Source organism: Rhodococcus sp. P4_F5, assembly GCF_056401315.1.
Map to the genome: position 1 here is coordinate 1 of NZ_JBFUJP010000026.1, position 57671 is coordinate 57671.

The 57671-nt window shown below is 69.3% G+C and carries 50 protein-coding genes and 4 pseudogenes (1 of these 54 running past the window's edge); 23 read left to right on the forward strand and 31 right to left on the reverse strand.

The window, feature by feature from the left end:
• The coding region (locus AC1DU4_RS12670) for an ATP-binding protein (protein ID WP_477840299.1) at nt 1-2418 on the forward strand (2418 nt) is incomplete at its 5' end.
• A 100-nt stretch (nt 2419-2518) separates the two neighbouring features.
• Complete coding sequence (locus AC1DU4_RS12675) at nt 2519-3916, forward strand: FAD-binding oxidoreductase (protein ID WP_477840301.1); 1398 nt, start codon at nt 2519-2521, stop codon at nt 3914-3916.
• A 90-nt stretch (nt 3917-4006) separates the two neighbouring features.
• Here AC1DU4_RS12675 and AC1DU4_RS12680 read toward each other — a convergent pair.
• Together AC1DU4_RS12680 and AC1DU4_RS12685 are read right to left on the reverse strand one after the other, a co-directional pair.
• Nucleotides 4007-4132, reverse strand: a pseudogene (locus AC1DU4_RS12680) (His/Gly/Thr/Pro-type tRNA ligase C-terminal domain-containing protein); the annotation flags it as partial.
• A 67-nt stretch (nt 4133-4199) separates the two neighbouring features.
• Entirely contained in the window at nt 4200-6743 is a 2544-nt protein-coding gene (locus AC1DU4_RS12685; protein ID WP_477840303.1) for an ATP-binding protein, read from the reverse strand.
• Nucleotides 6744-6854: 111 nt separating this feature from the next.
• Here AC1DU4_RS12685 and AC1DU4_RS12690 point away from each other — a divergent pair, with 111 nt between their 5' ends.
• The 3 genes from AC1DU4_RS12690 (at nt 6855) to AC1DU4_RS12700 (ending at nt 9798) form a co-directional block, all read left to right on the forward strand.
• Entirely contained in the window at nt 6855-7208 is a 354-nt protein-coding gene (locus AC1DU4_RS12690; RefSeq protein ID WP_477840305.1) for a Zn-ribbon domain-containing OB-fold protein, read from the forward strand.
• A gap of 812 nt (nt 7209-8020) precedes the next feature.
• Nucleotides 8021-8743 (forward strand): hypothetical protein, encoded by a 723-nt coding sequence (locus tag AC1DU4_RS12695; RefSeq protein ID WP_477840307.1) that lies wholly within the window; start codon nt 8021-8023, stop codon nt 8741-8743.
• A gap of 149 nt (nt 8744-8892) precedes the next feature.
• A complete protein-coding gene (locus AC1DU4_RS12700; RefSeq protein ID WP_477840309.1) occupies nt 8893-9798 on the forward strand; it encodes an Ig-like domain-containing protein in 906 nt (301 codons plus the stop codon).
• Nucleotides 9799-10351: 553 nt separating this feature from the next.
• Here AC1DU4_RS12700 and AC1DU4_RS12705 read toward each other — a convergent pair.
• Nucleotides 10352-11743: a glycine--tRNA ligase gene (locus AC1DU4_RS12705; protein WP_477840311.1), complete on the reverse strand. Its 1392-nt coding sequence runs from the start codon at nt 11741-11743 to the stop codon at nt 10352-10354.
• Nucleotides 11744-12032: 289 nt separating this feature from the next.
• On the opposite strand from AC1DU4_RS12705, the gene AC1DU4_RS12710 reads away from it, so the two are divergent.
• From AC1DU4_RS12710 to AC1DU4_RS12720, 3 genes are all read left to right on the forward strand, one after another.
• The gene (locus AC1DU4_RS12710; protein WP_245709370.1) at nt 12033-12329 is read left to right on the forward strand and encodes an ArsR/SmtB family transcription factor; all 297 of its coding nucleotides are present in this window, start codon (nt 12033-12035) and stop codon (nt 12327-12329) included.
• On the forward strand, nt 12326-12745 hold the full coding sequence (locus AC1DU4_RS12715; protein ID WP_477840313.1) for a Fur family transcriptional regulator: 420 nt from the start codon (nt 12326-12328) through the stop codon (nt 12743-12745). The genes AC1DU4_RS12710 and AC1DU4_RS12715 overlap by 4 nt, the downstream gene beginning before the upstream one ends.
• Nucleotides 12746-12833: 88 nt before the next feature.
• A complete protein-coding gene (locus AC1DU4_RS12720) occupies nt 12834-15446 on the forward strand; it encodes a tetratricopeptide repeat protein (RefSeq protein ID WP_477840315.1) in 2613 nt (870 codons plus the stop codon).
• A 36-nt stretch (nt 15447-15482) separates the two neighbouring features.
• Here the strand turns inward: AC1DU4_RS12720 and AC1DU4_RS12725 are convergent, their stop codons facing one another.
• Genes AC1DU4_RS12725 through recO form a run of 3 tightly spaced genes read right to left on the reverse strand, consistent with a single transcriptional unit; the run spans nt 15483 to nt 17542 of the window.
• Nucleotides 15483-15884: a hypothetical protein gene (locus AC1DU4_RS12725; protein WP_477840318.1), complete on the reverse strand. Its 402-nt coding sequence runs from the start codon at nt 15882-15884 to the stop codon at nt 15483-15485.
• 25 nt (nt 15885-15909) lie between these two features.
• Nucleotides 15910-16707: an isoprenyl transferase gene (locus AC1DU4_RS12730; protein ID WP_477840320.1), complete on the reverse strand. Its 798-nt coding sequence runs from the start codon at nt 16705-16707 to the stop codon at nt 15910-15912.
• Entirely contained in the window at nt 16673-17542 is an 870-nt protein-coding gene (gene recO / locus AC1DU4_RS12735; protein ID WP_477840322.1) for a DNA repair protein RecO, read from the reverse strand. The genes AC1DU4_RS12730 and recO overlap by 35 nt, the downstream gene beginning before the upstream one ends.
• A gap of 152 nt (nt 17543-17694) precedes the next feature.
• On the opposite strand from recO, the gene AC1DU4_RS12740 reads away from it, so the two are divergent.
• Nucleotides 17695-18954 carry a serine hydrolase domain-containing protein gene (locus AC1DU4_RS12740; protein ID WP_477840324.1) on the forward strand — a complete coding sequence of 420 codons (1260 nt, stop codon included), beginning with the start codon at nt 17695-17697 and terminating at the stop codon, nt 18952-18954.
• Between the two features lie 112 nt (nt 18955-19066).
• Here the strand turns inward: AC1DU4_RS12740 and AC1DU4_RS12745 are convergent, their stop codons facing one another.
• From AC1DU4_RS12745 to AC1DU4_RS12760, 4 genes are all read right to left on the reverse strand, one after another.
• Nucleotides 19067-20668: a long-chain fatty acid--CoA ligase gene (locus AC1DU4_RS12745; protein ID WP_477840326.1), complete on the reverse strand. Its 1602-nt coding sequence runs from the start codon at nt 20666-20668 to the stop codon at nt 19067-19069.
• Nucleotides 20669-20797: 129 nt separating this feature from the next.
• Nucleotides 20798-21850 (reverse strand): beta-keto acid cleavage family enzyme, encoded by a 1053-nt coding sequence (locus tag AC1DU4_RS12750; RefSeq protein WP_477840328.1) that lies wholly within the window; start codon nt 21848-21850, stop codon nt 20798-20800.
• Nucleotides 21851-21924: 74 nt separating this feature from the next.
• Nucleotides 21925-22752, reverse strand: a complete 828-nt coding sequence (locus AC1DU4_RS12755) for an SDR family NAD(P)-dependent oxidoreductase (RefSeq protein ID WP_477840330.1) — start codon at nt 22750-22752, stop codon at nt 21925-21927.
• An 80-nt stretch (nt 22753-22832) separates the two neighbouring features.
• On the reverse strand, nt 22833-24191 hold the full coding sequence (locus AC1DU4_RS12760; RefSeq protein ID WP_477840331.1) for an MFS transporter: 1359 nt from the start codon (nt 24189-24191) through the stop codon (nt 22833-22835).
• 309 nt (nt 24192-24500) lie between these two features.
• Between AC1DU4_RS12760 and AC1DU4_RS12765 the strand changes: the two genes are divergently transcribed.
• From AC1DU4_RS12765 to AC1DU4_RS12775, 3 genes are all read left to right on the forward strand, one after another.
• Entirely contained in the window at nt 24501-25538 is a 1038-nt protein-coding gene (locus tag AC1DU4_RS12765) for an AraC family transcriptional regulator (protein ID WP_477840332.1), read from the forward strand.
• 97 nt (nt 25539-25635) lie between these two features.
• Complete coding sequence (locus tag AC1DU4_RS12770) at nt 25636-27051, forward strand: amidase (protein WP_477840334.1); 1416 nt, start codon at nt 25636-25638, stop codon at nt 27049-27051.
• Nucleotides 27052-27067: 16 nt separating this feature from the next.
• Nucleotides 27068-27631, forward strand: a complete 564-nt coding sequence (locus AC1DU4_RS12775) for a TetR/AcrR family transcriptional regulator (protein ID WP_477840336.1) — start codon at nt 27068-27070, stop codon at nt 27629-27631.
• A 16-nt stretch (nt 27632-27647) separates the two neighbouring features.
• Here the strand turns inward: AC1DU4_RS12775 and AC1DU4_RS12780 are convergent, their stop codons facing one another.
• The 5 genes from AC1DU4_RS12780 to AC1DU4_RS12800 form a co-directional block, all read right to left on the reverse strand.
• On the reverse strand, nt 27648-28673 hold the full coding sequence (locus tag AC1DU4_RS12780) for a zinc-dependent alcohol dehydrogenase family protein (RefSeq protein ID WP_477840338.1): 1026 nt from the start codon (nt 28671-28673) through the stop codon (nt 27648-27650).
• 802 nt (nt 28674-29475) lie between these two features.
• Entirely contained in the window at nt 29476-29958 is a 483-nt protein-coding gene (locus AC1DU4_RS12785) for an adenosine-specific kinase (protein ID WP_477840340.1), read from the reverse strand.
• 140 nt (nt 29959-30098) lie between these two features.
• Complete coding sequence (locus AC1DU4_RS12790; protein WP_477840341.1) at nt 30099-31118, reverse strand: hypothetical protein; 1020 nt, start codon at nt 31116-31118, stop codon at nt 30099-30101.
• Nucleotides 31119-31134: 16 nt separating this feature from the next.
• Entirely contained in the window at nt 31135-32118 is a 984-nt protein-coding gene (locus tag AC1DU4_RS12795; RefSeq protein ID WP_477840343.1) for an alpha/beta hydrolase, read from the reverse strand.
• A 130-nt stretch (nt 32119-32248) separates the two neighbouring features.
• Nucleotides 32249-32536, reverse strand: a complete 288-nt coding sequence (locus AC1DU4_RS12800; RefSeq protein WP_477840345.1) for a putative quinol monooxygenase — start codon at nt 32534-32536, stop codon at nt 32249-32251.
• Nucleotides 32537-32885: 349 nt separating this feature from the next.
• Between AC1DU4_RS12800 and AC1DU4_RS12805 the strand changes: the two genes are divergently transcribed.
• The 3 genes from AC1DU4_RS12805 (at nt 32886) to AC1DU4_RS12815 (ending at nt 35673) form a co-directional block, all read left to right on the forward strand.
• The gene (locus AC1DU4_RS12805; protein ID WP_477840349.1) at nt 32886-33644 is read left to right on the forward strand and encodes an SDR family NAD(P)-dependent oxidoreductase; all 759 of its coding nucleotides are present in this window, start codon (nt 32886-32888) and stop codon (nt 33642-33644) included.
• A 136-nt stretch (nt 33645-33780) separates the two neighbouring features.
• The gene (locus AC1DU4_RS12810; protein ID WP_477840351.1) at nt 33781-34662 is read left to right on the forward strand and encodes an AraC family transcriptional regulator; all 882 of its coding nucleotides are present in this window, start codon (nt 33781-33783) and stop codon (nt 34660-34662) included.
• Nucleotides 34663-35025: 363 nt separating this feature from the next.
• Nucleotides 35026-35673, forward strand: a complete 648-nt coding sequence (locus AC1DU4_RS12815; protein ID WP_477840353.1) for a CatB-related O-acetyltransferase — start codon at nt 35026-35028, stop codon at nt 35671-35673.
• Nucleotides 35674-35725: 52 nt separating this feature from the next.
• Here AC1DU4_RS12815 and era read toward each other — a convergent pair whose 3' ends face one another.
• The 6 genes from era to AC1DU4_RS12845 all read right to left on the reverse strand — a co-directional run bounded on the left by era (nt 35726) and on the right by AC1DU4_RS12845 (nt 40319).
• Nucleotides 35726-36646 carry a GTPase Era gene (gene era, locus AC1DU4_RS12820; protein ID WP_072845862.1) on the reverse strand — a complete coding sequence of 307 codons (921 nt, stop codon included), beginning with the start codon at nt 36644-36646 and terminating at the stop codon, nt 35726-35728.
• On the reverse strand, nt 36643-37050 hold the full coding sequence (locus AC1DU4_RS12825) for a cytidine deaminase (protein WP_477840356.1): 408 nt from the start codon (nt 37048-37050) through the stop codon (nt 36643-36645). Before AC1DU4_RS12825 ends, era begins: the two co-directional genes overlap by 4 nt.
• Complete coding sequence (locus AC1DU4_RS12830) at nt 37043-38365, reverse strand: hemolysin family protein (RefSeq protein WP_477840358.1); 1323 nt, start codon at nt 38363-38365, stop codon at nt 37043-37045. Before AC1DU4_RS12830 ends, AC1DU4_RS12825 begins: the two co-directional genes overlap by 8 nt.
• A gap of 49 nt (nt 38366-38414) precedes the next feature.
• The gene (ybeY, locus tag AC1DU4_RS12835; RefSeq protein WP_072845864.1) at nt 38415-38957 is read right to left on the reverse strand and encodes an rRNA maturation RNase YbeY; all 543 of its coding nucleotides are present in this window, start codon (nt 38955-38957) and stop codon (nt 38415-38417) included.
• 64 nt (nt 38958-39021) lie between these two features.
• Entirely contained in the window at nt 39022-40104 is a 1083-nt protein-coding gene (locus AC1DU4_RS12840) for a PhoH family protein (RefSeq protein WP_072845865.1), read from the reverse strand.
• Between the two features lie 68 nt (nt 40105-40172).
• Nucleotides 40173-40319 carry a hypothetical protein gene (locus tag AC1DU4_RS12845; protein WP_477840360.1) on the reverse strand — a complete coding sequence of 49 codons (147 nt, stop codon included), beginning with the start codon at nt 40317-40319 and terminating at the stop codon, nt 40173-40175.
• 57 nt (nt 40320-40376) lie between these two features.
• Between AC1DU4_RS12845 and AC1DU4_RS12850 the strand changes: the two are divergent.
• The 4 genes and pseudogenes from AC1DU4_RS12850 to AC1DU4_RS12865 form a co-directional block, all read left to right on the forward strand.
• Nucleotides 40377-40613: pseudogene (locus tag AC1DU4_RS12850) on the forward strand (PadR family transcriptional regulator); the annotation flags it as partial.
• A gap of 297 nt (nt 40614-40910) precedes the next feature.
• Complete coding sequence (locus tag AC1DU4_RS12855; RefSeq protein ID WP_477840386.1) at nt 40911-41585, forward strand: GyrI-like domain-containing protein; 675 nt, start codon at nt 40911-40913, stop codon at nt 41583-41585.
• Complete coding sequence (locus tag AC1DU4_RS12860; RefSeq protein WP_477840361.1) at nt 41578-42225, forward strand: DMP19 family protein; 648 nt, start codon at nt 41578-41580, stop codon at nt 42223-42225. Before AC1DU4_RS12855 ends, AC1DU4_RS12860 begins: the two co-directional genes overlap by 8 nt.
• Nucleotides 42226-42314: 89 nt before the next feature.
• The gene (locus AC1DU4_RS12865) at nt 42315-42587 is read left to right on the forward strand and encodes a putative quinol monooxygenase (protein ID WP_477840363.1); all 273 of its coding nucleotides are present in this window, start codon (nt 42315-42317) and stop codon (nt 42585-42587) included.
• Between the two features lie 32 nt (nt 42588-42619).
• Here AC1DU4_RS12865 and AC1DU4_RS12870 read toward each other — a convergent pair whose 3' ends face one another.
• Nucleotides 42620-44119 carry a flavin-containing monooxygenase gene (locus AC1DU4_RS12870; protein WP_477840367.1) on the reverse strand — a complete coding sequence of 500 codons (1500 nt, stop codon included), beginning with the start codon at nt 44117-44119 and terminating at the stop codon, nt 42620-42622.
• A 217-nt stretch (nt 44120-44336) separates the two neighbouring features.
• On the opposite strand from AC1DU4_RS12870, the gene AC1DU4_RS12875 reads away from it, so the two are divergent.
• The gene (locus AC1DU4_RS12875; RefSeq protein ID WP_477840369.1) at nt 44337-45194 is read left to right on the forward strand and encodes an SMP-30/gluconolactonase/LRE family protein; all 858 of its coding nucleotides are present in this window, start codon (nt 44337-44339) and stop codon (nt 45192-45194) included.
• A 23-nt stretch (nt 45195-45217) separates the two neighbouring features.
• On the opposite strand, the gene AC1DU4_RS12880 is transcribed toward AC1DU4_RS12875, so the two are convergent.
• The 4 genes from AC1DU4_RS12880 to hrcA form a co-directional block, all read right to left on the reverse strand.
• Entirely contained in the window at nt 45218-45991 is a 774-nt protein-coding gene (locus AC1DU4_RS12880) for an alpha/beta hydrolase family protein (RefSeq protein WP_477840371.1), read from the reverse strand.
• A 2-nt stretch (nt 45992-45993) separates the two neighbouring features.
• Nucleotides 45994-46758 carry a 16S rRNA (uracil(1498)-N(3))-methyltransferase gene (locus tag AC1DU4_RS12885; protein ID WP_072845872.1) on the reverse strand — a complete coding sequence of 255 codons (765 nt, stop codon included), beginning with the start codon at nt 46756-46758 and terminating at the stop codon, nt 45994-45996.
• A 37-nt stretch (nt 46759-46795) separates the two neighbouring features.
• Complete coding sequence (dnaJ, locus tag AC1DU4_RS12890; protein WP_072845899.1) at nt 46796-47950, reverse strand: molecular chaperone DnaJ; 1155 nt, start codon at nt 47948-47950, stop codon at nt 46796-46798.
• Between the two features lie 96 nt (nt 47951-48046).
• Nucleotides 48047-49081 carry a heat-inducible transcriptional repressor HrcA gene (gene hrcA, locus AC1DU4_RS12895; protein ID WP_477840372.1) on the reverse strand — a complete coding sequence of 345 codons (1035 nt, stop codon included), beginning with the start codon at nt 49079-49081 and terminating at the stop codon, nt 48047-48049.
• 202 nt (nt 49082-49283) lie between these two features.
• Here hrcA and AC1DU4_RS12900 point away from each other — a divergent pair, with 202 nt between their 5' ends.
• Nucleotides 49284-49586, forward strand: coding sequence for a type II toxin-antitoxin system VapB family antitoxin (locus AC1DU4_RS12900; protein ID WP_477840374.1), 303 nt, complete (start codon nt 49284-49286; stop codon nt 49584-49586).
• A 180-nt stretch (nt 49587-49766) separates the two neighbouring features.
• Nucleotides 49767-49994 (forward strand): hypothetical protein, encoded by a 228-nt coding sequence (locus AC1DU4_RS12905; RefSeq protein WP_477840376.1) that lies wholly within the window; start codon nt 49767-49769, stop codon nt 49992-49994.
• Between the two features lie 37 nt (nt 49995-50031).
• Here AC1DU4_RS12905 and AC1DU4_RS12910 read toward each other — a convergent pair whose 3' ends face one another.
• The 3 genes from AC1DU4_RS12910 to AC1DU4_RS12920 form a co-directional block, all read right to left on the reverse strand.
• Nucleotides 50032-50235 carry a hypothetical protein gene (locus AC1DU4_RS12910; protein WP_477840377.1) on the reverse strand — a complete coding sequence of 68 codons (204 nt, stop codon included), beginning with the start codon at nt 50233-50235 and terminating at the stop codon, nt 50032-50034.
• An 18-nt stretch (nt 50236-50253) separates the two neighbouring features.
• Nucleotides 50254-51654 (reverse strand): WS/DGAT/MGAT family O-acyltransferase, encoded by a 1401-nt coding sequence (locus AC1DU4_RS12915; RefSeq protein WP_477840379.1) that lies wholly within the window; start codon nt 51652-51654, stop codon nt 50254-50256.
• Nucleotides 51655-51848: 194 nt separating this feature from the next.
• Nucleotides 51849-52853, reverse strand: coding sequence for an AraC family transcriptional regulator (locus AC1DU4_RS12920; RefSeq protein WP_477840381.1), 1005 nt, complete (start codon nt 52851-52853; stop codon nt 51849-51851).
• 106 nt (nt 52854-52959) lie between these two features.
• On the opposite strand from AC1DU4_RS12920, the pseudogene AC1DU4_RS12925 reads away from it, so the two are divergent.
• Nucleotides 52960-53997: pseudogene (locus tag AC1DU4_RS12925) on the forward strand (aldehyde dehydrogenase family protein).
• 639 nt (nt 53998-54636) lie between these two features.
• Here AC1DU4_RS12925 and AC1DU4_RS12930 read toward each other — a convergent pair.
• Together AC1DU4_RS12930 and AC1DU4_RS12935 are read right to left on the reverse strand one after the other, a co-directional pair.
• Nucleotides 54637-54942, reverse strand: a pseudogene (locus AC1DU4_RS12930) (radical SAM family heme chaperone HemW); the annotation flags it as partial.
• A 51-nt stretch (nt 54943-54993) separates the two neighbouring features.
• On the reverse strand, nt 54994-57671 hold the 3' portion of the coding sequence (locus AC1DU4_RS12935; RefSeq protein ID WP_477840383.1) for a UPF0182 family protein. Its footprint extends 214 nt past the window's final position; only the last 2678 of its 2892 coding nucleotides appear in the window; its start codon lies off the right edge, out of view; the stop codon is at nt 54994-54996.

Sequence of the window (57671 nt, forward strand, 5' to 3'; positions counted from 1 at the left end):
GCCGAGTTCGTCGGCCGCGCCCGCGAACTCGGCCTGCTCCGGGACCGGTGGCGGGCCGCCGCGGCGGGCCACCCGGGCATCGCACTGGTCGGCGGCGGCGCCGGGGTGGGTAAGACCCGACTGCTGCGCGAGGTCGCCGCGCTGGCCCGGTCGCAGGGCGCCGTGGTGGCGGCGACCCGGTGCTTCGGCGCCTCCGGGCGGCTTCCGCTCGCCCCGGTGGCGGACTGGCTGCGGAACCCGGCGATCCGCGACGCGACGGCGACGCTCGACCCGCTCTGGCGCGCCGAGGTGGACCGGCTGGTGCCGTCCGGCGCCGGTTCGCCCGCAGCCGCCGGTGTCCGGCCCCGCGATCCCGGCGCCGGTTCCCGCGCGATGGTCGACGCCTGGCAACGCCTTCGCTTCTTCGAGGGCCTGGCGAGGGCGCTGATCGGCGGCGGCCGCCCGCTGCTGCTGGTGGTGGACAACCTGCAGTGGTGTGACCAGGAGACGCTGACGTTCGTCGCGTTCCTGCTGGGACTGAGCGCCGACACGCCGCTGCTGGTGGCCGCGGCGCTGCGCGACGAGGACCACGACCCCGGCCCCGACCTCGGGGCGTGGACCGCCCGGATGCGGTCCACCGGACTGCTCACGGAGCTGGACCTGAGCCCGCTCGACGTGGACGACACCGCCCGGCTCGCCGAGGCCACGGCCGGCAGGCCACTGCGCGCGGACGACCTGGAGCTGCTGCAGGCAGCGACGGGCGGGTTCCCGCTGTACATCGTCGAGGCGATGCGCACCGCCGCGGAGGACGGCGAGACTCCCCTTCCGGTCGGCGATCTCACCGCGGTGCTGCGCACCCGTCTCGAGCACGCGAGCCCGGCCGCCCGCGAGGTCGCCGGGCTCGCCGCGGCCGTCGGGCGGAACTTCAACCTCGACCTGCTCACCGAGGCCAGCGACCTCGACGCCGACACCGTGGTCCGGGCCGTCGACGAGCTGTGGCGGCGGCGGATCCTCCACGAGTTCCGGGACGGCTACGACTTCTCCCACGACCTGCTCCGGGACGCCGCGTACGCACAGGTCGGCCCGCCCGCGCGGTGGCTGCTGCACCGGCGCCTGGCCCAGGGCCTCGAACTGCTTCACTCCGGCGACACGGACTCCGTCTCCGCCCAGCTCGCCGAGCAGTACGCGCGGGGCGGCCGGGCCGAGCGGGCGGTTGCCTACTACCGGCGGGCGGCCGAGGTCGCCTCCGGCACGTTCRCCCACGCGGAGGCGATCCGCCTGCACCGGGCGGCCCTCGCGATCGTGCGCGCACAACCCGGCGGACGGGGCGCGCTCGCCCGGGAACTCGACATCCTCGAGTCGATGGCGGCGCCGCTCAACGCCCGGTACGGCTACTCCTCGCCCCAGTTGCAGCACACCCTCGAGCGCTCGATCGAGCTGGCCGAGGTGCTCGGCCGCCGGGACTCGACGGTCGTCGCGCTCGTGGGACTCTGGACGTCCCGGTTTGTCCAGGGCGACACCGCGGGCGCACACCGGGCGGTGTCCCGCGCGCTCACCCTGGTCGACTCCGACTCCGACGCCGACTCCCAGCTGAGCGGCAGCGCCCACTTCGCGTTCGCCGGGTCCGCCGTCAGCCTCGGCAGGCCGGCGGAGGCACTGCACCACTTCGAGCTCGCCGCCGAGCTGACCCGGGGCGCCCACTCGTTGACGGTCGGTACCCGACCGGACGTGCACTCCCTGGCCTGGTCCGCGCACGCGCACTGGCTGCTCGGCCACGACGACGACGCCCGGTCGAGCTGCCGTGACGCCGTCGCACTCGCCCGGGGCGCCCGGCACCCGTACAGCCTGGCCGTGGCCCTGGCGTACGGCGGCGTCACCCTGCAGATGCTCGGCGACCGCGACGAACTGCGGGACACCGTCGGCGAGCTGCAGGACCTGTGCGACCGGTTCGACTTCGCCTACTACCGCGAGTGGGCCCTGATCCTCGGCGGCTGGTCCGAGCCCGGGCCGTCCGGGATCCCGCTCGCCCGGCGGGGCCTCGAAAACCTCCGGGCGGCAGGCTCGTTCGCCCGGATGCCGTACTGGCTCTCGCTGCTCGCCGACCTGTCGATGCGGGAGCAGCGGCCCGACGCCGCGCGCGCGACCCTGGACGCCGCCGTCGTCACCGGGCAGGCCCGCAGCGACCTGTGGTGGCTGCCCGAGGTGATGCGACTGCGCGCCGCCCACGACGACCCCGACGGCGCCCGCACCCGACTGCGCGCCGCCGCCGCGATGGCGTCCGAGCACGGCAGCGCCGCCCTGCTGCGGCGATGCGAACGCGACCTCGAGCTGCCCGAGGCTCCGCCCGAGAACGAGCTGCCCGAGGGTCCGCCCGAGAACGAGCTACCCGAGGCTCCGCCCGAGAACACCGCCGCGCGGGGCGTTCGCCCGACCCGATGACCGGGCGCCGGCGGACGAACGCTGCGCGAACGCCCGCTTCGTAGCTTTGGTGATGCGGGCACCCGACGAGCGGGAGCCACACCACCGGAAGGGAAGCGTCATGTCCACCACGACGTACGAAGACCTGGCCGCGACGCTGCGCGGCGACCTGATCACCCCGTCCGACGCCGGGTACGACGCGGCGCGGGCCGTCTACAACGCCATGATCGACCGGCGTCCCGCGGCCGTCGCCCGCTGCCGGGACGTCGCCGACGTCATCAACTGCGTGCGGTTCGCCCGCGAGCACGACGTCGAGATCGCGGTGCGCGGCGGCGGTCACAACGCCGGCGGCCTCGGGGTGTGGGACGACGCCCTGGTCATCGACCTGTCGCTGATGCGCAGCACCACCGTCGACCCGGTCGGCCACACCGTCCGCGTGGACGGCGGCTGCACCTGGGGCGACGTCGACCACGCGACCGTCGCGTTCGGCATGGCCACCCCGTCCGGCTTCCTCGCCTCCACCGGCGTCGGCGGCCTGACGCTCGGCGGCGGCATCGGCTACCTGTCCCGGCGCTTCGGCCTCACCGTCGACAACCTGCTCGCCGCGGACGTGGTGCTCGCCGACGGCACCTTCGTCACCGCCAGCGCGAGCGAGCACAGCGACCTGTTCTGGGCCCTGCGCGGCGGCGGCGGGAACTTCGGGGTGGTCACGTCGTTCCGCTTCCGCTGCCACGACATCGGCGAGCACGGCGTGGTCATCGGCGGCCCCGTGCTCTACGACCTCGCCGACACCCCGGCGGTGATGCGCTGGTACCGGGAGCTGCTGCCGTCGCTGCCGGAGGAGCTCAGCGGCTGGCTCGGGCTGATCACCGTCCCGCCGGCGCCGCCGTTCCCGGAGGAGCTCTGGGGCCGCAAGTCCTGCGCCATCGTGTGGTGCTACACCGGGTCGCACGAGCGGGCGGACGAGGTGCTCGAGCCGATCCGGTCGTTCGGGTCACCGCTGCTGGTCGGCCCCCATCCGATGCCGTTCAACGTGCTGCAGAGCGCGTTCGACGGGCTCTACCCGGCCGGGCTGCAGTGGTACTGGCGGGCGGACTTCTTCAACGAGATCTCCGACGCCGCAATCGACGTGCACTGCAAGTTCGGTGCGCAACTGCCCACCGGGCACTCCACCATGCACCTCTACCCCATCGACGGCGCCGCGGGCCGGGTGGCCGACGACGCGACCGCCTTCGCCTACCGGGACGGCGGCTGGGCCGGCGTCATCGTCGGGGTGGACCCGGACCCGGCCAACGCGGACACGATCACCGCCTGGGCGAAGGACTACTGGACCGAGCTGCACCCCACCTCGGCGGGCGGTGCCTACGTCAACTTCCTGATGGACGAGGGCCAGGACCGCGTCCGGGCGTCGTACCTGGGCAACTACGACCGGCTGGCCGAGGTCAAGGAACGGTACGACCCGGACAACGTCTTCCACGTCAACCAGAACATCCGGCCCGCCGCGGTGGCGACCCGCTGACGGACCGCGAAAAGCGAAGCGCCGGACGCCCTTCGATCCGCGAGGCGGTCGAGGGCGTCCGGCGCTGCCGGCCGGGGACGCGGGGCTCGAGGAGCCGATCAGGCGCTGCGCGAGGTAGCCCTCGACCTTGTCGAGGGAGACGCGCTCCTGCTCCATCGAGTCCCGCTCGCGGACGGTGACGGCCCGGTCCTCGAGGGTGTCGAAGTCGCAGGCAAGGACAGGGCATTGTGCCCATGTCGGTGCATTCATGCTCGCGAACACCGCGCCCGGCAGTTCTCCGGTGTCAGGTGTTCCCGGGCCGGCTGCTCAATCCCTGCTCGACCATCCACGCCGCGACCTGGATACGGGAAGCGAATCCGAGCTTCGCGAGGATCTGCTCGACGTGTCCCTGCACGGTGCGCGGGGAGACCAGGAGCTGCGCGGCGATCGCCTTGTTGGTCAGGCCCTGAGTCACGAGCTCAGCGACCTGCCGCTCGCGCTGGGTCAGCGCCGACAGCGACCCCGAGGGCTGCCCCTCCTCCTCCGACTCGGGGAGTTCGTCGAGCGCGAACACGATCGCCTCCTCCGGGCTCCACCGCGCCCCTTCCCGGACGGCTCCCTCGAACGCCCGCTCACCGAGGACCTGACGGGTCTGCTGCTCGCATTCCGCGTGGTGCAGCTGAAGCGTGCGGGCAACCACTCCGGCGCTGCCCACCCCCCGCCACATCGTCTCCACCGCGCCCAGCAGGAGCGCGGCACGTCGGGGGCGATTCTCCGCACAGGCGATCCACGCCAGCGTCTCGACACACATCGCGGCGGCAAGCATGTCGTCCGCCGATCGGGACAGCCTCAGCCCCTGTTCGAGAAGGCCGGCGGCGCGCGGTGGATCGGCTTCCCACAGCGCGAGCCCGAGGGCGCAAGCCGCATATGCCCGGTAGACGAACTCGCCGGTCCGTTCGCTGATGGCAAGAGCTTCTGCTTGGTAACTCGTGGCCCTGGCCGCGTCGCCGAGCAGTCCAGATGCCAGGGTGAGACCGAGCAGTGTCGAGATCTGTCTGAGGTTGTTCCCCTGGTCCTGGAACGCTGCGAGGGCAATCTCCCAGCCGGCGAGCGCGCCCGACAGATCCCCGGCGATGGCGGCGAGGTACGCGCTCGCATGGATGACAGCCACGCGCATCGTGTCATCGTCCAGTTGCTCCGCGAGGTCGTATCCGGCCGCCGCCAACGCGGTAGCCGACGCGATGTCGCCCTGATAGCCGGCGAGCAAACTGTTCGCGCACAACGCTTTCACTCTGTCGACGGTCGGTTCGTCCCCGTGCAGCTCGAGCGCGCAGTCGAGCCAGTATCTGCCCTCCCGAAGGAGACCACGCGACAGCCAGAACGGGAAGAGGCCGACGGAGATCTGCAGGCCCGTGTCGGCCTCGTCCGGCTCGCTCATGCAGAAGTGCAGCGCCTCGCGCAGGTTCGTCTGCTCACGGCCCAGTCGGGCCATGAGCTCGACCTGGCGGGGACCGATCCACTCGAATCTCGTCGTCGAGACAAGATCCCTGTGCCAGCTCAGGTGCCGTCGACGGAGGACCGCGATGTCGTCCGGGCCGATCAACTCCTCGCGGCCGTATTCGCGCAGGGTCTCGAGCATCCGATATCGCGCCACGGAACCCGCGCCCTCGCAGATCACGATCGACTTGTCGACCAGCGAGGCCAGCACGTCGAGCACCTCGTCCGCGTGCCGGTCGCCCGCACAGATCCCTTCAGCCGCATCGAGTTCGAACCCGCCGGAAAAGATCGTCAACCGACCCCACAGCTCATGTTCGGCCTCGGTGCACAGTTCGCGGCTCCAGTCGATGGACAACCTGAGGGTTTGCTGCCGGCTCGGCGCTCCCCTGCGGCCACCCGTGAGCAGCTGATACCGATCGGACAGTCGGCCGAGAATCTGCTCGGCCGAAAGCGTGCGCAGCCGGACCGCCGCCAGCTCGATGGCAAGAGGGAGCCCGTCGAGCCGGTGACAGATCTGTGCCACGGCCACTCGATTGGCCTCGCTGAGGGCGAAACCGGGCACCGCCACGGCAGCGCGTTCGAGGAACAGGGTCGCCGCCTCGTAGCGAGCAAGGTCCTGCAGCGACGGCGGCTCGTCCGGATCCGGCACCGCGAGCGGCGGGACTCGCAACTCGGTCTCGCCGCCGACCGCGAGGGCCTCGCGACTGGTCGCGAGGATCCGCAGCCCCGGACAGCGTCGCAACAGGGTCATCGCCAGCGACGCAACCGCATCTACCAGATGCTCACAGTTGTCGATCACGAGGAGCAGCTGTCGATCGCGCAGGTGACCCGCCAACATCTCGAGCGGCGGCGCACTCGAGATGTTCCGCGGCGCAACCGTGGCGGCCACCATGCCTGCAACGAGGGCCGGATCGCGCAGGTCGCCGAGCTCGACCAGCCACACCCCGTCCTCGAAGTCTCGTCTCGAGTCCGCGCCTACCCGCAGCGCCAGCCGCGTCTTGCCGACACCACCGATACCGGTCAACGTCAACAGCCGCGAAGTCGACAACAGTCGCCTCGACTCGGCCGTCTCGTTGCGGCGCCCGACGAAGCTGTTCAGTTCAACGGGGAGATTCCCTGACACCTTTGCACGGATGGTGGACGGCATCGTCACTCCCGTCTCCCCCGGCGCAGGGCCGCGAACGATATCGGCCGGGACCCGCCTCGTGGGCGAAGCTCCGACTTGACACTTCAGAGTGAACTGTAACGCCATGGCCGCGCGGGTCGTCGCGCGGATGCGAGATGCGGTCGCGGACGGCGGGGGGCCAAAAACAGGTACCTCCCCCCGCCATCCTGCCGTGGTGCCCGACACAGCCCCCGCGAAGAATGAGATTCGCCAGTTCCGCCAAGCGTGAAGGCGAGGTTCCTGATGCTCTTGCTCACACGACCGCCGCAGCCGACCCCTCGGTCGCCGGAGGTGTTGATGATCCGGAACTGCGCGCGCTGCGCGACGCTGCTGAATCCGGGGAGTTCCTCGTGCGACACCTGCGGAGGCCAGGACCTGCCGAAGATCCCGTCGACGGGGCTCGGGGAGATTCGAACCTGGACGGTCGTCGAACGCGAGTCCCCCGACAGGTGCGGTGATCCGATGCCGTGCCTGCTCGCGGTCGTCGCACTCGACGACGGACCCTGGATCTGCACCTGGATCGAGGGCGAGATCGCGGTTCGCTCGGACCAGCACGTCCGCGTTCAGTTCGATCACACGGCTGCCGGGGACCGGTATCCCGTGTTCTGCGCCTGTGGAGCCGACCGCTTCCAGGAGTTTCCCGCCGCATAACCCACAACCACCCAAGAACCGGTGCAGATTTCAACGATCAGCCCCAGGGGCCGATAACGAACCCACGCCAATAGTGCAGAAATATTCACGTTAGAACATTCAAACAGCGCATTCACTCCGCCCCCGACAAAGTCGGCCCGGGCGGCAATTCTGCGTTGACCCAGGATTGATTAATCGACTTTTGCTCCGATCAAACAGTTATTCGTTGTCATCCGACGGACACGAAGGCCTCCGAGACCCAGTCAGCCCATGCCATCGACCCGATCTGCAGTGCTTCGAAATGCGGGTCTACCTGGACTTGTATTCCACGTATCGTGGGGACGACGCGTGCCGATCGAAGACTCTCGACGCGAACACTCCGTGAACTCCCAATGAATTGAATCTCCCATGCGACCCACCTCCCCGAGAGAACTGGACACGCGCCAAGTTCCTTTTCCTTTTCGCTCACATGGCGACATGTCGGCATGGTAGAAATTGTCGCGGCCGCAACTACCCCCTGGTTGCGGCCGCGACAATTCAGGAATCGAGTTCAAGGAGAAAACAATGGGAACCTTCCTCACCATCCTCACCGCGCTCGGGAATGCCGCCGCGGTTGGCAACCTGCTGAACTCGCTGAGCTGACAGCTCAGCTCGGGTCCGGCGCTCCCGAGGTGCACCGAATCCTGATGGCCGCCACACCGGCGGTCGAGAGTGGTTCCTCCCCCGGCCCATGCGGGGCGGGCGACGAGAATGCGACGCCGGGACAGCCCTGCGTCGGGAAAGTACGCGGTCACCACGCGAACCTGACCGCACCAGCGAAAAGTAGGGATTACATGTCTTCGAACACAGTCCGCCGCATCGCCGCTCTCGCGGCGGCCGTCGCCCTTCCCGCCGGCCTGTTGATGGCCGGCGTCGGAGCCGGCGTCGCGAACGCCGCCGACCCGGCCTGCGCCCAGTCGAGCCACGACACCAAGCAAGACTTCTGGACCGTGGGGATCACCCACACGTACGACAAGACCGTCTCGGCGCCCGAGGTCGCCGCAGGCACCAACGTCACCTACAAGATCGTCGTCGGCACGACCAGCATCGGTAACCCGTACGTCAACTCCATCACCGACTACCCGCCCGCCGGCTTCGGCGCCCCCGTCTCGGCGAAGGTCACCGCCTACCACTTCGCCCAGGGCCAGGTCACCGAGGCCATCACCCCGCAAATCAGCGGCGACGGTCGCGGCTGGAGCATGAACAGCACCGGCTGGTTCGTCAACTCCGGCAACCCGGTGACCGCCGAGATCACCTACAAGGTCCCGGACAACACCGCGGCAGGCACGAAGGTCACCAGCGGCGGCATCGGCGTCGGCGGCACCGTCGGCGTCGGGACCGACAAGCCCGGCCTCACCTCGTGCTTCAACGTGCGGGCCAAGAACCCGGGCGAGGCCGTCCTCGGCAGCGCGGACGGCGCCGGCCTCGGCTCCTCCGAAGGCCAGATGAGCTCCACCGGCTCGATCAGCGACGTCCTCGGCGACACCATCACCCGAGTCATCAACAACGGCAGCTAGATCCAGCACCCGCGTGCTGTGCACCCGCCGCTAGACCCCGTGTGCTCGGCGCCGCGACCGCCGCGCGCCGAGCACACGGCCCCCAACCCCCAACGCTGCGACCTTGATGTCGATGTCGACGGTCGCACAGCAGCGACCGAAGGAACACCATGACATCACGAGGGACCACCCGCGCCGTCGCCGCAGGCGCGGCAGCAACAGTGGCCATGGGCGCATTCACGCTCCTCGGCGCAGGCACCGCCGGAGCCGCCCCCGCCACGACCACCTGGGACAGCGGAAGCTCCCGCTACACCCGGACCATCAGCAACACCACCCCCGCCGTCGGCGACACCATCACCGTCACAACGAGATTCGAGCGCACCAGCTGGGTCGACGAGTTCATCTACAACGTCAAGGACCGGAACCACTCCTGCCTGACCTACGTCCCCGGCTCCGCCAAGATGTCCGGCAGCAGCGACCACCCCGTCGCCAACCCCGAGGTCAACGCCGACGAAGCCTACGTCCGCGCTTCCTGGGGCGTCACCGACTGGGTCGTCCGGAGCCGCCCCGGCTTCTGGGACGCCCCCACCTTCAGCGTCGCCTACAAGGTCGGCCAGAACTGCCCCCGCGGCACGGCCCTGACCACCGGCATGGAATACGGCGGATCACTCGGCAGCGGAAACTTCGGCGACAAGGGCCCGTCCATCACCATCGGCACGAACCCCAACACCACCACCGACTCGACCACCACGCTCAACCCGGTCAGTGGCGCCACCGTGGGCAAGTCCACCCCCCTGGCGGCGAAGGTCAACCCCGCCAACGCCGGCGGCACTGTCACCTTCAAGGACGGCGAGACCTTCATCGGCGCCGCCCAGGTCGGATCCGACGGGACCGCCACCGCCGCTTGGACCCCCGCCACCGCCGGCGAGCGCACCGTCACCGCCAATTACTCGGGCAAGGACACGGTCGACGCGTCGTCCGACCAGAAGTCGGTGACCGTTGCACCCGGCGGCGGCACCGACGGCACCGACGGCACCGGCAGTCTCGGATCGCTTCTCGGCGGCTTCGGCTCATGAGCTGACTCCGCACACCGACCCCGGGCTCCGGCGCCATGCCCTCGCAGGCACCGGAGCCCGGCCTTCCCCGTAGCGCCTGCGGCGACGCTCGCGCCGCACCGATCTGTGGAGAGATGATCTACCAGCAGACGGGACTCCAATCGTCCCGGCCGGTCCGGTAACCCGAGCGCCGCGGCGACCGTCTCGGGCAACAACGCAGGATCGTGGCAGGTCGCCGAGCGCGACCAACCAGACTCCGTCGGTGAACGACCGCCGCGAGTCCGCGACCCTGGTCTTGCCGACCCCCGCGATGTCGGCCAGCGTCATCAACCGCGAGGTCGCCGGGCAACCGCCTCCCCTCGGCGATCTCCCGGCGCCGACCGACGAAACTGGTCAATCCAGCGGCTGGTTCCCGAGCCGGCCCTTCACGGAGGTCTCATGGAACGTCCCGTCGTGATCTCGTGTGATCGAAACTGYCTCTGGCAAATCATGAAAGGCCGATCGTGCCCAGCGAGAACAGTGAAGGGGCTGTCCCCGGCCACGGCGGCCGGGGACAGCCCCTTCACGGAGGGAACTAGGAGCCGATCAGGCGCTGCGCGAGGTAGCCCTCGACCTTGTCGAGGGAGACGCGCTCCTGCTCCATCGAGTCGCGCTCGCGGACGGTGACGGCCTGGTCCTCGAGGGTGTCGAAATCGACGGTGATGCAGAACGGGGTGCCGATCTCGTCCTGGCGACGGTAACGGCGACCGATCGCGCCCGCATCGTCGAACTCGATGTTCCAGTTCTTGCGCAACGCCGCGGCGAGGTCCTTGGCCTTGGGGGTCAGGTCCGCGTTGCGGCTCAGCGGGAGCACCGCGGCCTTGATCGGGGCGAGCCGGCGGTCCAGGCGCAGGACGGTGCGCTTGTCGACGCCGCCCTTGGCGTTGGGCGCCTCGTCCTCGGAGTACGCGTCGACCAGGAACGCCATCAGCGAACGGGTCAGGCCGGCCGCGGGCTCGATGACGTACGGCGTGTACCGCTCGCCGCTGGCCTGGTCGAAGTAGTTCAGGTCGGTGCCAGAGTGCTTCGAGTGGGTCGCCAGGTCGAAGTCGCCGCGGTTGGCGACACCCTCGAGCTCGCCCCATTCGCTGCCCTGGAACTGGAAGCGGTACTCGATGTCGACGGTGCGGTCGGAGTAGTGCGACAGCTTGTCGGCCGGGTGCTCGAACAGGCGCAGGTTCTCCGGGTCGATGCCGAGGTCGGTGTACCAGGCCATCCGGGTGTCGATCCAGTACTGGTGCCACTCCTTGTCCTCACCCGGCTTGACGAAGAACTCCATCTCCATCTGCTCGAACTCGCGGGTGCGGAAGATGAAGTTGCCGGGGGTGATCTCGTTGCGGAAGCTCTTGCCGATCTGGGCGATGCCGAACGGCGGCTTCTTGCGCGAGGTGGTGAGCACGTTCGCGAAGTTCACGAAGATGCCCTGCGCCGTCTCTGGCCGCAGGTAGTGCATGCCCTCCTCGGTCTCGACCGGGCCGAGGTGGGTCTTGAGCATCATGTTGAAGTCGCGCGGCTCGGTCCACTGACCGACGGTGCCGCAGTCCGGGCACACCACCAGGTCCATCGTGACGTCGTCCGGGTTGTCGAGCTTCTTCTTCTCCGCGTACGCCTCCTGCAGGTGGTCCTGGCGGTGGCGCTTGTGGCAGTTCAGGCACTCGACGAGCGGGTCGTTGAAGACGCCGACGTGGCCGGAGGCCACCCACACCTCGCGCGGCAGGATCACCGACGAGTCGAGGCCCACGACGTCGTCGCGGCTGGTGACCATGCTCCGCCACCACTGCTTCTTGATGTTCTCCTTGAGCTCGACACCGAGCGGGCCGTAGTCCCACGCGGACCTCGTACCGCCGTAGATCTCACCGCACGGGAAGACGAGTCCTCGGCGCTTGGCGAGGTTGGCAACGGTTTCGACCTTGGACTTGGGTGCCACTTGGGGAGCTCTCCATCTGGGTAATAGATGCTGCGTCACGGGGGTTTGCTGGGTACCAGCCTATCTGCCCCCGGGGGCGTGCCCAATTCAACCGTTTGACATGCATACTCGTGCATATCAAAATGGAATCGATTTGCAATAAGGCGGCAGGCGGACGACCGATCCGCGGCCGCAGACCGCCGCCACGAGAACGCCAGGAGCCCGCCGAGTGAGCATCACCGACGCCGACGACGTGCACGGCGACCCGGGCCCGCACCACCACGGCGCCACGTCCACGCCACCGGCGACACTGCCCAGCAAGGACGCGATGGCCGCGGCCGGCGACCTGCTGCGCGCCCTGGCCGCGCCGGTCCGTATCGCGATCGTGCTGCAGCTGCGCGAGACCGAGCGCTGCGTGCACGAACTGGTCGAGGCCCTCGGGGTCACCCAACCGCTGATCAGCCAGCACCTGCGGATCCTCAAGGCCGCCGGTGTGGTCCGTGGCGAGCGGACCGGTCGGGAAGTGTTCTACCGTCTCGTCGACGACCACCTGGCGCACATCGTGATCGATGCCGTCGCCCACGCCGAGGAAGGACCGAGACCGTGACAGAGAAGACCGGGCCCCGTACCCCCGTCGTCGTCGGCGTCCGCGCCACCAAGCAGCGCAGCGCAATCTCCGCGCTGCTCGACGACATCGACGAGTTCCGCTCCGCACAGGACCTGCACGACGAACTGCGCAGGCGCGGCGAGGGCATCGGGCTGACCACCGTCTACCGCACCCTCCAGACGCTCGCCGACGCCGGCACCGTCGACGTGCTGCGCACCGACACCGGCGAGTCCGTGTATCGACGCTGCTCCTCCGGGCACCACCACCACCTGGTGTGCCGCAGCTGCGGTTTCACCGTCGAGGTCGAGGGCCCGATGGTCGAGCAGTGGTCGCAGTCGATCGCCGACGAGAACGGCTTCACCGACGTCAGCCACACCGTCGAGATATTCGGCACCTGCCGCAACTGCTCCGCCTAGCGGCGCACGGCCTGACATCCCGCGATCGTCACGGACACCGCGATTGCGATCTTGACGCACTCGGCGACCTGCCGGGGAAGGACCGACGATGGTTCGTGACGTCGTGCGCCGTGCGCGCGAGCTGCTCGAGGTAGGTGATCAGGAGCAGGCGCACGCAATCCTGGCGCTGGCGCTCGATGCGCAGAGGCGTGCCGCTGAGGACCTGGAAGCAACGGCCGTGGCCGAGGCGACCGGGATGCTCGTCCGGATGGAAGCCCCGTACGAACCACTCGATGCCCTCGAGCGGCGCATCGCGAGGATGACCGAACTCACGGACGGCTTCGACGCCGACGCCGTCCGTGAGGCGCGCGCGTTCGCCGAGCTCGAGTCGATCGAGTGGGTCCACCGGCACGAGCCCGACGATGCGATCGTGCTGGTCGACGTGCTGCGAGCGGCGGAGTCGTTCGCAGCACGGCACATCGGGGACGATCAACCGCTCGGCGTGCGGCAGGCACGCGCGGAGGCAATGTTCACCGCCGAGATCCTGCGGCGCCGCCTGGGACGAGATCGCCATCGGGTGGCAGTCGGCCTCGAGACGCTGGCGCTCACGCTCACCGCGGAATCCGACGAGCGGTTGCGTCATCTGCGCATCGCCGCGCTCTACCAGGCGGCGCAGATCCGTTACGACAGCGGAGATGACCCGGAGTCCGCGATCGCACTGATGCACCGTGTGATCGCCGAGGCGGAGCCACTCCCCTCGGCGCGGCCGCTCCTGCACGCCGCATCGCTCTGCCTGGTCGACGACGAGATCGGCCGGGGAGTGCCGGTGGCGGTGGCGATTGCCCACGGCCTGCGTGCCCTGACAGTTCCCGTCGCCGATCCCGGATTCGAGGCGGCCACCGAACAGGCCCGGCATCTCGACCAGGTGCTGGACCGGCTTCCCGACACCGAGCGCGACCTTGCCGCCGTGGAACACTCCGCCGCACTGGTGGACCGCTATGCCACCTGTGCAGCCGAGGATGCGCGTGAGGCGATCCTGTGGTGGGTGCTCAGGGGTGTTCCCGAGGACGCAGGCGCGGTGACGGCGGTGGATCGACAGGTCCTCGCCCACGCCGACCACGCGTTCGGCACGGATCCGAGCCCGCTCACGGCGGCGGCACGGGCGCGCGTGGCGTCACGCCTCGCCGAGGTGACCGCACACCTCGGCGACCCTGCGGGCGCCGTGCGACTCTACGAGCGGCTCGGTGCACGATTCCCCGGGCACGAGCACGACGAGCGGCTCGTCGTGCCGCTCGCCCTCGCGATGGTCGACCGGGCGCTTCGACTCTCCGACATCGGACGACGCGACGACGCACTCGCGGCGCTGGCGCAGGTGCCGCAGCGCTACGCACCTGCCGCCGGCGTGCCCGGCGTCCCGGCCGCGATCGCCCAGGCGATGTACTGGCGGGGACGCCTGCTGCGGGAAGCAGGCGAGCTGACCGAATCTCGCCGCGTCATCCGCAACACCGTGGATCGCTCGGCCGTCGACGCCGACGCCGACGTCCGCCTGTGGGCGGCCAACTCCCTCTTCTCCGTGTGGCAGTCACCCGGGCTCGATCCGACCGAGATCGATGATGCGCTGCATCGGTTTGCGGACCTGTTCGCCGACGATCCGGACGTGCGCATCCGCCGCCTGGACGCCCGGCGCCGTCTCGTTCAGTCGACGCGCGCGGCGGAACGCGGCGAACGCGGGGTGGCGGCGACCCTGCTGCAGGGGCTGGTGGCCAGCCACGCCGACAGCGACGACCCGGACATCCGCGACACCGTCAAACTCGCGACCGAGAATCAACGGATCCTCGCGATCTCCTCCCCCACCGATGCGGCCCCCGCCTCGGCGGGAGAGGCCCGCTACCGCGATCTTCGCGAACGGCTGTACGAGGCCGACAGAGCGGTCGACGACGGGAAACCCGCGGACGCCGAAAGGATCCTCGCGGCGATCGCGGCCGACACCGGTGCGGACCCCGACGAGAACATCGTCATGCTCGGGCTCGCGGCGCTGGACGTGCTCGGAGGTCTGTTGGTCGACGCCGGGCGGTGGGAGGAGCTCGTCGCCGTCGCACGCAGCGCGGCCCTGCGCCGTCCCGGCCTCGACACCCGCGCACGCCGGGTGCACGCGCGTGGCCACCTGCGGCTCGGCATCGCGCTCGCCCGACTCGGCGAGGAGCGTGCCGCGATCGAGGCCTACGAGGCGCTCGAGCGGCTCGCCGACGGATCGACCGACGGCGACATCGTGAGCGCCCGCGAAGTGGCCGCCTACAACCGCGCCGTTCTGATCGACGATCTGGGCGAACCTGTCGCCGCGATCGCCGCCTACGACCACGTCCTCAGGATCCACGACCAATCCGTCGACTCCGCCGAACGCCGGCTCCGCCGTGTCAAGACACTGCGCAACAAGGCGCTGCTGCTGACCGGGCTCGGCCGCCTGCCCGACGCGACCCACGCCCACCGAACGATCCTGGACATCGCGGGCGCCTTTCCGGACGCCGAGATCGCCGCTCGAGGCCGCAAGTCCGCCTTCGACCTGGCGGCCTGCTACACGCGGCTCGGCCAGCATCGTGCGGCATCGGAGCTCTACACCTGGATGCGATCCGCCCGTCATCTCGGATTCACCCGCGACGAGCTCAAGAGCATCACACGCTCCGCCAAGACTGCAGCCCGCGAATCCAAGCGCGCACATCGGTGACGATGTAGATCCCGATCGCGCACTCGAGCGCGGCGACTAGGGCAGCAACCCCTGCCGACCCTGATCCGCGCCCGAGAGCACCAGCAGCAGCATCGTGGTGAGCGCCTCGTCCTCGAGCCCGGCGGCCGGGAAGGTGTAGCGCAGGATCACGTCGGCCAGCTTGCCGCGGGTGATCACGGTGATCGACCCGAACTGCATCATCGAGTTCTTCTCGGCGACCTTTTTGTGCAGCGCGGGCTTGGCCGGGCGGTCCCAGGCCAGCACCGCGGTCACCGACAGCACGTCCAGGCCGGGCGAGAGGGTCACCGCGCGCAGCGAGCACAGCGCGCCGGCGTACTCGAAACCCAGCGACCTGTCCTCGGACACCCGGACCTCGGTGAAGTGCGACAGCGCTTCCTGCGCCCGGGCCTGGAGGAGTTCGGCCGTCTCGGCGGCCACTACTTGACCCCGCCACTGTGCTTGTTCATTTGACCCCGCCAAACCGTCGGTCACGGGAGGCGTACTCCACGCAGGCCGCCCACAGGTCGCGGCGGTCGAAGTCGGGAAAGAGCTTCTCCTGGAACACCATCTCCGCGTAGGCGGACTGCCACAACAGGAAGTTCGACGTCCGCATCTCGCCCGACGGCCGCAGGAACAGATCGACGTCCGGCATGTCCGGCTCGTCGAGGTACTTCGCGACGGTCGCCTCGGTCACCTTCTCCGGGTTCAGCTGACCCGACGCCACCCGGCGCGCGATTTCCCTTGCCGCGTCGGCGATCTCGGCCCGTCCGCCGTAGTTCACGCACATCGTCAGGGTCATCACCGTGTTGTCCTGGGTGAGTTCCTCGGCGATCTCGAGTTCCTTGATGACGGAGGTCCACAGTCGCGGCCGTCGACCGGCCCAGCGCACCCGCACGCCCATCTCGTTCATCTCGTCGCGCCTGCGGCGGATCACATCGCGGTTGAAGCCCATCAGGAACTTCACCTCGTCGGGGCTGCGCTTCCAGTTCTCGGTGGAGAACGCGTACGCGGAGAGCCACTTGACGCCCACCTCGATGCACCCGCAGACCGAGTCCATCAGGACCGCCTCGCCGCGCTCGTGTCCGGCGGTGCGCGGCAGCCCGCGCTCCTGCGCCCAGCGCCCGTTGCCGTCCATCACCAGGGCGACGTGCCGCGGGATGAGTTCGGGCTGGAGGATCGGTGCCCGCGCCCCCGACGGGTGCGGGTCCGGGGGCCGGACGGCCCGGCTAGGCGTGGCTTGCGGTTCGCGTCGTCGAATCACGGTCCCCATCCTGCCCGACCGGACCAGGCGCCTGCGCCACCGGTGGCGATTCCACCGGCCCGACGACGGCCGCGGCGGGCTCCGGCTCCACCGCCGCATGCGGCCGGTGCCGTTCGATCAGCGGCAGGGTGCGCAGCTGTCGTTCCAGGTGCCACTGCAGGTGCGCGGCCACCAGACCGCTGGCCTGGCTGCGGATCGCGCCGGAGGCGTCCTCGGTGCGCGCCCAGTCGCCGCGCGCGAGGGCGTCCATCAGGTCCAGCACCCCGGGCGACGGGGTCGCCGCGCCGGGCGGGCGGCAGTGCACGCACACCGCGCCGCCCGCGGCCACGTGGAAGGCCCGGTGCGGACCCGGAGCGGCGCACCGCGCGCACTCCTCCAACGCCGGGGCCCAGCCCGCGAAACCCATGGCCCGCAACAGGAATGCGTCGAGGATCAACTCGGCTGGACGCGCCTGCTCCCCCACCGCGCGCAGGGCCCCGACGGTGAGCTGGTGCAGTCGCGGGGCCGGGGCGCGTTCCTCTCCCGCCAGGCGTTCGGCGGTCTCGAGCACCGCGCACGCGGTGGTGTACCGGCCGTAGTCGTCGACGATGTCGCCGCCGAAGGCGTCGATGGTCTGCACCTGGGTGACGATGTCGAGGTTGCGGCCCGGGTAGAGCTGCACGTCGATGTGCGCGAAGGGCTCGAGCCGGGCGCCGAACTTGGACTTGGTCCGTCGTACGCCCTTCGCCACCGCCCGCACCAGCCCGTGCTGGCGGGTGAGCAGGGTGACGATGCGGTCGGCCTCGCCCAGCTTGTGCTGGCGCAGCACCACCGCATTGTCCCGGTACAACCTCACAGACCCGATCTCCCGTCGCTTCGCTCGCCGTCCAGTCTCCCACGGTGCGGCGACGCTCCCGTGCCCGCGAGGCGGCCGGGTCGCGCGTCCCGCGCCGGCACCGTCGCGTCGGTTCACCGCGCGCGGACCTCCCCGGTCTGCCAAGCTCGACTATGGCCTCGAGACGGATTCTCGTGTTGGCATGCGTTCTCGCACTCCTGTCCGCGTGCGGGTCGAACAATCCGTCCTCCCCCGGCATCGCCTCCACGACCACCACCGTCCGGACCACCGCGGCCTCCGCCGATCCGGCCCAGGCCGACGCGGTGATGGAGATCGTGCGCGACGCCATGTCGCAGGCCCACCTGAAGTCGGCGATCGTGCGGGTCACGATGGACGACAAGGAGATCGTCACCGCGGCGCTCGGCGAGTCGATGACCGGCGTCCCCGCCACCACCGACATGCACTTCCGCAACGGCGCGGTGGCCATCTCGTACGTCTCGACGCTGCTGCTCCAGCTCGTCGACGAGAAGCGGGTGAGCCTCGACGACAAGGTGTCGACCTGGCTGCCCGACATCCCGAACTCCGACCGGGTGACGCTCGGCCAGCTCGCCCAGATGACCTCGGGCTACGTCGACTACGTCATCGGCAACACCGAGTTCGRCGCCGCGATCTACGCGGACCCCTTCCGCAACTGGACGCCCGAGGAACTCATCTCCTACGGCGTGAACAAGCCGCTGCTCTACGAGCCCGGCACCAACTGGAACTACGCGCACACCAACTACGTCATCCTCGGCCTGGCCCTCGAGAAGATCACCGGTCAGCCGATGACGCAGCTGATGCAGGAGAAGGTGCTCGGGCCGCTGCGGCTGGCGAACACCACCGATCCGGGGACGGCGGCGATCCCCGAGCCCGTCCTGCACGCGTTCAGCTCCGAACGCCGCGAGGCCCTGCAGATCCCCTCCGGCGTGCCGTTTTACGAGGAGTCCAGCTTCTGGAACCCGTCGTGGACCATCACCCACGGCGCCATCCAGACCAGCAACATCTACGACCTGCACGCCACCGCGATCGCGATCGGCACCGGCAAGCTCCTCTCGCCGGAGTCGTACCAGGCGATGGTGTCGACGGCGCTGCGCGGCAAGACCACCACGCTGCCGGGGTGCACCACCTGCTTCGAGCAGAACATCGGCTACACGTACGGGCTCGGACTCGTCATCACCGGCGACTGGCTGATGCAGAACCCCCTGTTCAGCGGCTACTCGGCGGCCGAGGCCTACCTGCCGTCGAAGAAGATCGCGATCGCCGTCGCCACCACCTACGACCAGGCCGCCTTCGACGACACCGGCGCCTACACGAACGAGGCCGACTTGCTGTTCCGCAAGATCGGCGCCCAGCTCGCGCCCGACGACGCCCCGCCCATGCCGCCCGCCAAGTAGCCGTCCCCGCCCCAAGTACCGGCGTCCCCGGCCCAAGTACCGGCGTCCCCAATGTCACATCGGGGACCCAATGGGTAACCGATGTGACATTGGGGAAGTCACATGCCGCAGCTCATTCGGAGAACTGTTCGCGCAGCGTGAGCTTCTTGAACTTGCCGGTGGCCGTCCTCGGAATGGTGGAGACGATCTCGAACCGCTCCGGCAGCTGCCACCGCGCGAACTCGGTCGACAGGTGCTCGCGCAACTGCTCCGGGTCCGCGGTCATGCCGCCCCGGAGCACGAGTACCGCCAGTGGACGCTCGCCCCAACGGGGGTCGGGTACGGCGATCACCGCGGCCTCGGCCACCGACGGGTGCGCCATGAGGTGGTTCTCGAGGTCGACCGAGGAGATCCACTCGCCGCCGGACTTGACCAGGTCCTTGGAGCGATCGCAGATCCGGATGCAGCCGCGGTGGTCGATGCGGACGATGTCTCCGGTACGGAACCAGCCGTCGGCGGTGAAACTGTCGGCGCCCTTGCCGTTGTGGTAGGCCGCGGCCACCCACGGACCGCGCACCTCCAGCTCGCCCATGGCCCGGTCGTCCCACTCGATGAACCCGTCGTCCTCGCTGCGGGCCCGGATGTCGACGAACGGCATGGCGACACCCTGCCTTGCCCGGAAGGCGTACTTCTCGTCGGCTTCGCTCTCCCGAAGATCCACGGGGAGCCGGCTAACCGTGCCCAGCGGTGCGGTCTCCGTCATTCCCCACGCCTGGACGACCGTCAGGCCGTGCCGGTCGTACCCCTCGAGCAGGCTGCGCGACACCGCCGCCCCGCCGACGATCAGCCGATCGAGGTGGCCCAGCTCCCAGCGCTGCGGCTGCGCGTCGAGCGCGTCGAGCATCGCCATCCACACCGTGGGCACCCCGGCCGTCATGGTGACCTTCTCCGTGGCGATCAGGTCCAGCACGCTCACCGGATCCAGCTTCGGCCCGGGCAGCACCAGCCGCGCCCCGAGCAGCGCAGCGGCATAGGGCAGACCCCAGGCGTTGGCGTGGAACATGGGCACGACCGGCATCAGTGTGTCCTGTTTCGACACCCCCAACGAATCGGGCAGTGCCGCGGTCAGCGAATGGAGTACCAGCGCCCGGTGCGAGTACACCACGCCCTTGGGTCGTCCGGTGGTTCCGGACGTGTAACACATTGCGCCGGCACGCCCTTCGTCGAGAACCGGCCACTCCATCGGCTCGGCGGCACCGATCAGGGCCTCGTAGTCGAGGGTCCCGTCGGGTGCCGCATCGCTGTGCGCGACGACGATGACGTGCTCGAACTGGTGCGCATGACGGAAGGTGTCCAGCACCTCGAGCAGCGATTCGTCGACCACGATCACCCGGTCCTGCGCGTCGCCGACGATGAATCCGAGCTCGTCGGCGTGCAACCGTGGGTTGAGGGTGTGCACCACCGCCCCCATCGCCGGGACCGCGAAGTACATCTCGAGATGCTCGGCCTGATTCCACAACAGCGTCGCCACCCGGTCACCGTCGGCGACACCGAGCCCCGCCAACGCGGTGGCGAGCCGACGCGACCGCCGCGCGCACGCCCCGAGGGTGGTCCGGGCGATGCTGCCGTCGGGGCGACGGGAGACGACCTCCTTGCCACTGTGGAATCGCTCGGCACGCTCGACCACCGCGGTCAGCGTCAGCTGGTAGTCATCCATGGTCAGGCCGTTGATCACGTAACACTCCTGGGTAGGGGAAGAATTCGGCGAACGCGGTCACGCACGGACCGGGCGCGGGGGCGGCTACCGGCGGGGGCCACGGACAGTGTCCGCGACCCCCGCTCGACTGGGGGCGCCGTCGAAGGGTCAGGCGTGGTGGGTGAAGCCGACCTGGCCCGGGCGGCGGTTCGGCGCGTAACCGAGCTTCGCCAGGGTCTCGTCGGCGTCGGCGTAGGTCTCACCGATCTTGTAGATGTCGCGGGCGTCCTTTCCGGTGGCGACCTCGCGTCCGAGTTCACCGGCGATCCGGACCAACTGCTGGATCTGCTGAACCGAGGTCATCTTCTCGCCCTTGCGGCCCCAGATGGTGTCCTCGTTACCGCAGCGGGTGTGCAGGCCCATCGCGATCGCCATCGTGTTGACGGGCAGCACGCTGCGCATGAGGGACTCCAGGGTCAGGGCCGCTCCGTCCGGGACGCGCTGGATGAAGTTCATGATGTTGTACGGGTTCGGTCCCTCCATGCCGCCGCCGATGCCGGTCCAGGTCACATTCAGCGGACCGGTGTAGACGCCGCGGCGGATGAGACGCTCGACGCTCTCGAGGCCGGTGATTCCGGTCAGCGCGAACAGGGGCTGGATGCCGGCGGCCTGTAGGCGACGCAGGTGCTCCTCAACCCAGGCCGGTCCGGCCGGGATCGTCATCTCCCGGTACGTCTCCTGCAGTTCCGGACGTGCCAGGGACGTGCCCGCGATGTCGTCCGCGGTCAACAGCTCCGCGATGTTCATCTGGCTGGTGTTGATCGCGATCGTGACCTGGTCCGGCTTGGGGTCGAGCTCGGCGAGCATGTGCCGGGTGTCATCGGAGAGCCACTTGGCTTCGGCGCCTTCACCTTCCGGCGCGAACGAGATCGAGCCTCCGACCTGCAGGACCATCTCCGGGACGGCCTCGCGCAGCCGACCGAGCAGCTCGTTGAACTTCGAGAGCCGCTTGCTGCCCTTGCCGTCGAGCTCACGGACGTGGATGTGCAGCACCGACGCGCCGGCCTCGTAGCAGTCCACCGCCTGCTGGACGTGCTCGTCCATCGTCAGCGGCAGGTCCTCGCGGAAGTCGTTGGGCTCCCATTCGGGGCCGTACGGTGCTGCGGTGATGACCAGCTTGTCCTGGTTCTCCGGGAAGAGTGCATCGTCGTGGAAGTGCATGGTGTTGCTCCTGTCGGGTGTGTTGAAAAGCGTTGCCGAGGCAAGGTTTTTGACGGAATCGCGGTGGGCGCCGGTCAGATGACGGCGCCGCCGTTGGGGCTGATGACCTGACCGACGAGGTAGTGGGTCTCGCCGGCGAGGTAGACGGCAAGGGAGGCGTACTCCTCGGGAGTGCCGAGTCGGCCCACCGGAATGATCTGGTACAGGTTGCGCTTCTGCTCTTCGGTCGCGTTGTCGAGGTACGCCTGGAACGGGGGCGTCAAGACTCCGCCGCAGGCGATGGCGTTGACGTAGATGCCGGCGCCCGCAACGTCGAGGGCAACGGTCTTGGTCAGGCTCACGACGGCGGCCTTGGCGGCCGAGTAGCCGGGGCTGTGCGTGCTCGCGGTAGAGGTGCCGGCGATCGACGCGATGTTGACGATGCGGCCGTAACCCTGGGGCTCCATGAACTTCAAAGCCTCACGGGTGCAGTAGAAGACGCCGTGAACGTTGACGTCCCACCACTTGAGCCAGTCCTCGTCGGTGAGGCTGCTGGTGATGCCCATGGACTGGCGCTCCATGGACGTGGTGACGTAGGCGTAGTGCCGCGCGCGCCGCGCCTCGTCGGCGGGCAGGTTCGGCACTCGCGCTGCGTTGTTGACCAGGATGTGGACGGTCCCGAACTGCTCGGCAGCCCGGGCGAACATCTCGACCACCTGCTCCTTGGACGAGACGTCGCAGCGCATCGCCAGGCACTTGCGCCCCAATGCCTCGACCTCGGCGGAGACCTCAGCCAGCTTGTCCTCTTGAAGGTCGCACAGGACGAGATCCGCGCCCTCTCGTGCCATGGCGAGGGCAATCGACCTGCCCAGGCCCTGCGCCGCTCCGGTGACCACGGCAACCTTGTCGAGTAGCTGCTGCATTTCTCTGATCTCCTTCAATGAATGGGATGACAGGGCCGTCACGACGCTCAGACGGCCGACGGAATCGGATGAGCGGGGATCTAGCCCTGGGCCACGAGCGTGTCTGTGGAGACATGCGATGCCTCGCCGGAAGCCTTCGACTCCACCGAGGCAAGCTGGCGGAGGCCGGCCGGGTAGAGCTTCATGCCAAGGCCCAGGACCACGATCGACACGACGGATGCGAGTGGGACCCACTGCAACGCACCGAGCAGACCCAGTCGATCGGACAGCAGTCCGACGACGAACGGCCCGAGGGCCAGCCCGAAGACGTTGTTCGCGAGTACGCCCACACCGAGGGCCGAGGCCCGGATCGACGAGTGGGACAGGCTGGCGACGACCGCCGTTGTGGCACCGGAGAATCCGGAGCAGAAGAACGCCCCGACACCGATCAACACCATCTGTACGGGCCCGTTCGCGAGCTGGAATCCCACCATCAGGCACACCATCGCGATGGCGGCGAACGCGATCGCCGCACTCCACCGGCGTTCGGGTCGCCGGCGTCCCATCCGGTCGGCAGCGATGCCACAGAGCACCGTTCCAGCGCCGATCAAGAGCACGAAGACCGATGCCGCCAGCCCGGCATCCGCGGCCGCCATGTCGTGGTAGCGGTTGAAGTAGCTGGGCAGCCAGGCGAGCAGCACACCCGAGACGAAGAACTGGATTCCGGCGCCGACGTATGCACAGGTCAGAGAGGCGTTCGTGAGCAGGCTCGAAATCGGGGCGCGTCCACTCCCGGAGGCGGGCGCCCCTGAGATCGGCCGGTCGGTGGCATGACGCGCCAGCCGCTGCTCATTGACGAGGATCCGGAACAGGATGATCAGACACAGACCGAAGGCCGCCATGACCAGGAAGGCCGCGCGCCAACCGAGTCGATCCGCGAGCACGCCGCCGAGCGCGACACCGACGACCGAGCCGAAGAACGCCGCACCGAGAATGGCGCCACTGAGCGAGGCATGCAGGCGCGGGGCAAAGACTCCCAGCATGACGGCCATGCCCACGCTCGCGTAGGCGGCCTCGCCGAACCCGAGCAGGAATCGTGCGCCGAGCAGCTGGGAGTAGTTCCCCGCCGCGGCGCACAGGACGGTCGCGACACTCCACAGGACTGCCATGAGGACCACACTGCGGACGCGACCCCAACGGTCGGCGAGCAGTGACATCGGCAGCGCCAACACACCGACCATCAGGGCGACGACGCTGGTCAGGGCCGCGAGTTGCGAATCCGACAGATCCCACTCCGCTTTCAGCACGGGGAAGACGGAACTGAGTACCTGCCGGGACATGTAGTCCGACATCATCAGCCCGAAGATCAGGGTGAAGACCACCCACGGAAAGATCTTCGAGGGTGCGCCTACGCCGGGGACCTCTCGGGGTGGCGTTGACGCCGGGGATTCCAGTTCCATGCGAATTCCTGTTCGTGAAGGGCGCGTTGGGGCGACGCGTCTCGGATATGACCGGTTCGGAAAGCTCGCTGCGGTCCTGAACCAAGGTGTGAACTGCACAAAGGACATGCGTCGATGCGGCGGCGCCCTGATTCGAAGGCGCCGCATCAAGTCCTGACAGGGCATGCGACGGCCGGGGATTGCCCAGCGGAGCCACCGCGCGGACGGATGCGACCAAGCGCGGTGACTCATGTCACGCTATACGCATTGGGGCAAGATCACTTGGCCCATTGGGACACATTCTTTGGCAGCTTGGGACAGGGGCAATCGATGACGGTGCAGAAGGTACGGAGTTCGGCCCTGACCGGGTACGTCGAGTTGACCCAGTCCCTAGGCTCGGACCCCGATCTGTTCATGCGTGCGGTGGGCATCGACCCGACCGCCCTGGCCGTCCCGAACACGTGGCTTCCCGCGGAGCGCGTCGACGAACTGCTCGAGCGCACCGCCGAGGCAACGTCCTGCATGGACTTCGCGGTCAGGATGGCGGACGGACGGGGCGTGTCGATACTCGGGGCAGTCGGTTTGGCGGCCCGGGAAGAGCCGGACGTCCGCAGCGCGATCGCGCTCATACTTCGCCACATGCGGGTACACAACGAGGCGATCCAGATTCGGCTCGTGGAGTTGAACGGGCTTGCCTCACTGCGGATCGAGCCCGCGCCCGGGATGACACTCGGTCGCCAGTCCATCGAACTGGTCGTCGCGTCGTTGGCCCGGATCCTCAGCGCGTTCCTTCCGGACGGTTGGCGGCCGCTGTCCACGTGCTTCGTCCACGACGCGCCGGCCACACTCGACGTCCATCACCGTGCGTTCGGGACGGGCATCGCGTACGAACGGGACTTCAACGGGTTTGTGCTCTACTCGAGCGACCTGGACTCCGTCAACCCGTTGTCGGACCCAATGTTCCAGCCCTACGCGAGGCAGTACCTGGACCTGCTCGCGCCGCCGGAGGATGCCTCCGCCGTCGGACGGGTGCGCGAGATGATCGAGGCGCTCCTGCCGGGCGGAAAGTGCACCGCGGCCCGGATAGCGCGCAGCCTCGGGATGGACCGGCGAACCCTGCACAGACACCTGTCCCAGGCGGGCGAAAACTACTCGTCCGTGGTCGATTCCGTGCGCGCAGATCTCGCGCGGCGGTACGTCACGCGCGGGAACCGGAACCTCACCGACATCGCGGGCGAACTCGGCTTCTCGGACCTGAGTGCCTTCTCGCGCTGGTTCCGCCGACAGTTCGGCATGAGTCCGACCGCATGGGCAGCCCGGGAACGCGAACTCGGCACGCGGTCGCCAGGAGACCCTCCGGCGAGGTAGCACCCCGGCCGGATCCCCCGCGTCTCGCGCGAAAACCGGCACGGCCAACCGCCGCCGGCGCTACTGTTCGTTCGAACGAACAGGACGGAGACACCCGGTGACCACTCACGCCGAAGACACCCGCGAGCTGGGGCTCGAGGACACCGCCGCGGCACTGGCGAACGGAACGACCAGTTCCGTCGACCTGGTCCGGCGCAGCCTCGACACCGCCGAGGCCAGCCAGCCGAGCCTCAACGCCTTCCGGATACTCCGGCGCGAGGCCGCCCTCGCCGAGGCCGCCGAGGCGGACCGCCGCCTGGCCGCGGGCGAACGCGCGCCGCTGCTCGGCGTGCCGATCGCGGTCAAGGACGACGTGGACGTCGCGGGCGAACCCACCGCATTCGGCTGCCCCGGCGAGTTCCCCGCCAAGACCGCTGACTCCGAGGTGGTACGTCGGTTGCGCGCGGCCGGAGCCGTCATCGTCGGCAAGACCAACAGCCCCGAACTGGGCCAGTTCCCGTTGACCGGCGGCAGCTTCGGACATACCCGCAACCCGTGGGCGGCCGACCGGACGCCCGGCGGCTCCTCGGGCGGCAGCGCCGCGGCCGTCGCCGCCGGACTGGTGCCCGCCGCGCTCGGCTCCGACGGCGCCGGGTCAGTGCGGATCCCCGCGTCGTGGACCAACCTGGTCGGGATCAAGCCGCAGCGCGGCCGGGTCTCCACCTGGCCGGAGCCCGAGGCCTTCTACGGACTGACCGTGATCGGCCCGCTGGCCCGCACCGTCGCGGACGCGGCACTGCTGCTGGACCTGGTTTCCGGCTCGCACGAGGGCGACCTGCACCAGCCGCCGCCGGTGACCGTGCGGGACGCCGTCGACCGCGAGCCCGGCCGGCTGCGGATCGCGCTGTCGCTGAAGATCCCCTACACCGCGACCCCTCGCACGCTGGACCCCGAGATCAAGGACGCCGTCGGCACGACCGCACACACACTCCGCAAGCTCGGCCACGAGGTGGTGGTCGCCGACCCCGCCTACGGCATCCTGCTGGGCCTGAACTTCCTGCCCCGCTCGATGGCCGGGATCGAACAGTGGCGCGCGGGACTGCCGGATCCCTCCCTGGTCGACCCGCGCACCCAGGCCAACGCCCGCACCGGCCGACTGCTCGGCGGGCTGCCGCTGCGCGCGTCGCGGGCCGCCGAGCCGCGGATGCGCAGGCGGATCGGCGCCGTCTTCAACGACTTCGACGTGATCCTCGCGCCCAGCACCGCCACCCCGCCGCCGCCGGTCGACGCCATCGACGGGATCGGGCATTTCGAGACCGACAAGGTGATCACCGCGGCYTGCCCGTACACCTGGCCGTGGAATCTGCTCGGCTGGCCGAGCGTCAACGTGCCGGCCGGGTTCACCTCGAACGGGCTGCCGGTCGGCGTGCAGCTGATGGGCCACCATGACACCGAGCCGATGCTGGTGTCGTTGGCCGCGCAGCTCGAACGCGAACTACGGTGGGACCGTGAACGTCCCGAGCAGTGGTGGTGAAGTGAGTGGTGGTGAAGTGACCGAGCGGGCACCCGCGCGGGATCGAATTCTCGCGGCGGTGCTGCACGTGATCGGCACGGACGGCATCGCCGCCGTGACGAACCGGCGGATCGCCGCGCAGGCGCAGGTGTCGCTCGGCTCGATCACCTACCACTTCCCCAGCCAGACGGACATGCTGCGCGACGCCCTGCTCGGCTTCGTCACCGAGGAGACGGCGCGGCTGACCGAGTTGGCGGAGCAGTACCGCGACCACGGACTGAGCGTGCAGGACGCGGCCTCGCTCACCGAGCAGGTGGTCCGCGACCTCGGCTGGGCCGCCGAGCGGGTGGCCCCGTTCGAGCTGTACATCCAGGCCGGCCGCGACCCGGCGCTGCAGGAGGCCGCGAGCGAGTGCTTCGCCGCCTACGACACCCTCACCGTCACCATCCTCGAGGCGCTGGGCGTGCCGAACGCGGCGATGCTGGCCCCGACACTGGTCGCCACGATCGCCGGCCTGCAGCTGCGCCGCCTGGCGACCGGCGGCGCGGGCACCGACGTCTCCACCGCGATCCTGCTGCTGGTCGGCGGGGCGCAGGCGTGAGGCGGGCAACCGCCTCCTACGGTTCGAACATCAGCAGCGGTTTGCCCCCGTGTTCGGGAGCTTCGGCCAAATAGACGGCTTCGCTGAACTTTTCGACGGGGATCGGCTGGCCCTCCGGCACGCGCAACACTCCGCTGTCCGCGAGCTGAACTGTCCGGTCGATCGCCGCAGCCATCCGATCCTTCGGGGTCTCGGCGAACCAGCGGAACAGCCAAAACCCGCGAACTATCTTTGTTTCGTAGATCAGCGAACGCGCGAAGATCGGGATGGTGAGTTTGTCGGGATCGGTTTGGCGGTGCGTGGACAGCGCACCGTAGACGACCAGCTCACCGTGCGGTGCCAGCGCACGCGACACGTCGGCACCCACCTGACCGCTGACACAGTCGATCGCCTTGGACACGCCGTCGTGGCCTGCGATGTCGGCCACCCGTTCGCGCAGGTCCTCGTCCTCCGTGCAGATCACCGCGGTGCCTCCCAGCGCGAGGATGCCCTCGACAGCGGATCGACGGCGGACCACGTTGAGGGTCTTGAAGCCGACATGCGCCCCGAGTTGGATGACCGACTGACCCACGGTTGAACCGGCCGCCGTCTGCAGGAGCCATTCGCCCGGTCGAACATCGAGCTCGTCACCGGTCAAGATCACGGCGGCGAGAGGATTGGCGAGAATCTGGGCGGCCGTGGAATCGCTCATGCCGGCGGGAACCGGCAAGACCCGCCCGGCATCGGCGACGACATACTCCTGCCACGTGCCCGTGACTCCGATCGTGATGACGCGTTGCCCGACGGTCAGACCGTCTGTGCCGCTACCGAGTTCGTCGATCACACCGACGGATTCGATGCCGGGCACGGTCGGGAACTCCGGGGTGAATCCGTACCTCCCGCGGATGGTGTGCAGATCGCTGGCATGGACAGGTACAGCTGTCACCCGGATCCGGACCTGACCGGGACCGGGATCCGGTAGTGGGCGGGTCCGCAGGTGCAGGACCTCGGACGGTTCGCCCAAGTTGTCGGCTACGACAGACCGCATCGTTCGCATCGTCATGACGCTCCTTCGGTCGGGTCTTGCAGTGGTGATCGATCTCGAGGCTCCGACCCGTCTGGGCGGTGTCAACGAGAACGTGGCCGAGCGGGGACGCCCAGGAGGTTGAATCCGTATCGTCACGATGCCTTCGTGGCTCGGGAGCACGCCCCGACACCAGTCGAAGTTCGTTGCTGTCGCGCGCAGCCCGCATCGGTGAAGCTAGGGGGTTCGTCGTGGGGAGGGCGATGCCGAACCATCCACGCGAGCGGATCTGCCGGCTTGGCTCACCCCACATTTCCGGGGATTGCAGTGAGTTCGAGGGCGGCATTGAAGCAGAGCCCACTCACGCCTGCGGGTCCCGAATAGAAACCCGGGAGGGCGGGACCGTATCCGACATAACCGCCAGGGTGGGTGACGACACCCAATCCTGGCGCTACCACGGCGGTCCCTATCCCCGCCGTCGCGAACACCGCGCACGTCCATGCGGGGTCCCTGGCATCGTCGAGGTACAAGGAGCCCTGGACGCCGGGGGCCGGGTCGCCGCTTATCAACACCGGGTCGGCTGATGCGGGCCCCGACGAGAGGGCGATCGCTGCTGCAAGGCTGAGGGAAACACCGACGGCTCGCCACGTGCTGTTCATGATTCGATCCCTTCTGATGTCAGCCCAGGAGTTCGGCCGCCCGAACGGCTGGCACATCCCGCCGGACCCTATGGGAGCGTGGTGATCTGAAGGGCGGTCCGGAGACCGCCGGGGTGAAGATGCGGTGGACCGGATGCAGTCTCACTGATTCGAGGTCCGCTCGATCCACATGCCAAGGGCGCTCAGAGTTTGTAACCGATCGTGCGGAGCAGTGCCTTGCGGTCTGCGACATCGCCGTTCGTCTCCACGCCTGCAGGTGCGTACCCGTCGATCACACCGACAATGCCCCGGCCGAGCTCCGTCTCGGCCACGATGACCTCGACGGGGTTGGCCGTAGCGCAGAAGATGCCGCACACCTCTGGTACCTGCTTCAGCGTGTTCAGGATGTTCACCGGATAGCCTTCCTCGACGAACACGAAGAACGAGTGGCCCGCGCCGACCGTGAGTGCGTTGCGCGTGGCCAACTCGACGAGGCGGTCGTCGTTGCCCGAGCAGCGCACGAGGCGAGGGCCCGAAGCTTCGCAGAACGCCACACCGAACCGGAGATGGGGACTCACTCCAGCCAGCGCTTCGTGCAGGTCCTCGACGGTCTTGATGAAGTGCGCCTGCCCGACGACAACGTTCATGTCGTCGGGCTTGTCGACCGCCACGATGTGCAACTCCACGATTGCCTCCTCGGTTGCTGCGACTGTGCAGGCCACCGTCGAAATAAGTCTGCCTCGCTCCGGTAACGACGGCAACGACTCCACGTGTTCTCCGTCCGTCAGGCTTGAGGTGCTGCGGTGCGCAACGGCGCTGCAGGCAGTCATGACGCCGGACTCCCAACGACGTGCAGATCGGGTTGGTCGGCGTTCAGGCGGTTCAGAGTCCGGGCGACTGCCTCCCGAGCAGGCGTTTGCTCATCCGATCCGATCGCGGCTTCGACGACGGTTCGAACGGGGAGTCGGCGGCACAGGTCCGCGACCGCTTCTTCGATTTCTGCGTCCGCGGTGCGTCCGGTGGCCCACGCGCAGGCGAGCACTGCGATGTCGTGAAGCTGGCTGGAGTCTCTCGCGAGGAGCGCAAAGGGCAGGAGGTCGTCGAAGACCGCTCGCAGGGTTTTGATCGGGGATTCCTCGGCTGCCTGAAGCGGGAGGAGATCGGCGAGGGCGCGCGCGTTGGTGAGGACCATCTGTGCTGTCCACATCTCCGGGTCTGGTTGCGCCAGTGTGAGTGTCGTGCCGTCTGTGCAGTCGATGGCTGATGCGGTCCAGGCGCCGGCGTCGTGGCGAAGGGTGCCGTTGCCGCGGACGTCGTCCAAGACTGCGAATGCCAGGAGACTGCCGGTAGCGAGCGCGTGTTCGCTTGCCTGGACGATGCACTCCTGGAGCGTGAGGTGGTGCCGTGACGGCAGAACGACGATCCCGTTGCATGTGCAGTTGACGGCCGCGATGCGGCGTCCGCCGCGGTAGACGGTCAGTTCGGTCAGGTCGGCCTGCCGTTGCTCAGTCAGGATGACAGTGATCTCGGGGACCTGCGAGGCAAGGGCTTTCACCGCTCGCGCGGAACTGCCGTCGGCTGCCACGGTGTAGCGGGCTTCGAGGAAGCCGGCTTCGGTCGTTGCCAGCGTTGGTCCCGTGACCCTGGGCAGTTCTCCCTCGAACTGCCGAACGGTGCGGAGCGGGCTCGGGCCTGTTCGTTGTTGGGGGGCGATCACAGTGTCGATGGGAAGCGGCGGCGTGCCGGGTGGGCGTCCCAACTCCTCGGACTCGAGGACCAGGACCAGCTCCGACACCGAGGACCGTGGCCCGGTGATGACGATCTGGCTTCGCGTATTGGATTTCAATGGTCTCTCCTGGTGACTATTCGGCGGCGGGTGTGAGCGCAGCGGTGCTGGCAAGGACACGGCCGAGCCAGTCGCTGCGGGTCTGCCGGGCGGTCCGGGAGAGCGCGGCGTGCGAGAAGAGGGCGTCGAAGCCGTGGAATCCGCCGGCCCAGACCTGCAGCTCGGCCTGCCCTCCGGCAGCCCAGATTCGTGACGCGTAGGCGACGACCTCGTCTCGGAAGACCTCGGCCGAGCCTGCATCGAGATAGGTAGTCGGCAGGCCGGAAAGGTCCTCGGCGATCGCGGGCGACACACAACCCGGGACAGGTCCGTCGCCGAAATCCTCGAGGACCGAGCTCCACCCGAAAGCGTTCGCATCGCGCGACCAGACAGCCGGTCCGTCGAACTGGTGGCTCGAGGTCGTGTCGTTTCGATGGTCGAGCATCGGAGAGATCAGGACCTGCGCGGCGAGGGCGGGTCCCCTGCGCTCGCGTGCGAGAAGGGTGGTGCCAGCGGCAAGTCCGCCCCCGGCGCTGGTACCGGCGATCACGAGCTTGCTCGGGTCGATGCCGAGATCTCCGGCATGCTCTGCGGTCCAGACCAGGCCTGCGTAGCAGTCCTCGACGAGCGTCGTGCCGGAGAAGTCTGGTGCCAGCCGGTAGTCGACGGAGACGACGACCGCACCGAACCTGGCCAKCCAGTCGAGCGGAATGTCGATCTGGGAGTAGCGGTCACCCATGATCATTCCTCCGCCGTGCAGCCAGTAGATGCAGGGCGCGTGGCCGGCGGTGAGATCGGCGCCCGCGGGGCGGAGGACGGTGACCGGGATCTGGGTGCCGTCGAAGCTGGCGATCGAAATTTCCTGACGRTCGACGGTGTGGCCGGCCACGGCCGCTTCGACGGGAACGGTCGCGTAGGGGCGGATCGTCTCGAGGGTCTGCTCGTCCAGCGGGGGTGTTTCCGGCATGGAGGAGACCAGGTCCTGGAGTTCGGGGTCGAGGGCGGGGCGGGCGGGGATCATGTCAGTTCCTTTGGGTGCGTGGGTTGGCTCGCGTCGTGGCCGTTGAGTGCGGAAGGGTGCGGTGTGGTGTGGTGTCGGGACCTCACCGCCGATGGGGGGCGTCGTTGAACCACGACGTCTGGGGTGTGGATCAGTAGTTGGCCCTTCCGCGGACGGCGATGAGGTCGTCGTAGGTCGGCTCGCCGGCCAGGATGTTGGCGAACTGTGCGACGATCGCCTGTGCCGCCTCACCGGCGAAGATCCGGTGGTGGTCCTCCTCAGTCGTCCAGCCCTCCTGGACCGTGACGACGTCAGGGTTGGTGGCCGAGCGGCTCACCAGGTACACCACACACCATTCGGTGGCTCCCGGGTTGCCCTCGTCGAGGCCCGTCAGCAGGAGCTCGACCAGCTGGTCGCCCATGCCCGGCTTGGCAGTCATCGTGCAGGTGAATCCGTAGTTTGCGTTCATGGCTCAATCAAGCCAGCGCACATGAAGATCCTGTAGACCGATGCTCTCCACCGCTTGCCAATTCCTACGGCACTTCAGGCGGGCCGATCGTTCGCCCACGCGGCGGTGGTCGTGACGCGGGTCGACATACATGACCCGGGCGGCTGTCTCGGTGATCTGCGACGTCATCGGTCGGCGAATCGCGACGGCGGTTGATGGGGAGCAGCAGGGCCGGCAGAGGAATAGGCAAGCCTCCGAGCGCATCGGTCTACAGCGGCGGAGTTTCGTCTCTTTGAATGGAGATCACTCAACGCCATCCCTATTCGAAGCGGAGCCTCTCATGCAGATCGCAGTCATCACCGGGTCCAGCGCCGGCATCGGCCAGGCCACGGCCCGCGAGCTTGCCAGGCAGGGCATCGGGGTCATCACGACCTACCGGTCCCACAAGAGCGAGGGCGACGAAACCGTCGCGAGGATCGAGGCCGAGGGCGGCGCCGCGGTAGCGCTCCCGCTGGACCTGACCGCCATGTCCAGCATCGACGAGTTCGTCGCCCGGGCGAAGGTTGAAGTGGCATCCCGCTGGTCGGCGTCCGAGGTGGACTACTTGGTCAACAACGCAGGCGTCGGTGGTGCCGCGATGTTCGACGACATCACGGAGGAAACCTTCGACACCTTCCACAACGTGTTGTTCAAGGGCCCGTACTTCCTGACGCAGAAGCTGCTTCCGGTGCTCGCCGACGGCGGCGCAATCGTCAACACTGGTAGCACCGCGGCGCTCCCCAATCGAGTTACCCCTGGCTACTCCGCCTACGCCGCACAGAAGAGCGCGCTACACACCGTCACCGCCTTCTGGGCGAAAGAGCTCGCTGAGCGGGGAATCCGCGTCAACACGGTCGCGCCGGGAACCACGAGGACACGAATTGACGGCGATGCCTTCACGAAGATGCCGGAGATGCTCTCGGCCCTCGGCCAGGCGGTCGCGCTGGGACGGGTCGGCGAGCCCGAGGACGTCGCGAAGGTCATCGCGTTCCTTCTGAGCGACGCGGCTGCGTGGATCACCGGGCAGGTGCTCGAGGTTTCCGGCGGCGAGCGGCTCTGAAGGTCGCCTGGCCCCCAGAGCCCCGCCACGAATTGGCCACCGGATGCGATTGCCCGAGCGGAACATCGGCTGCCCGGCGTCGAACTCGATCGCCCTATGATCGGTTCACCACGGGCTTCGAGAACAGGAGCATCAGGTGAGCATCGAAGAGATCCGCAGTCTGATCACCATTCATGCGCACAGGGAAGACCTGGGGCTTTCCGGGGTCCGGATCAACAAGATCACCGATCCCACGCAACCGACTCCCTCGATCGCGGAGCCAATTCTCGCGTTCTCGATGCAGGGTGCGAAGCGGATCGCGCTCGGCGACAGCGTCTATGACCAGGTACCCGGGACCTTCATGACCGTTGCGGTCGATCTCCCGATCACTGGCCACTACGTTCAGGCGTCCCGTGCCGAGCCCTACCTCGGGTTCGCACTCGAACTTCGTTCGTCGTCGATCGCCGAACTACTCGTAGGGGCGGCCTCTGGCCTGCCCGGGATCCAAGCCCCCACTCCTCCCGGTCTCTCGATCAACCGAGCGACCCCGGAAATGCTCGACGCGATCGCGCGACTGCTTGCGTTGATCGAACGGCCGACGGACGCACCGGTTCTCGCACCACTGCTCGAGCGCGAGATCCTCTGGCGCGTGCTGTCCGGCCCTGCCGGACCGGCGGTGCGTCAGATCGGCCTCGGGGACAGCAGCCTGACCTACATCGGTCGGGCCATCCGGCACCTGCGTTCCAACGCGTTCGAACCGATCCAAGTCGAGGAGTTGGCACAGCTGAGCGGGATGGGTGTCTCGTCGTTTCACAAGCAGTTCCGCGCGGTGACCGAGATGAGCCCGATTCAGTACCAGAAGCGAATTCGCCTCCAAGAAGCACGACTTCGACTTTTCAACAGTCCGCACGACATTGCGGCGGTAGGCCATTCCGTTGGCTACGGCAGCGCTTCTCAGTTCAGCCGGGAGTACCGCCGTGAGTTCGGTGTCACGCCGAGTGCCGACGCCTCGAGAATGCGTCAGGAGGGCCAGGCCTGACCTGGGCTCACGGGGTGCCCGGGCAGCGCTTCCGGAGCGGGGGGCGTGTGGGGGGCGGTGCGGTCTGGCGACTGTTCGGGATTAGCCGTGGGTGACGTGACGGTGACGTGACCGACTGTCGGCATGGGCGCGGGGACGCTCCGGTCAGGGAACATCCTGGTCGCGTGGGTCTCACGATCCCGGCGCCGATGTTGGCCGGTACGGACCGCCACCGCGGTATGACGGGGGAACATTGACGTAAGACCGGTTACTGGAGCGCGGCTACCTTAGGTGGGTGTGTCTCAACCCTCGGCCCCGCGAGCGCCTCAGCAGAATTGCTCTCGCAGGTCCTTGTCTCAGTATTCGTCAACCCGAGGAGCCGAATTGCCCGCCCGCCACGCACCCGACCCCACGACCGTGCACCCGGTCGCGGGACAGCCGCGGGTCGTCCTGCTCAGACCGCTGATCGACAACCCCCTGATCGAGATCGGGGAGTACACCTACTACGACGACCCCGAGTTCGCCGAGCAGTTCGAGACGCGAAACGTGCTGCACCACTACGGTCCCGACCGCCTCGTGATCGGAAAGTTCTGCGCCCTCGCCACGGGGACGACCTTCATCATGAACGGCGCGAACCACCGGATGGACGGGGTGTCGACCTTCCCCTTCCCGATCATGGGCGGCGCGTGGGCCGAACACCTCGACCTGGTGACCGACCTGCCCTCGCGGGGCGACACCGTCGTCGGGCACGACGTGTGGATGGGCGGCAACGTCACCGTCATGCCCGGCGTCCGCATCGGCCACGGGGCGATCATCTCCACGGGATCCGTTGTCACCCGCGATGTTCCCGACTACGCCGTCGTCGGCGGCAACCCCGCCGTCCACATCAAGGACCGCTTCTCCCCCGACGAGGTTCGGGAACTGCTCGCCCTCGCCTGGTGGGACTGGCCGATCGAGACCGTCACCGAGCACCTGCGGACCATCGCCTCGGGCACCGTCGCCGAGCTGGCCCTGGTCGCTCCGCACTCGTGAGTGGTTGACGGGTCCTTCGGACCCGTCAACCACGCACGGGCGGCGCAGCCACCTAGAAGCCCAGGCGGCCCAGCTGCTTCGGGTCGCGCTGCCAGTCCTTGGCGACCTTCACGTGCAGCTCCAGGAACACCCGGGTGCCGAGCAGCTTCTCGATCTGGGTGCGGGCCTTGGTGCCGACCTCGCGCAGCCGGACGCCGCCCTTGCCGATCACGATGCCCTTCTGGCTGGGCCGCTCCACGTAGAGCAGCGCGTGCACGTCGAGCAGTTCGCCCTGCTTCTCGGTGCGGCCCTCGCGCGGGATGATCTCCTCGATGACGACGGCCAGCGAGTGCGGCAGCTCGTCACCCAGGCCCTCGAGCGCGGCCTCGCGGATCAGCTCCGCCATCAGCGTCTCCTCGGGCTCGTCGGTGAGCTCCCCGTCCGGGTAGAACGCCGGCCCGGGATCCATCTTCGACGCGAGCAGGTCCACGACGACCTCGACCTGCTCCCCCGACGCGGCCGAGACCGGCACCACGTCGCAGTCCGGGCCCAGCAGCTTCGACAGCGCCAGCAGCTGCTCGGCGACCTTCTCCCGGCTCACCTTGTCGATCTTGGTGACGATGCCGATCAGCGTGGTCTTCGGCGCCATCTGCCGCACCTGGTCGAGGATCCAGCGGTCGCCGGGACCGATCTTCTCGTCGGCGGGGATGCACAGGCCGATCGCGTCGACCTCGGAGTAGGTGTCGCGCACCAGGTCGTTGAGCCGCTGACCGAGCAGCGTCCGCGGCCGGTGCAGGCCGGGGGTGTCGACCAGGATCAGCTGCGAGTTCTCGCGGTGCACGATGCCGCGGATGGTGTGCCGGGTGGTCTGCGGCCGCGACGAGGTGATCGCGATCTTGCTGCCGACCAGCGCGTTGGTCAGCGTCGACTTGCCGGTGTTCGGCCGGCCGACGAAACAGACGAAGCCGGAACGGAATTCAGTCTCAGTACTCACAGTTGTTCTCCATCGGTAGGGCTGTCGGGCGTCCAGCCCATGACGTGCGGTGCCGACCCGTCGGCGCGGGCGGCGATGAGTTTGACGGTCGTGGTCACCTCGGTGAGGGCGAGCACGCCGGGTTCGGCGTTCCAGACGGCCTCGACGATCTCCTGGGCGGTGCCGGTCAGGTCGGCGTCGACCACGGCGGCGGCCTCGAACCCCTGCGCGCCGCTCGACAGCGCCGCGACCACCGCCGCCTGCAGCGCGGTGAGGGTCAGCGCGTCGAGCGAGACCGGACCGGCGGCGTAGGTGCGGCCGTCGAGGTCCCGCACGGCGGCGCCCTGGCGCCCGCCGGTGCGTCCCATGGCGGCGCGGGCCAGGACCACCAGCTTGGCGTCCTCCTCGGCGAGTTGGTCACTCATGTCGGCCCCTCCCGGTCTCGGTCCGTCCACCCGGTTCGTCGTCCGGTTCCGGCAGGCGCCACGCCAGCACGGTGTTGATCCGGACCCGGCCGCGCGGGTCGCCGCCGCCCTCGGCACGCAGCGCCAGCCCGTGGGTGTTCACCTCGGAGCCGGGCAACGGCACCCGGCCGAGTTCGTAGCCGAGCAGCCCGCCGACGGTCTCGACCTCGTCGTCGTCGATCTCGATGTCGAACAGTTCGCCGAGGTCCTCGACGGGCAGGCGCGCGGACACCCGGAAGCGTCCGTCGCCGAGCGTCTCCACCGGCGGTGTCTCGTCGGTGTCGTACTCGTCGGCGATCTCGCCGACGATCTCCTCGATCACGTCCTCGATGGTCACCAGCCCGGCGATGCCGCCGTACTCGTCGACCAGCAGTGCCATGTGGTTGCGGTCGCGCTGCATCTCGGCGAGCAGGCTGTCGAGCGGCTTGGAGTCCGGCACGAACACCGGTGGCCGCATCACCTCCTCGACGGTGACGCCGCCGCCGCCGTCGGTGGAGTGGTAGGTCCGCGCCACCAGGTCCTTGAGGTACACCACGCCGAGCACGTCGTCGACGTTCTCGCCGATCACCGGGATCCGGGAGTGGCCGCTGCGCACCGCCAGCGACGTGGCCTGGCCGGCCGACTTGTCCGCCTCGATCCACACCATCTCGGTGCGCGGCACCATCACCTCGCGGGCCGGGGTGTCGCCGAGTTCGAAGACGGACTGGATCATCCGGCGTTCCTCGTCGGCCACCACGCCGCGTTCCTGCGCCAGGTCGACGAGCTCGAGCAGCTCGATCTCGGAGGCGAACGGGCCGTTGCGGAAGCCCTTGCCCGGGGTCAGCGCGTTGCCGAGCAGGATCAGCAGCCGGCTGATCGGGCTGAGCAGCACCGCCAGCGCCTGCAGGGGCATCGCCCCGACCAGCGCGATCGAGTACGCGTGCTGACGGCCCACGGTCCGCGGTCCGACGCCGATCGCCACGTAGTTGACCAGGATCATCACCACCGCCGAGATCACCAGCGCCCAGCCGCGGCTGAGCAGGTCCAGCAGCGCGGCGGCCAGCAGCACGGTGGCGCAGATCTCCGCGGCGATCCGCAGCAGCACCACCAGGTTCACGTACCGCGGACGGTCCGAGACGACGGCCAGCAGCCGCTGCGCACCCGGGCGGCCGTCCTTGACCATCTCCTCCACGCGGGCGTGGGAGACCGTGTTGAGCGCGGAGTCGACGGCCGCGAACAGGCCGCCGACCAGGACGAGGGCGACGGCCAGCAGGATCAGCCCGATGTCACCGGTCACGGACACTCACGGCTCGCCGGGTTCGCCGAACTCCACGGTAGGCACCGCCTCACTGCTGGGGGCCGTCGACAAACCCGGTCTTGCCGAGCAGCCGCTGGTCGCGGGCGGCCAGCTCGGCCTCCCGCTCGGCGCGGGCCAGGTCCTCGTACCAGTCGGCGAGCAGGCTGTTCTGCAGCGCGAACATCTCCTTCTCCTCCTCCGGCTCGGCGTGGTCGTAGCCGAGCAGGTGCAGGACGCCGTGCACGGTGAGCAGGGCCAGCTCGTGCGCGGTGGAGTGACCGGCCTTGGCGGCCTGGTCGGCGGCGAACGCCGGGCACAGCACGATGTCGCCGAGCATGGCGGGTCCGGGCTCCGGCGCGTCGGGCCGTCCGCCGGGCTCGAGCTCGTCCATCGGGAACGACATCACGTCGGTGGGGCCGGGCAGGTCCATCCACCGCATGTGCAGCTCGGCCATCGTGTCGAGGTCGACGAGGACCATCGACAGCTCGGCGGCCGGGTGCACGTCCATCTGGGCGATGACGAACCGCGCGACGTTGATCAGCTCGGGTTCGGAGACGTCGATCCCGGACTCGTTGGATACCTCAATGCTCATGACAGTCGATCTCCTCGGGCGGCCGCGTGGGTGACGGTGGTGGGGTCCAACGGACGGGGCGGCACTAGCGCCGCTGCGAGCGGGCCGACGCCGACCGCCGGTGCGCCCGGTTGCCGAGCGTCACCTCGTCGACGCGCTCGGTCTCGAAGCGCTCGTAGGCGTCGACGATGTCGGAGACCAGCCGGTGCCGGACCACGTCCGCGCTGGTCAGCTCGGCGAAGTGGATGTCGTCGATGTCGGTGAGGATCTCGCTGGCCGCGCGCAGGCCGGAGCGGGCGCCGCCGGGCAGGTCCACCTGGGTGACGTCGCCGGTGACCACGATCTTCGAGCCGAAACCCAGCCGGGTCAGGAACATCTTCATCTGCTCGGCGGTGGTGTTCTGCGCCTCGTCGAGGATGATGAACGCGTCGTTGAGGGTGCGTCCGCGCATGTACGCCAGCGGCGCCACCTCGATCACCCCGGCCTGCATCAGCTTCGGGATGGCCTCGGGATCCATCATGTCGTGCAGCGCGTCGTGCAGCGGCCGCAGGTACGGGTCGATCTTCTCGTGCAGGGTGCCGGGCAGGAAGCCGAGCCGCTCGCCCGCCTCGACCGCGGGCCGGGTCAGGATGATGCGGCTGACATTCTTGCTCTGCAGCGCCTGCACGGCCTTGGCCATGGCCAGGTACGTCTTACCGGTGCCGGCCGGGCCGATGCCGAACACGATGGTGTTCGCGTCGATCGCGTCCACGTAGCGCTTCTGGTTGACCGTCTTGGGCCGGATGGTCTTGCCGCGCCGGGACAGGATGTCGAGGCTGAGCACCTCGGCCGGGGACTCCCCCATGCCGTCGGTGAGCATCCCGACGCTGCGCCGCACCGCGTCCGGCGTCAGCGACTGGCCGCGGGCGACGAGGACGGCCAGTTCGCCGATCGCCCGCTCGGCCAGGGCGACGTCCGCGCTGGTGCCGGTGAGGGTGATGGTGTTGCCGCGCACGTGGATGTCCGCGGTGAGTGCCCGCTCGAGAGCCTTGAGGTTCTCGTCCGCGGAGCCGAGCAACGGGAGCGCAATTTCGGGGTCGATCTCCATGCTGGAGCGGACCGTACGCTGTGCCGGGCGGTCCCGGCTCCCGTCCGGCGTCGACACCGAGGTCACCGTGGTCTCGCCCATTTCGCTGTCTGCACTCACGTGTTGGCTTCGGCCTGCTTCCCTGACTCGACGATGCCTGTGCCTGCAGTCTATCGCGGGTCCACGCGGCCACCCACCGAGTTCACCCGGCCGGGACCCGCCGCGGGCGACCGCCCGCCCCCGGCATCCCGGATCCACGCCCGCGCCTGGTCGACCACCGCCGCCTCGCCCAGCAATTCCAGTTCGTGCTCGGCCACGGACCGCTCGAGACCGGATCTCGCACCCCACGATTGCTCTAGCGCTAGAGTAGTCCCGTGACCGACCATCTGACGGATGCCGAGCTGACCCTGCTCGGCCTCCTGAGTGAGCGCCCCCGGCACGGCTACGACCTCGACCGCGTGATCGAGGACCGAGGCATGCGGGAGTGGACCTCGTTGGGGTTCTCCTCGATCTACTACCTCCTCGACAAGCTCTCTCGCAGAGGCCTTGTCGAGCCGGAGTCCGCGGCCGAGCCCCGTTCGCGGCGTGCGACCTACCGGCTCACCGACGCAGGTCACGCGCTGGCGGCGGCGCAGACGCTCGACGCCGTCGACACCCTCACACCGATCCGGGCGAGGGTCCTCGTCGGCATCGCCAACAGCCCGGACCTCGGCACGCCGGAGGTGACGGATCGGCTTCGCCGTCGGGCCGCGCGCCTCCGGGCGCAGCTCGACGCGCTGCGCGAACGGTCGCGGGCGCAGTCGCCGCTCCCCGACCACGCAGCCGCACTCTTCCGTTACAGCGAGGCAATGATCCTGGCCGACATTCAGTGGACCGAGGATCTCGTCTCCCGACAGAAAGCCGCCGGCATGGACAAGTACGACATCAAGAAGGCGCACAAGCAGCTGTACGCACCGAACGCGAAGGCGTTCGCACTCGTCGACGTCCCGGAGCTGACCTACATCGCCGTCGACGGGCACGGCGACCCGAACACGTCGCCCGAGCACGCCGCCGCCGTCGAGGCGCTGTACGCCACCGCGTACGCGATCAAGTTCGCCAGCAAGAACGCAGGCGGCCGAGACTTCGTGGTCGGGCCGCTCGAAGGTCTGTGGCGCGCCTCCGACATGCGCAGCTTCGTCACCCGCGACAAGGACGGCTGGGACTGGACGATGATGATCGTGCAGCCCGAGTGGATCACCGCGGCCGACATCGAGCGGGCGCGCGCGGAGGCGGGCGCCAAGAAGGATCTCCCCGCCCTGGACCGGCTGCGCCCGATCACCCTGGCCGAGGGGCGCAGCGTGCAGATCCTGCACCTCGGCCCCTACGACGACGAGGCACCCACCCTGGCCCGGCTGCACGACGAGTTCATGCCCGAGCACGGACTGGCCTTCAACGGCGATCACCACGAGATCTATCTCAGTGACGCCCGCAGGACGGCTCCGGCGAAGCTCCGGACGATCCTCCGTCAACCCGTCCGGTCCGCACAGCCCGTGTCACCGTCGGGTGGGAGCGGAGACGCGCGAGAGGCGTCGCCGGATGAATGACCTCCGAATCGCCGAGGTCACCTTCACCGACACAGACGTCGTCCTGACCCTCGCGGGCGGCGACGTGGTGACGACGCCGCTCGTGCGGTACATCCGGGTCGAGAAGGCGACACCCGCCGAGCGCACCCGCTGGGTGCACGCCGACGACGGGCACGGTGTGAACTGGCCGGAGCTCTGGGAACCCGACGACGAGGGCATGGTGAGCATCTGGGACATCCTCCAAGACCGGCTCTACGAGGCCGCGCTCGGTCGCGTGCAGCAGGCCGGCTGGGACGTGGACGCCCTGTCGCAGCGTGACCACGAGCTGGTCGCGCTGTGGCGGCTCGAGGCCGACGTCAACAACGGCGGGTTCTTGCAGTTCTTCGGCAACTGGGGCGTGCGCAACCATCTCACCGCCGTCGCCGCACTCGACCTGATCGGTGCATGCAGGGCCGCAGAGCTCGTCCGCAGGATGCATGCGGTGATCGAGCCGTGCGTCGACGAGGTCGTCTCACCCGCCGACCTTCCAGGTCTGCTCACCGAGTCCGACCATGACCGGCTGCAGGAGCTGGACGAGGCCTTCTGGGAGTACCCCGACCGGCTCGCGCGGCTCGTCGTGCAGCACTACGGCGCCGGCACGCACGACGAGAGCACACGATGATCACACGAGGCGCGCAATGACCGAGTTTTTCAAACCCGCGCGGTAGCCGTGGGTGCAGAGCAGATGGAGCACAGGCGTTGATCAGAGTGATGGTAGGAAGCACCGTGCCGGCCGAACACCTCGACCGGGTTCTCGCGCTGTACGACCGGCTGGTGACGGAGACGCGGAAGGAACCTGGTTGCACGAACTATGAACTCCTGCAACGGGAGGACGATCCACGAGAACTGATGCTGGTCGAGGAGTGGGAATCCCAGGAGCACCTCGACGCGCACACCAGGACGTCCCACTTCGTGTCCATTGTCGGGGAACTGGACCAGCTCGAACGGGCTGCACCAGCACTCATCTACAACCAGGTCTTCTAGGCCGGCAGGTCACCAGCACCTGCCGACGACCCCTAGGGGATGCGGCCCACCGAATCCCCCGCCGGGTCTCCTGCCGACGCGAAGCTCATCGAGTCCGCAACCGAACCGTGACGCAACGTGACCAGGTCGCGGAAGAAGTTCATCCGCAGCCGCCACGGCGCCGCGTCGCCCTGCTTGGGGAAACTGTCGACCGTGCGCAGCACGTACCCGGCGGCGAAGTCGAGGAACGGCTCCTCTCCCACCGCGGGGTCACGGCGCGGCACGCAGGACGCGTAGCCGCCGGCGCCCATGTGGCCCAGCAGGCGAACGACGTACTCGCACACCAGGTCCGCCTTGAGGGTCCACGACGCGTTGGTGTACCCGACGACGAACGCGAAATTCGGTACCCCGCTGAGCATCATGCCCTTGTAGGCCATGGTCTCCGGGAGCGACACAGTGTCGCCGTCGACGACGATCTCGATGCCGCCGAACGCGATCAGGTTCAGGCCCGTCGCGGTCACGACGATGTCCGCCGGTAGCCGCTTACCCGACCGCAACGTCAGGCCGAATTCGGTGAAGGTGACGATGTGGTCGGTCTCGATCTCGACGTCGCCGCGCCGTAGGGCGCGGAACAGGTCACCGTCGGGGACCAGGCACAGACGCTGGTCCCACGGGTCGTACCGCGGCGCGAGATGGGTGTCGATGTCGAAACCCTCACCCACCCGGCCGACCTGGGCCCGCCGGATCAGCGCCCGCGCGGCCTGCGGGAACCGTTGGCACAGCTCGTAGACCGCCACCGAGCGGGTGATGTTCTTGGCCCGGGCCACCGCGTAGGCGGCGCGGGTGGGCAGCACCCGGCGCAGCGCCGAGGCCATGGCGTCCTTCGCCGGCATGGCCACGATGTAGGTGGGTGAACGCTGCAGGATCGTCACCCGCGCACCCAGTTCCGCCAGGGCGGGCCCCAGCGTGACGGCGGTCGCGCCGCTGCCGATGACGACCACCCGCTTGCCGGCGCAGTCGAGGTCCTCGGGCCAGTGCTGGGGGTGGACGACCCGGCCCGCGAACTGATCGACACCCGCGAAGTACGGCGTGTACCCCTCGTCGTAGCGGTAGTAGCCGCTGCAGGTCATGACGAAACCGGCGGTGAGCGTGACCCGTTCCCCGGTGTCGCTGCGCCGGGCGTCGACGGTCCACCGACTGTCCGCGCTCGACCACGCGATCCGAGTCACCTGGTGCCGGAAGCGGATGTTGCGGTCGATCCCCGCGTCCGCGGCGGTGTCTCGGATGTACTGCAGGATCGACGGGCCGTCGGCGATCGCCTTGCCCCCGGTCCACGGCCGGAACCGGTAACCGAGGGTGTACATGTCGGAGTCGGACCGGATCCCCGGGTAGCGGAACAGGTCCCAGGTGCCGCCGATGCTCTCGCGCGATTCCAGGATCGTGTAGGTCTTGTCCGGGAAGCTCTCCTGCAGGTGGTGCGCGGCGCCGATTCCGGAGAGCCCGGCCCCGATGATCAAGACGTCGACGTGGTCGGCGGTCGGTTCTGTTCGCATCGCGTGGCGTCCTCCGCTCTTGCTCGTCGAGCCGTGTCAATACTAGTCAACACGTAAACCCCCCGGCCGGGTGCAGAGCTCAGGCCCGCAGCTCGTCCAGTCCCGCAGCCCATCGGGGCGAGTCACCTCTGGTCCCCAGGCGGCCTCGCACCGATGAGTTTCGCCCGCTCGAGACGTCTACCCCCTGAACGACAGCTGGAGGCGGATCATGCGAGTGATGCAGACACTGGCGAACGGTTTCGGCCAGCTGGAATCCCCACGCTGGCACGACGGCCGACTGTGGTTCGCGGACTGGACGGCCGGGGTGATCCACGCGATCGACCCGGCGGGCCGGATCGAGGCCGTGGTCGAGCATCGGTCGTTGCCGCTGTGCTTCGACTTCCTGCCCGACGGGGCACCGGTGCTCGCCTCGGGCCCCGAGCGGGCGCTGCTCCGCCTGTCCCCGGACCGGACCCTCACGCGCTACGCGGACCTGTCGGCGCTGTCGCCGTACGGCAGCAACGACATCGTCGTCGACGGCCGGGGCAACACCTACGTCAACAACGTCAACTTCGACTTCGCCGCCGGGCCTCCCGCGGGTGAGTCCGCGCCGGGATTCGTGGCGCTGGTCTCGACGGACGGGCGCGCCCGCGTGGCCGCCGACGACCTGGCCTTCCCGAACGGCATGGCGGTCACCGCCGACAACGCCACGCTCGTCGTCGCCGAGTCCTACCGTCACCGTCTGACCGCCTTCGACATCGCGGCCGACGGTTCGCTGACGAACCGCCGCGGGTGGGCCGACGTCGGCAACCACTCACCGGACGGCATCTGCCTCGACGGCGAGGGCGCCGCCTGGTACGCGGACGTCGGCGACCGGTGCTGCGTGCGGGTCGCGGAGGGCGGACGGGTGCTCGATCGGGTGCAACTCGACCGGGGCGCGTTCGCCTGCGCGCTCGGCGGGGCGGACGGCGCCACCCTCTTCGTCGTCGCGGCGCGGTGGCCCGGGGCCGAGCACTTCACGGACCACACGGCGTGGGACGGCATCGTGGTCAGCACCCCCGCGCCGGCGCCGGGGGCCGGGTGGCCGGGGGCCTGACTCACGTCGGCGCCCGGCCTGTGTCACTGCGGCGGTGCCGACCAGGGATCGTCGTCGAGCAGTGCCCGCAGGGTGAGGTCCCAGCTGCGGGAACCGCGGGAGAGGAAGTCGTTGTGCCCCTCGCCCGGCACCTCCCAGAACGCCACCGTGTCCCCGGCCGCCGCCGCGGCGTCCCGGTACACGCGGCTGGCGGCGGCGGGCACCTGGACATCCTCCGCGCCGTGAATGCAGACCGCCGGAACGCCGATCGGGACCCGGGACACGGGCGAGGCGTCGCGATAGAGCTCCGGCGCGTCCTCGTACCGGGCGCCGAAGAACGCCGCCAGGGCGGCACCGGCGGTGCGACCGGCCGCCCGCGCGGCCAGGTCCATCGCACCCGCCTGCGCGACGACCCGCTCGGGGCGGATCGGGGAATCCCGTTGCCCGGCAACCCACAACGCCAGCTGCGCGCCCGCGGAGTGCCCGACGACCCGGACGTTGCCGAGGTCGAGCGGGATCGGCGACAGGCCGGGCAGCACGCCGCCGACCGCGGCCAGCGCGGCCTCGATGTCGGCACTGGTCTGCTCCCAGCCGCCACCAGCGCCGACCCGGCGGTACTCGACGTTCCACGACGCCACCCCGAGCCGGGACAGTTCGATCGCGAGGGCGGTCGCCAGGTTCAGGTGGAAGTCGGCGCTCCAGTAGCCGCCGTGGACGAGCATCACCACCGGCACGGGCTCGGTGACCGGGACGGAGGGCAGGTACAGGTGCCCGAACTGCTGCGGCTCGGGTCCGTAGTCGACGCGCTGGCGGGGCACCGCTAGTCCTGCAGGGGCCGCGCGGACCAGCGGTCGGTCAGCACGCCGAGCGCACCGAGCGCCACCGCGGCCGCCGTCGAGGTCCGCAGCACCGTCGGGCCCAGCCGCACCGCGACCGCGCCGGCCGCCGTCAGCGCCTCGACCTCCGAGCCGTCCAGGCCGCCCTCCGGGCCGACCACCAGCACCACTTCCGCCACGTCCGCCAGCTCCAGCCCGGCGAGCGCGGTGGTGGCCGACTCGTGCAGCACCCCGACCACCCCGCCGGACGCCGTCACGCGGCGCACCAACTCGACCACCGCGGCGGTGCGGTGCAGTTCGGTGACCTCCGGAATGTGTGCGCGCCGTGACTGTTTCGCCGCGGCAACCGCCACCGCGCGCCAGCGGGCGACGCCCTTGTCCGCCTTCGGCCCCTCCCAGCGGGCGACGCAGCGCGCGGACTGCCACGGCACGATGGCGTCGACGCCGGCCTCGGTGGCCAGTTCGACGGCCAGCTCGGAGCGCTCGGCCTTCGGCAGCGCCTGCACCAGCGTCACCGTCGGCGTCGCGGGCGGCAGGCTGTCGCGTTCGCCGACCTCGAGGTCGAGCCGGTCCTTGCCGACAGCGACCACCACCGCCCGTGCGATGCCGCCGTGGCCGTCGGAGAGCACCAGGTGCTCACCGACCCGGATGCGGCGCACCGTGGCGGCGTGCCTGCCCTCCTTGCCGTCGAGCACCGCCGGCTGACCGGCGGCGGGCAGCGGGTCCAGGTAGAAGACGGTCGCGGCCATCGGTCAGACCCCGCCCTGCGCGGCCGGCATCCGTCGGTCAGCGGCCACTGAACGCGTCCCGCAGCCGGGAGAAGAGACCGCCGTTGTGCTGCGAACCTGTGGTCACGACCTCGGCGTGGTCCTTGTCGCGCAGGTCCTTGAACTCGCGCAACGCCGCGGCCTGCTTGCCGTCCAGGCGCGAGGGCACCACGACCTCGAGGTGGGCGTGCAGGTCGCCGCGCACGCCGGAGCGCAGCTTCGGCATGCCGTGCCCGCGCACCGACTCGACCGTGCCGGGCTGGGTGCCCGCCGGGATGTCGATCTCCGTCGGCCCGTCGAGGATGGTGTCGACGACGACCTTGGTGCCCAGCGCGGCGTCGGCCATCGGCACCCGGATGGTGCAGTGCAGGTCCTCGCCGTCACGCACGAAGGTCTCGTGCGGCTGCTCGCTGATCTCGACGTACAGGTCGCCGGACGGTCCGCCGCCGGGACCGACCTCGCCCTGCGACGCCAGCCGGATCCGCATGCCGCTGCTCACGCCGACCGGGACCTTCACCGCGATGTCGCGGCGGGCCCGGACCCGGCCGTCGCCGCCGCACTTGTGGCAGGGGTCGGGGATGGTCTCGCCCGCGCCGCGGCAGGTGGGGCACGGCCGCGACGTCATCACCTGGCCGAGGAACGAGCGCTGCACCGACTGGACCTCGCCGGCGCCGGCGCAGGTCTCGCAGGTGACCGGCTTGGAGTCGCCGTTGGTGCCGGAGCCGGTGCAGCTGTCGCACAGGATCGCGGTGTCGACGGTGATGTGCTTGGTCACGCCCGTCGCGCACTCGTCGAGCGTCAGCTTGGTGCGCAGCAGCGAGTCCGCGCCGGGCTGGACGCGGCCGCGCGGGCCACGGGCGGCGCCGCCGCCGCCGCCGAAGAACGCCTCGAACACGTCGCCGAGACCGCCGCCGAAGCCGGCCCCACCGAAGCCGCCGGCGCCCCCGCCGCCGCCCTGCGCGAGCGGGTCGCCGCCGAGGTCGACGATGCGCCGCTTCTCCGGGTCGGAGAGCACCTCGTAGGCGGTGGAGATGTCCTTGAACCGGGCCTGCGCGGACTCGTCGGGGTTGACGTCGGGATGCAGCTCCCGGGCCAGCTTGCGGTACGCCCGCTTGATCTCCTGGTCGGTCGCCTTGGATCCGACTCCCAGCAATCCGTAGTAGTCCCGTGCCACGTTCTCGTCTCTCACCCTCGTTGGTTGATCAGCATGAAGAAAAATCGGTCAGTAAGCGGGCCCGACCGGGCCCGGGACGCGAAGTCCGCGCGTGGTTCAACGCTCGGCGAGCACCTCGCCGATGTACCTGGCAACCGCGGCCACCGAGGCGATTGTTCCCGGGTAGTCCATCCGGGTGGGGCCCAGCACACCCACGCCGCCGAAGCGGGTGCTCGCGGTGCCGTAGCCGGTGGTGATGACGGAGGTGCCGCGGATCTCCTCGACCTGCGTCTCCTCGCCGATCCGGACGGTCACGGTGCCGGCGTCGCCGGTCGCGGCCAGCAGCTTGAGCACGATCACCTGCTCCTCGAGCGCCTCGAGGACGGAGCGCATCGAGCCGGGGAAGCCGGTGAAGTCGGCGGCGTTGCGCGTCAGGTTCGCGGTGCCGCCGAGCACCAGCCGCTCCTCCGGGTGCTCGACGAGGGTCTCGATCAGCACGGTCGCCGACCGCACCACCGCGTTGCGCAAGTGGTCGGGGGCGTCGGCCGCCAGCTCCGAGACGGCGATGGACGCCGCCGCGAGCTTCTTGCCCTCCAGGGCGCCGCCGAGCAGGTCCCGCAGCCGGGCCAGGTTCTCGTCGTCGATGCTGTCGCCCAGTTCGACGATCCGCTGGTCCACCCGGCCGGAGTCGGTGATCAGCACCAGCAGCAGCCGGGCCGGGGTCAGCGCGACCACCTCGAGGTGCCGCACCGACGACGCCGACAGCGTCGGGTACTGCACGACGGCGACCTGGCGGGTCAGCTGCGCCAGCAGCCGGACGCCGCGCCGGAGCACGTCGTCCAGGTCGACGCCGGACTCGAGGAACTCGAGGATGGCCCGGCGCTCGGCCGGYGAGAGCGGCTTGACGTCGGCGATCCGGTCGACGAACTGCCGGTAGCCCTTGTCGGTGGGCACGCGGCCGGAGCTGGTGTGCGGCTGGGCGATGTAGCCCTCGGCCTCGAGCACCGCCATGTCGTTGCGGATGGTCGCGCTGGAGACCCCGAGGTTGTGCCGCTCCACGAGTGCCTTCGAGCCGATCGGCTCCTGGGTGGCGACGTAGTCGGCGACGATCGCCCGCAGCACCTCGAATCGTCGGTCCTCGGTACTCGACACGCCGGCTCACCTCCGTTTCCCGATCACACCGCCGGATTCCCGGCGACAGTCGTCCCTGTGTAGCAGGGGTGCGCACACCCCGCTGTCAGTAACCACTCTAGTAGCCGGTCACGACCGCCCCGTGGAGGCCTTACTGTGGGTGGCTGCGCGACACAGACAAGTGCCCGACGGCACACCACCGACTACCGCTACGGATGCATCGATGATTTTCAAGGGCGTGAGGGACGGCAAGCCATACCCCGAGCACGGGTTGTCGGTCCGTGACTGGTCGAAGATCCCACCGCGCCAGGTGCGCCTGGACGAGATCGTCACCACCACCAAGGTGCTCGAGCTGGACCGGCTGCTGTCCGAGGACTCCACCTTCTACGGCGACCTGTTCCCGCACGCGGTCCAGTGGGACGGCGTGATCTACCTCGAGGACGGCCTGCACCGGGCGGTCCGCTCGGCGCTGCGMAACCGCGTCGTGCTGCACGCCCGGGTCTTCGACTACGACGCGATCCGCTGACGCGACCGCAGGCCTTGTCCGCCTCCTCTCGACGCGAGGAGCCACCATCAGCATCGCCAGCGCAATCATGCTGCCGGAACGTGTGCTCACGCGCGGGTTCGGCGAACTCCGCGGCCTGGGGCGTCAGTTCATGACGACCCTCGCCATGGCCCGCGGCGTCTTCGACGCGTTCGCCCGATCGTGGCCCGGGCGCAGCAACTCGGTGGGTTCATCGATCGGCTCGGCCCCGCCCTCGACGACCTCTCCGAGTTGCTGGTGGCCGCCCGGCAGATCGCCGAGAGCGCCGAACGGATCGCGGTGAGCGCGCAGGGCATCGACGGCAGCGCCGCGATCGTCGCCCTCGACGCCGAGGTGCTGGCTCGCGACGCCGGGCGACTGGCCCGGTTCACCGACCGGATTCCCGGTTGAGGCAAGTGCCAGGCGTGACGCCCGGGCGTTGGTCGCGTCAGATCATCAGGGCGGCGAAACCGACACAGGCGACGGTGAACAAAGCCACGAGCGCGCACAGGACAACGGACCCGGTCACGATCAATGCGGGCGCGCAGGCCGAGATCCCCGAGCCGAGCGCGATGACCGGCGACGATCGGAGTCGGGAGGTCGACGGTTCCGCGGGGACGGGGGCCCGGTCGGTTTTTGCTGGGCGGTTCATGTGATCTCCTGTCCCGGCCTACAGGCCGACGGTCTTTTCGAGGGCGCAGAGTTCGTCGTCGAGGTGACCGAGCAGCGGCTGAAGTAGCGGCACCGTTCGCCGGCAGCCGGTCAGCCCGAACGCGATCTCGTCATCGGTACTGGTGCAGGTGATGTTGAGGGCCTGTCCGTCGACCGGGATCGACAGCGGATACAGCGCGGTCAGACGGGCGCCGTTCCAGTACAGAGGCTTGGCCGGCCCGGGAACGTTGGAGATCATCACGTTCGGCGGGCGGATCGGCCCGCCCATTCCGAACATGCCCAGTGCGAGCGGCGCGGCCCCGAGCGCACTCATCGCCAGGGCCTGCGCCGAGCTCATCGCCCGCAGTGCCTGTTTGCCCTCGCGCATGGAGGCCGTCACGGTCGCGAGGCGGTTCGCCGGGTCGGCGAGGTCGGTGGCGAGATTGCACATCAGCACCCCGATCTCGTTGCCTGCCTTGCTCTCCCGCTGCTCGCCACGCAGCGAGACCGGCACCATCGCGATCATCGGGTCGGCGGGCAGCGCCTCGAGGTCGCCCAGGYAGCCGCGCAGCGCCCCTGAGCACATCGCGAGCACCACGTCGTTGATGGTCGCCTCGGCATGCTTAGCGACCAGCCGTAGCCGTTCGATCGGCCAGGAGCGCACCGCAAACCGTCGGGCCCCACCGATCGGCACGTTGAGCATCGACCCGGGCGCAGAGAGCGAGAGCGATCCGCCACGCCCGTGCAAGGCCCGGTCGACGGTGCCTACGAGCGCGGGCACGAGGCCTCCCAGCTCACCGAGCGCGCCGCGAGCGACACGCAGCGCGGTGGCAGGCACGCCGAGCGGTCCGGGACCGCCCGCCGGCTGGTCCGCGACGAGTCGCAGCGCGCTGCGCTCGCGCACCAGCGGCTCCCAGGGCGCGGGCATCTCCCGCCGTGCCGGGTCCGCGCTGAGCCCACGGCGCAGCAGCTTCATCGCCGACACGCCGTCCGCGAGGGCGTGGTGGATCTTCGTGTAGACCGCGAAGCGGCCGTCAGCGAGGCCCTCGATGAGGTGCATCTCCCACAGCGGCCTGCTTCGGTCCAGCAACACGGCGTGCAGGCGGGAGACCAGCTCCAGCAGTTCGGTGATCCCGCCGGGGCGCGGCAGGGCATCGTGACGCACGTGGTACCCGAGGTCGACGTCGACATCCGTCTCCCAGCCCCACTGCCCCAGCGAGGTCACCGACCGACGGGCGCGTTTACGCAACAGCGGCGCGACATCGCCCCGCCCCAAGGACGAATCGAGCAGTGCCCGCACATCGCACGCATCGGCGCGATCCGGCGGAGCGAACAGCGCGAGCCCCCCGACATGCATCGGATGGTCACGAGACTCGCCGAGTAGGAACATCGAATCGGTCGGTGCCATCGGCAGCAGCAAGGTTCGGCCTTTCCATGTACCCGCACCCGGGCGATCACGCGGTTCGTGGAGCCGAGGGGGGCGTGTTCTGGATTTTGTCCAGCGGCAACGATGGGGCCAACGCTAGGTGCAGCAGCGGCTGAAGACTGTCCCCGAAGCGCGGGGGATGTCCCGATTGCGCAGGTACTTCGAGCGCGCAGGGTTTTCGGGCCGGGCTACGTCGTGGTGAGGGTCTTCGACGGCGGTTGCCCGTACCGCTTTCGGTAGTCGATAGCGAAACGGCCGAGGTGCTGGAATCCCCAGCGATAGGCCACATCGGTGACCGCGACGTCGGACGGGTCTGCCTGGATCAGGTCATCATGGGCCCGCTCGAGCCGCACATCGCGAAGATAGGCCAGTGGCGAGACCCCGACGTACCGCTGGAATCCGTCCTGCAGGGTGCGCACGCTGACGCCCACCAGCCGCGCCAGCCCGCTGACGGTCCACGGCTCCTCGGGATGCGCGTGGATCGCATCGATGGCCCGGCTGATTGTGCGCGGGCGGGCAGCGTGTGCGGGCGAGTCGAGGAGCTCACGGCTGTCGTGAGTCGCCGTGAGCAGCAAACCGGTGGTCACGGCATCCACCAGCCGGCTCGAAACCAGCTCGTTGTAGAGCAGGCTGCTGTCGTCGTCGAGTTCCGCGGCGAGGGTTCGAACCAGCGCCAACCAGCTTGCGCCCGACTTGCGGGACAGATCGAGCACGGGGTCGAAGGTCACCGGTTTACCGACCGGCCGGCCGAGTAGCGCGCGAAGCTCGGACTCGAGGTAGGCACGATCGAACTTGATGCCGTACACGACGCAGTCCGCGCTCCATCGCGTGATCCTGGTGGAGCGATGCGGGAGGTAGATGGACGCACGCCCGTGGGTGACCACATCGGACTCTCCGCCAGCTTCCGACTGGATGCCGCCCGATATCGGAATGCTCACGTGGTAGGCACTTTCCAACTCGCCGAGGTCGATGCTCACGTCCGCTCCGTACGACAACCGCCCCACGGACACAGGACCGAGCTGCACAGTGCGTAGCGACATGTCGAGGTCGGAATCCGTGGTGAGCTGGGACAGCCGGTGGGGGTAATACCTCCGACCGACGGCCGCGCGCGCTTCGTCGAGGGTTCGGGCGTGAAATGCCAACACCCGGCGCGTCGGTTCGGGCGCACCCGCTGCAGGCGATTTATCGTGCATCTTTCGCCTCCACACCCAGGCTACGCGCGGCCCGGCCGAAGCAGATCCCACAGGATCACCTGCCCACTTGTGCCGCTGACCCAAACCGCCCGTGGTTGTTGGCCGAATCGGCCAAGCGCGGCGGCTCCCGACGATCGGCCGACCGCCCGTGACCGTTCACTGCCCGGCGACCGGCGAGGTGGTCGGCTCGGTCCCCGACACCGAGCCCGACTCGGTCGCCGACGTGGTCGACGAACTCCGCGCCCAGCAGCCCGCCTGGGAGGCCCTCGGACCCAAGGGCCGGGCGATGTGGCTCTTCGCCCTACGGGACTGGTTGCTGGACAACGAGATCCACCTGGCGGATGTGCTCCAGTCGGAGACCGGCAAGCCGCGGACCGAGGCCGGGCTCGAGGTGCCGGTGATCGCCGAGATCATCAACTTCTACGCCGCCCGCGCGCCGCGCGACCTGGCTGACGTGAAGCTCCCGAGCTCCGGTGCGTTCAGCGTCACCAAGTCGCAGCGCAAGACAACCGCCCGCATCCGGTGGTCGGGGTGATCACGCCGTGGAACTTCCCGCTGCTGATGCCCGCCATGGACGTGATCCCCGCGCTGCTCACCGGCGCCGCCGTCATCCTCAAGCCGTCCGAGGTGACCCCGCTGTCCGCGCTCGAACTGGCGCGCGGATGGCGCGAGATCGGCGCGCCGCCGGTGCTGGCCTGCGTCACCGGCCGCGGGGACACCGGCGCGGCCGTCGTCGACGTCGTCGACGTCGTCGACATGGTGCAGTTCACCGGCTCCACCGTTCGGGTCGCCAACGACTTGGTCTACGGCCTGTCCGCGACCGTCTGGACCGGCAGCCGCTCCCGCGGGGACGCCATCGCTCGCCGCCTCGAGGCCGGGGCGGTGAACGTCAACGACATGTTCAGCAACCTCTTCTGCTTCGGCCTGCCGCACGGCGGATGGAAGAGCTCCGGGATCGGCGCGCGCCTCGGGCCTGCACAAATACTGCCGGGTGCAGGCCGTCACCGCACCCCGGTTCCCCACACTGACGAACGAACCGCTTTGGTACCCGTACACGCCCTCGCGGGGGCGGGTCGCGGCCCGCCTGCTGCGGGCGATCGTCGCCCGCGACGTTCGTCGCCGATTCTTCGGAAACCGTCCGTGACACTCGGAGGCCAGACCCGATCCCGTCTCCGGCGCGAGCCGATCGAGGCCAAGTACGCGGCGGAGATCGAGCGGCTGTACGGGTAGCGGCTCCGCCACCCGCAGTCCGTGCCGGTTGTGTTTAGCGGGCTGACCTGTGACGACGCCGATTTCCGAATTCGACTGCCGGCCGGGCTGACTCGCCCTGATCTGACCGATCGGGGGTCGTCCGATGTGGGACACCCAGCCAGCACACTTCGAACGAAGGAACCTCATGTCTCGATCTCTGGCGCGCCGTGGCGCGTCCGTCCTCGTCACCGCGGCTCTGCTCGGCGGCGGCCTGGCCCTCGGTGGGGGCACCGCGTCGGCCGCGGAAGCCACCGGCAGCGCGAGCGGCATCCAGCGCTCGAGTCTCATCGATCTGCCGGCAGCCCTAGCGATAACGCTCGGGCAGGCGACAGGCTCCGTCGACATCGGTCCCAGCCCCTGCCCTGCGGTTGGCGGCTCCGGCATTCACCGTCCCAGCAACACGGAGCTTTTGCTCGACTTCTTGCTGGGAAGCGAGTCTTCCTAAGCTCGCAGTCAGTTCGTGGCCGCAGCCAGTCGGCCGCAACCCCCGCCCGCCCAGGATTCCCGGGCGGGCGGAGTTGCGTACTGAGGTTCAGCTCAGGATGTCGCGGATGACGCCGTCGGCGAGTTCGCCGGCGTCCAGGTCCGTCACCGGCAGTCCCGACCGCAGCCGCAGCGCCAGCATCACCCGCTCGGCGTGCCGGTCCTCGGCGGTGAGCTGCTCGCTGTCCGCGACGGGCAGCCGGCCCGTGGCCAGCCGGTCGACATAGCGGGCCGGGTGCTTGACGTTCCACCAGCGCACCCCGCCGACGTGGCCGTGCGCGCCCGGACCCGCACCCCACCAGTCGCCGCCATCCCAGTACCCGAGGTTGTGCCGGCAGGCCGCGGCGTCACCGTCGACCGCGACGCCGCCGTCCGCCGCCCAGTCGTTCCGCAACCTGCGCAACCGTTACCGCCCACCGGTCGGGTAGTTGTCGATGGCCCGCTGCAGCCGGTCCACCGCCTCGCGCAGCTGGGTGAGCGCCGCATCGAGCTCGGCCCGGTCCGGAGCCGGCGGTGCGACCGGGCCGACCGCGGTCGGCGGCAGGGGCGGGGGCGGACCCGGGCCCCCACCCGGCGCGGTGGCGACGTGCCCGGTACCCGGCCCGAACACCTGGTCCAGGGCCTCCGCGAGGGTCGGCGCGTACCCTACCCGGACGCCGCCGGTGGCTCCGGGCTCGCGGTAGCCGACGAGCAGCCGGGCCAACTGCGGGAACGTCGAGGTGTTCCCCCCCGTCGAAATCCGTTCCGTGAACAGAGGTTCCACGTACAGCACCCCACCCTCCGCGATCGGCAGCGTCAGCAGGTTGCCGTACTGGATCCGGTTGGACCGCTCGAGCAGCGTCCGCTCCGACGCCACCCGAGTGTCGGAGATCATCGAGTTCTGGATCTGCTGCGGTCCCTGGGTCAGAGTGTCCGTCGGCAGCCGCAGCACGGTGATCTCCCCGTAGTCCTCCGGGTCCGCGTGCGCGGAGATGTACGCGGACAGGAACTCCCGGTTGAACCCGACCATCGCGCTCGCCAGCCGGAACGACGGCTGCGCGGTCTCCTCGTCCCCGACGAGCACGTAGAACGGCATCTGGTAGGGGTTCGTCTCGACGGTCGGGTCACTCGGCACCGACCAGAAGGCATTGGTGGTGAAGAAGTCCCGCGGATCGTCGACGTGGTACTTGGCCAGCATCTCGCGCTGGATCTTGAACAGGTCCTCGGGGTACCGGAAGTGCTCCCGCACGCCGGCCGGGATCGCCTCCTCCGGTTGGACGGTACCCGGGAATGCCCGCATCCACGTGGCCAGCACCGGATCCTGCCGGTCCACCTGATACAGCGTGACGGTGCCGTCGTAGGCGTCGACGGTGGCCTTCACCGAGTTCCGGACATAGGAGACCTCGCGGCCCCGCTGCCCCGGCAGGTCCCCGGCCACCAGCGCATCGAGCGAACTGCGCTGGGCGTACGGATAGCCGTCGACGGTCGTGTACGCGTCCACAATCCACACGATCCGCCCGGCCACCACGGCCGGGTACGGGTCGTGGTCGGTGGTCAGCCACGGCGCCACCCGGTGCACCCGGTCGGCCGGGCCCCGGTTGTAGAGGATCTTCGACTCCGGCCCGATCGACTTCGAGAACAGAATGTTGCGTTCGGCATACTTCACCGCGAACGCCACGCGGTTGAACCAGTTTCCGATGTTCACCCCGCCCGACCCCGCGTAGGTGTACGTGGAGCTGTCGGTGTCGTACTCGCGCGGCCCCGAGTCCGTGGGCCCGCCGACGACGGCATAATCGGGGGCGTCCTGCGCGATCACCTCGCCGAAGTAGATTCGCGGCTGCTCCACCGGGATCACCTGATGCCCGGCGGCCTGGGTGGCGAGGTCACTGACCGCGTACACCGGGTACCCGCTGTTGCTGCTCGACGAGTCCCCCGCGGCGTCAAGCACGGCGGCGTTGACCTGGTTCGCTGGCGCGGCGACGAAGCCGTTGCCATGGGTGTAGACGGTGTGCCGGTTCACCCACTGAGTCTGGTTTCCGGTGAGGTGACGCGGGGTCAGCTCCCGCGCGGCGACGACGTAGTCGCGCAGCCGGCCGTCGACGACGTACCGGTCCAGGTCCAGCGTCGGCGGGAAGCTGTAGAAGTTCTTGAGCTGCTGTTGCTGAACGAAGGTGCGCGAGAGCACGTTCGGGTCCAGCAGTCGGGCGTTCGCAATGGTCGTCACGTCCGCGGGCACGTCGCGCGGAGCGGCGGAACCGATGCCCGGGTAGTCCCGGTACTCGACCTTGTCGAGACCGATCCCGTACGCCTGCCGGGTGGCGGCGATATTGCGCTCGATGTAGACCCGCTCCAGGTCGGCGGCGTTCGGCCGGACCACGAACTGCTCGACGCCCAACGGCAGCAGTGCCCCGACCAGGACCGAGCTGACCACCAGAAGAATCGCGGCCATCGCCGGGATCCGGAGGTCCCGCATCACCACCGCCGCAAAGAACGCCCCCGCGCAGATCACCGCGATGGCGACGAGGATCAGCCGGGCCGGCAACACCGCGTTGATGTCGGTGTAGCCGCCGCCGGTGAACGTCGGCTCCTTGCGTCCGCTCGACAGCAGCGCGTACCGATCCAGCCAGTACGCAACGGCCTTGAGCAGTATGAAGGTTCCCACCAGCACCGCGAACTGGATGCGTGCGGGGCGGCCGACGCGGCTGCCGTTGCCGGACCACCGAATCCCGCCGAGCACGTAGTGCGCGAGCAGCGCGGCCAGCAGCGCCAGGAAGACAGCGGCGAACAACCAGTTCAGCACGAACCGGTAGAACGGCAGGTCGAAGACGTAGAACCCGACGTCCAGCCCGAACTGCGGGTCGGTGACGCCGAATGCCCCGCCGTGCAGGAAGAGCCGCACCGCCACCCAGTTCGACTGCGCGATCAGCCCGCACAGCACGCCGACCGTCACCGGGACCCACAGGGCGAACACCCGCGGCCGGCGCGCGACGACGGCCCGGAGCACCTCGATCGGGTCGTCCGGGGCGCCCCGGGGCACCATCAGCGGCCGAGTCCGGTACGCCGCCAGCACCGTCGCCACCAGCACGCCCGTGACGAGCAACGTCA

Excerpts from the sequence above, each read along its gene's own strand:
- AC1DU4_RS12695 (WP_477840307.1), top strand. The coding sequence starts at position 8,021 with ATGTCTTCGAACACAGTCCGCCGCATCGCCGCTCTCGCGGCGGCCGTC.
- AC1DU4_RS12690 (WP_477840305.1), top strand. The coding sequence starts at position 6,855 with ATGATCCGGAACTGCGCGCGCTGCGCGACGCTGCTGAATCCGGGGAGT.
- AC1DU4_RS12755 (WP_477840330.1), bottom strand. The coding sequence starts at position 22,752 with ATGCAGCAGCTACTCGACAAGGTTGCCGTGGTCACCGGAGCGGCGCAG.
- ybeY (WP_072845864.1), bottom strand. The coding sequence starts at position 38,957 with ATGAGCATTGAGGTATCCAACGAGTCCGGGATCGACGTCTCCGAACCC.
- AC1DU4_RS12675 (WP_477840301.1), top strand. The coding sequence starts at position 2,519 with ATGTCCACCACGACGTACGAAGACCTGGCCGCGACGCTGCGCGGCGAC.
- AC1DU4_RS12700 (WP_477840309.1), top strand. The coding sequence starts at position 8,893 with ATGACATCACGAGGGACCACCCGCGCCGTCGCCGCAGGCGCGGCAGCA.
- AC1DU4_RS12865 (WP_477840363.1), top strand. The coding sequence starts at position 42,315 with ATGGTAGGAAGCACCGTGCCGGCCGAACACCTCGACCGGGTTCTCGCG.
- AC1DU4_RS12855 (WP_477840386.1), top strand. The coding sequence starts at position 40,911 with ATGGACAAGTACGACATCAAGAAGGCGCACAAGCAGCTGTACGCACCG.
- AC1DU4_RS12840 (WP_072845865.1), bottom strand. The coding sequence starts at position 40,104 with ATGGGCGAGACCACGGTGACCTCGGTGTCGACGCCGGACGGGAGCCGG.
- AC1DU4_RS12780 (WP_477840338.1), bottom strand. The coding sequence starts at position 28,673 with ATGACGATGCGAACGATGCGGTCTGTCGTAGCCGACAACTTGGGCGAA.
- AC1DU4_RS12720 (WP_477840315.1), top strand. The coding sequence starts at position 12,834 with ATGGTTCGTGACGTCGTGCGCCGTGCGCGCGAGCTGCTCGAGGTAGGT.
- AC1DU4_RS12760 (WP_477840331.1), bottom strand. The coding sequence starts at position 24,191 with ATGGAACTGGAATCCCCGGCGTCAACGCCACCCCGAGAGGTCCCCGGC.
- AC1DU4_RS12920 (WP_477840381.1), bottom strand. The coding sequence starts at position 52,853 with ATGCACGATAAATCGCCTGCAGCGGGTGCGCCCGAACCGACGCGCCGG.
- AC1DU4_RS12805 (WP_477840349.1), top strand. The coding sequence starts at position 32,886 with ATGCAGATCGCAGTCATCACCGGGTCCAGCGCCGGCATCGGCCAGGCC.
- AC1DU4_RS12870 (WP_477840367.1), bottom strand. The coding sequence starts at position 44,119 with ATGCGAACAGAACCGACCGCCGACCACGTCGACGTCTTGATCATCGGG.
- AC1DU4_RS12800 (WP_477840345.1), bottom strand. The coding sequence starts at position 32,536 with ATGACTGCCAAGCCGGGCATGGGCGACCAGCTGGTCGAGCTCCTGCTG.
- AC1DU4_RS12765 (WP_477840332.1), top strand. The coding sequence starts at position 24,501 with ATGACGGTGCAGAAGGTACGGAGTTCGGCCCTGACCGGGTACGTCGAG.
- AC1DU4_RS12885 (WP_072845872.1), bottom strand. The coding sequence starts at position 46,758 with ATGGCCGCGACCGTCTTCTACCTGGACCCGCTGCCCGCCGCCGGTCAG.
- AC1DU4_RS12860 (WP_477840361.1), top strand. The coding sequence starts at position 41,578 with ATGAATGACCTCCGAATCGCCGAGGTCACCTTCACCGACACAGACGTC.
- AC1DU4_RS12825 (WP_477840356.1), bottom strand. The coding sequence starts at position 37,050 with ATGAGTGACCAACTCGCCGAGGAGGACGCCAAGCTGGTGGTCCTGGCC.
- AC1DU4_RS12910 (WP_477840377.1), bottom strand. The coding sequence starts at position 50,235 with ATGAACCGCCCAGCAAAAACCGACCGGGCCCCCGTCCCCGCGGAACCG.
- AC1DU4_RS12875 (WP_477840369.1), top strand. The coding sequence starts at position 44,337 with ATGCAGACACTGGCGAACGGTTTCGGCCAGCTGGAATCCCCACGCTGG.
- AC1DU4_RS12750 (WP_477840328.1), bottom strand. The coding sequence starts at position 21,850 with ATGCACTTCCACGACGATGCACTCTTCCCGGAGAACCAGGACAAGCTG.